We start from the raw sequence: 45,338 nt of genomic DNA, 5'->3' as shown, positions 1-45,338 counted from the left end.
CATTTCTTGTCCGTACAAGAAATGGGGCCGCCCGCCGGGGCGGGACCCGGCAACTGCACCGCTCAATGAGCGGCAAATCCAAGCCCGCCGTCGGAGCGCGGTATGCCACAAACCATAACGAAAAGGGAGCGGGGATATTCCCCGCTCCCTTATTCAACCTCATCGGTGTCTGCTTTGAGATGAGCCAACCCGTACTCAAAAAACTGCACAACAAGCGCATTGAGTGAAATATTTTTAGCCTGAGCAATTTGTTCCATCCGGTCAACCAGACTTTTGGGCAAACGGAAAGTTTTGTTTACTTTCTCGGGGTCCTGCTTTTTTATTTCGAGCATCTGCATCACCTGATTATTATTGTAGATGCAAATTGCACGAATATATACACCTTATTTTGCAAGATATTAATATTGCAAACATGGGGATTATTAATTATAATGGAGTTACAGCTTCTACATAGGGAAACGGTTTCGGAAGCTGACAAAAACGCCTCGCGGCTTGGCCGCGAGGCGTTTTATCATTTGCCGTGCAGATGAACGTCCATCTGGTTGTAGGGGATCGAGATGCCTTCCGCGTCAAACCGGCGCTTGACCTCCTCGAGCAGGTCAAAGTTGAGCGTCCAGTAGTCGGGTGTGTCCACCCATACGCGGCAGGCGATCTTGATCGCGGAGTCGCCGTGCTCGGACATGCGGACGACCGGCTCGGGATCCCGGTGCGCAAGGGGGTTGTCGTCGAGCGCGCCGCGGATGATCCGCTTGGCCTTCTCAAAATCGTCGCCGTAGCCGATCGAAAAGACGAGGTCGAGGCGGCGGGTCGGCTCATAGGTGAAGTTGACGATCTCCGCCTTGGCCACGTCGCCGTTGGGGATGTGCACGACCTTGTTGTCGAAGGTCTTCAGGATCGTGTAGTTGAGGCGGATCTCCTGGATGGTGCCCTCGTTGCCGTTGATGCGGACATAGTCGCCGAGCGCAAAGGGCTTGGTAAAGAGCACCGACATGCCGCCCGCGAGGTTCGCGAGGGAGTCCTTGACGGCCAGCGAGACCGCCAGGCCGAAGACGCCGAAGAGGGCGATGAGCGACCCGGCGGCGGAGGGGGCGAGCACGGTGACGACGATGATGCCGAGTACGATATAGAGCACCGCGCAGATGATCGAAACGATGAAATTATGCAGGGTGGGGTCGAGCTTGGAGCGCTTAAGCATTTTGCGGGAGAAGGAGCAGATCCAGCGCACAAGCAGGATGCCGGCCGCGAGGATGATGAGCGCCGTCAGCAGGCGGGGGGCGAAGTCGAGAAATTTGTGCCACAGGTAGTTCCACCGGGTGTCGGAGGGCATGCTGGTGAGGGCGTTCACCACCTCCTGGATTTCGGAGGCGGCGGAGGAGGTGTCGATGGTTTCCATGAAGGCTCCTTTCAATCCGCCTTCCCGGCGTGGGAGGCGGATTTTTTGATGTACGAGGAGGGGGATACGCCGGTGATCTTTTTAAACACGCGGGAGAAGTAGAGGGAGTCGTCATAGCCGACCGACGCGGCGACCGCCGAGACGGGCAGGGAGGAACGCTCGATCAGTTCCACCGCCTGGGAGATGCGGAACTTGGTCAGGTATTCGTTGGGGGAGGTGCCGATATGCCGCATGAACACCCGGTAGAGGTGGCTGCGGCTGATGCCGACCGAGGCGGCGATGTCGCTGACGTCGATCGAACCGGAGTAGTTGTGCGCGATGAACCGGATGGCGCTCTCGACATATTCGAGCGAAAGCCCGGCGGCGGGCGCGGGCGCGCCCGGCTGCTCGGTGAGCAGCGCGAGGAAGAGGTAGAGCAGGCCGATGGCGCGCAGCTCGCTGGCAGGGGTGGTGCCGGAGGCGCGGTAGATGCCGGTAATGGCGCTCTCAATGGCGGACGGGTCCTCAAAGCGGACGACCGGCTTTTCGCGGGTGAAGGGGGTCTGGGCCATCAGCAGCTTGGCCTCCGCGCCGTTGAAGCCCACCCAGCAGTATTCCCACGGGTCTGCGTCGTCCGCGCGGTAGGTCACGATGACCGAGGGGTAGACGATGAAGGTGTCGCCCGCGCCCACCTCATGGGTGACGCCGCCGGCGGTATAGCTGCCGCGCCCGGAGATGACGTGGTGTACGAGAAAGTGGTCCCGCAGGCCGGGCCCCCAGGTGTGGGATGGCTCGCACTGCTGCACGCCGGCGTTATAGATGGCGATGGGCAGGCTTTCGCGCGTTTTGGTCTTATAGGAGTGTTTGAAGATGCCGTCTGCCATAGGAAGGCCCCCTTTATTTTGCGTCTCCTAATTAGTATAATCAAAAAGGCGATTTACTGCAACAATCGTCCATAAAAATGGGACTTTTTTGTGTTGAAATTCCGTACAATTTGCGTTAAGCTAAAATTACAGATATTGAGAGGGCCCCGCGCGCGGCGGGACCCCATCGGAAACGGACCGGCGACACGACAAAACGATGGAGGAAATGGTATGAAGACACAGGAGATGCGATCCAGGATCACTTCCGGCGGGCTGGACCGGGCGTTCGACTATCTCTACAGCGAAAAGGCGCCGCTCCAGCGGGAACGCTATGAGGCCGCGGTGGGGGAGTTTGAAAAGCTCTTCGGCGCGGGCCGGGAGGTCGGGCTCTTCAGCGCCCCGGGGCGCACCGAGGTGGGCGGCAACCACACCGACCACCAGCAGGGACGGGTGCTGGCCGCGGGCGTCAACCTCGACGTGATCGCGGTGGCCGGCAGGAACGACGACAACGTCATCCGCATTCAGTCGGAGGGCTTCCCGATGGACACCATCGACCTCTCCGACGTGTCGGTGCGGGAGTGTGAAAAGAACACCGCCGCCTCCCTCATCCGCGGCGTGGCCGCCAAGTTTGCCGCCCTCGGCTACCGCATCGGCGGCTTCGACGCCTACACCACCTCCAGCGTGCTCAAGGGCTCCGGCCTCTCCTCGTCGGCCGCGTTCGAAACGATCGTCGGCACGATGCTCAACTGCCTCTACGCGGGCGGCGCGGCGACCCCGGTGCAGATCGCCCAGATCGGCCAGTACGCCGAAAACGCCTATTTCGGCAAGCCGAGCGGCCTCATGGACCAGATGGGCTGCTCGGTGGGCGGCTTCATCACGATCGACTTTCAAAACCCGGAGAAGCCCATCGTCGAAAAGGTGGACTTCGACTTCGCCCATTCGGGCTACAAGCTCTGCGTCGTCGACACGGGCGGCAACCACGCCGACCTCACCGGCGACTACGCCGCCGCGCCGGTCGAGATGCGCGCGGTGGCGGAGGCGCTCGGCGGGAAGGTGCTGCGCGACGTCGCGCCGGAGACCTTCTACGCGGCGCTGCCCGCGCTGCGCGGCAAGTGCACCGACCGCGCCCTGCTGCGCGCCTTCCACTTCTACGCGGACAACGACCGGGTGCCCAGGCAGGTCGCCGCGCTCAGGGCGGGCGACTTTGAGGAATTCAAGCGCCTTGTGATCGAGAGCGGGCGCTCCTCCTTCATGTACCTGCAAAACGTCTACACCTGCAAGAACCCCGACGAGCAGGGCCTCTCCCTCGCGCTCGCGATGAGCGAGCACCTGCTGGCCGGCCGCGGCGCGTGGCGCGTCCACGGCGGCGGCTTCGCCGGGACCATCCAGGCGTTCGTCCCCGAGGACCTGCTCGACGGCTACAAGGCCGCGATGGAGGCGGTGTTCGGCGCAAACCACTGCCACGTGCTCTCCATCCGCCCGGTCGGCGGGGTGGACCTCTGCGCCCTGTAAGGCGCGCCCGGTTAACAGGAAACGATACACCGATCAGATACATACAGGAGGAATCAGAATGGCTGAATTAAGATGGCATCCCCTGACACAGGACTGGGTCATGATCGCTTCCCACCGGCAGGCGCGCCCGCAGATGCCCAAGGACTGGTGCCCCTTCTGTCCGGGCTCGGGCAAGGTGCCGGACCACTACGACGTGCTCGAATACGACAACGACTTCCCGGCGCTGAGCCAGACGCCCCCCGAGCCGGACGACGTGGCGAACGACTTCTTCAAAACCGCGCCCGCCTACGGCAAATGCGAGGTCATCCTCTATTCGCCCGGGCACACGACGACGGTGCCCGAACTGTCGGACGACCATATGGCGAAGCTGGTCGACCTGTGGTGCGAGCGGTTTGAAAAGCTCTCGCAGGACGAAAAGATCAAATATGTCTTCATCTTTGAAAACCGCGGCGAGGCGGTGGGCGTTACGATGCCCCATCCGCACGGCCAGATCTACGGCTACTCCTTCGTGCCCAAGAAGCTCCAGCTCGAGCTCAAATCGTCGGGCGAATACTACGCTGAAAAGGGCAGATGTCTCTTCTGCGACATGCTCGCCGAGGAGCAAAAGTTCGGCCAGCGGGTGATCTTCCAGAACGAGCACTTTACCGTCTTCCTGCCCTTCTTCACCGAGTACCCCTACGGCGTGTACATCTTCGCCAACTCCCACAAATCGAACCTCCTTGAGTTCACCCCCGGGGAGCGCCGTTCACTGGCCGTCACCATCAAGCACACGGTCGGCATGCTCGACAGCCTCTTCGGCTACAAGTTCCCCTATATGATGTGTATGCACAACGCCCCGGTGAACGGCCCGGATGTGAAGGACAGCTACCACTTCCACATCGAATTTTTCCCGCCGATGCGCAGCGCGGACAAGGTCAAATTCAACGCCTCGAGCGAAACGGGCGCGTGGGCGCACTGCAACCCGACCCGTCCCGAGGAGACCGCCGCCGAGCTTCGCGAGGCGTACGGGCGGTATATGGACACCCTTAAATAAGCGCTTGTGGAGCCCCCACAAAGCGGCCGCCCGGAAGGACGGCCGCTTTGTCTTTTTGGGCGGGGGAGATGGATTTTTCATGAAATGTTTGTTAAAATTTTTTCAAAATTGCGGCGTTAAGGCGTTGCAAATACCCGCAAGATATAGTATACTTAGTTCTGGTTTCGATTTTTTGTAGAAACCAATTTCCTGTATCATTTTACCAAATATATAGCAAGGAGAATGGGCATGAATATTGATTTTACCCTTGCGGGCGCAGTCATCATCACGGGTCTGGTGGTCGTCTTTGTGGCGCTGATCGGTCTTTCGCTGATCGTCTGGCTGATCGGAAAGCTCTTCGTCTCCACCGGCCTGGGCTCGCCGAAAAAACCGGCGCAGCCCGCCGCGGCCCCCAAGCCCGCCGCACCGGCGGCACCCAAGGCGGCCCCGCAGCAGGCGGCGGCCCCGGCTCCGGCACCCGCCGCGCCGGCGGCTCCGGCTCCGGCTCCCACCATGGTGATCCAGCCGATCGTCGAGGAGGGTATCGGAGACGATATCATCGCGGTGATCTCGGCGGCGGTCGCCTCGATGTTCGGCGGCGGCGAAAGCGGCCAGCCCGCGGCCGAGGGCGGCTTTGTCCTGCGCAGCATCCGCCGCGCGCGGGAGCGCACCTCCTGGGCGCAGGCCGGCATGATGCAGAACACCCAACCTTTTTGATTGACGGAGGGCAGAGACAATGTTTGAAATTTTTGCGGACTCGGTCCAGACGATCGTGTCCAAGTCGGGCTTCCAGAACCTGACCGGCGGGCAGGCCCTGATGATTCTGGTTTCCTTCGTGCTCATGTACCTTGCGATCCGCAAGGGCTTCGAGCCGCTGCTGCTGCTGCCGATCGCGTTCGGCATGCTGCTGACCAACCTGCCGATGGCGGGAATGTACCACCCTGAAATCTTCATCAACGACACCGGGCATATCGCGTGGGAGATGCTTGCCAACGGCGGCGGCCTGCTCGACTACCTCTACCTCGGCGTCAAGCTCGGCATCTACCCGCCGCTGATTTTCCTCGGCGTCGGCTGCATGACCGACTTCGGCCCGCTGATCGCGAACCCCAAGAGCTTCCTCATGGGCGCGGCCGCCCAGCTCGGCATCTTCCTCGCCTTCTTCGGCGCGCTGGCGCTCGGCTTTACTCCCGCCGAGGCCGGCTCGATCGGCATCATCGGCGGCGCGGACGGCCCGACGGCGATCTTTACGACGACCCAGCTGGCTCCGCACCTGCTCGGCTCGGTGGCCATCGCGGCCTACTCCTATATGGCGCTGGTCCCGATCATCCAGCCGCCCATTATGAAGCTGCTCACCACCAAGAAGGCGCGCGCCGTCCGGATGGAGCAGCTGCGCCCCGTCTCCAAGCTCGAGAAGATCGTCTTCCCGATCCTCGTTGCGATCCTGGTATCCTTCCTCGTTCCCGACACCGCCCCGCTGATCGGCATGCTCATGCTCGGCAACCTCTTCCGTGAGTCGGGCGTGGTCGACCGCCTCAACAAGACGGCGCAGAACGAGCTGATGAACATCGTCACCATCTTCCTCGGCGTCACCGTCGGCGCGACGGCGAGCGCGGAGCGGTTCCTCACCCCGCAGACCCTCGGCATCATCGTCCTCGGCCTCATCGCGTTCGCGTTCGGTACCGCGGGCGGCGTGCTGCTCGGCGACCTGATGTACGTCCTCTCGGGCGGCAAGATCAACCCGCTGATCGGTTCCGCCGGCGTGTCGGCCGTCCCGATGGCGGCGCGCGTTTCGCAGAAGGTCGGCCAGAAGGAGAACCCGACCAACTTCCTGCTCATGCATGCGATGGGTCCGAACGTCGCCGGCGTTATCGGCTCCGCCGTGGCCGCGGGCGTCCTGCTCTCCATCCTCAAGTAATGTTCGATATCGATAAAAAGGCGGCCCATGCGGGCCGCCTTTTTTACGTTCCCACGGGTCGGGAAATGTGGTATACTGTAGTTGCCGCGGGCGCGGAACGCGCCCGGCCAAACAACGGAATGTGTGGGGAAACGCAATGGATTTATCGCTGAAAGACCGGTACACAGCGGCGCGGCGCCGCATCATCGACGACTTCTTTTCCCGGATGAACCCGATGCAGAAGCAGGCGGTCTACACGCTGAACGGCCCGGTGCTGATCCTGGCGGGCGCGGGCAGCGGGAAGACGACGGTCATCATCAACCGCATCGCGAACATGGTGCTCTTCGGGGATGCCTATCACAGCACCTGGATGCCCGAGCAGGTCACGGCGGAGGACGTCGCCTTCCTCGAGGAGTACGCCGACGGGGAGAGCTGGGATTCCGACCGCGCCTTTACGCTCATCCGCAGCCACACCGTCATGCCCTGGAACATCCTCGCGATCACCTTTACCAACAAGGCCGCCGGGGAGTTGCGGGAGCGGCTTTCGGCGATGCTCGGGCCGACGGCGGACGACGTGGGCGCCTCGACCTTCCATTCGGCGTGCGTGCGCATCCTGCGGCGCGAGATCGAGCGGCTCGGTTACGGGCGCAGCTTTGCAATCTACGACACCGACGACTCGCTGCGGGTGATCAAGGGCGCGCTCAAGGAGCTCAACATCGACGACAAGCGGTTCGCCCCCAAGGGGGTGCTCTCCGCGATCGGCCGCGCGAAGGACGAGCTCTTGACCCCCGGCGGCTACGAGGCCGGCGTGGGGGACGACTACTACAAGCAGGTCGTCGCCAAGGTGTACGAGATCTACCAGAAGCAGCTCCAGGACGCCAACGCGGTCGACTTCGACGACATCATCATGCTGACGGTGCGGCTCTTCAAGGAGTTTCCCGAGGCGCTCGACTACTACCGCAACCGCTTCCGCTACATCATGGTGGACGAGTACCAGGACACCAACCGCGCGCAGTTCGAGCTCGTGCGGCTGCTCGCCTCCGAGAGCGGGAACCTCTGCGTCGTCGGCGACGACGACCAGAGCATCTATAAATTCCGCGGCGCGACGATCGAAAACATCCTCCAGTTCGAGGACAACTTCCCCGGCGCGAAGGTCTTCCGGCTGGAACAGAACTACCGCAGCACCGAAACGATCCTCGACGCGGCCAACGCGGTCATCTCGAACAACACCGAGCGCAAGGGCAAGACCCTCTGGACCCAGAACGGGGAGGGGGTCAAGGTGCGGGTGCACCGCGCCGCCGACGAAAACGGGGAGGCGCAGTTCATCTGCGACACGATCCAGGCCAACGTGCAGGCGGGCGCGAAGTATTCCGACCATGTGGTGCTCTACCGCATGAACGCCCAGTCGCAGATGCTCGAGCGCGGCATGGTCAAGGCGGGCATCCCCTACCGCATCATCGGCGGGCTGCGCTTTTACGAGCGCAAGGAGATCAAGGATATTGTCTCCTACCTGAGCGTGCTGAGCAACCGGTCGGATTCGCTGCGCCTGCGGCGGATCATCAACGAGCCCAAGCGGAAGATCGGAGACAGCACGGTCAACGCGGTGGCGGAAATCGCCGCCGGGACGGGCGCGACGATGTTCGACGTGCTCGAGCACGCGGACGAATACGCCTCCCTCGGGCGCAAGACCGCAGACCTCATGGCGTTCGCGGCGATGATGCGCGGGCTGATGGAGGCGGCGGACACGCTGCCGCTGGGCGAATTGCTCGACGAGCTGCTCGACCGGACGGGCTACCTTGCGATGCTCCAGGCGGAGGGCTTTGAGGGCCAGACGCGGATCGAGAACATCGAGGAGCTCAAGAGCACGATGAACCGCTATGAGGAGGAGAACGCCGAGCATTCCCTCTCTGGCTTCCTGGAGGAGATCTCCCTCTACACCGACATCGACAAATACGACCCGAACGACGACGCGGTGGTGCTGATGACGATGCACTCGGCCAAGGGGCTCGAGTTCGACAACGTCTTCATCGCGGGCGCAGAGGAGGGGATCTTCCCGGGCGTGCAGGCGATGTACGACCCCGCGCAGGTGGAGGAGGAGCGGCGGCTCGCCTACGTGTCGATCACCCGCGCCAAAAAGCAGCTCTACATCTCCGACGCGGCGCAGCGGATGCTCTTCGGGCAGACGATGCGCAACCGCCCCTCGCGGTTTTTGGCGGAGATCCCGCCGGAGCTGTGCGAGACGGAGGACGAGACGCTGCTCCGCCGCCAGCAGGCGGCCGCCATGCCGGCGAAAAAGCCCCGCTACTCCGAGAGCGACCGGATGCTGGGGGTGGGCCGCCAGCCCGTGCCCGACGAGGGCTTCGACCTGCGGCCGGGGGACGGGGTCATACACAAGGTGTTCGGCGGCGGCATGGTGATCTCAGTCACGCCGATGGGCAACGATCACCTTGTGGAGGTGGCGTTCGACGGTGTCGGAACCAAGAAGGTTATGGCGAAATTTGCCCGCCTGAAGAAGGTTTAACGGGTTTTTTGGTCGAATGTTCACGATTTGTTAAAAACGCCCTTCTCCGATTCGACAGATTCCGCCAATTACAGAGCGTATAATGTAATTGCAGCGAACGAAAGATAACGCTGTCGAAAAAAGTCAAGGACGGGATAACAGATGAACGCAATCAAAAAATGGATCCTCGCGGTCCAAATCGAGAACAGGTGGAAAAAGATCGGGAACAACCGCAGGAAGATGGGCGCTCTGCTGGAAAACGGCGAGCCCTACAGCTCTCCCGCGCTTGTCCGGCTGGACGGCGAAACCGCCCTGCTCGGCTACCAGGCCAGGCAGATGGAGCGGCGCTACCGGGAGCTGATGGGCGAGTCGCTGGCGAGCGCCTGAACGGGTACATATGGTTCAATGAAGAAAAAACCGGGGCCGCGTAAAACGCGGCCCCGGTTTTTTGCCGGGCGGGGGAGGGAGGAGACCGCTCCCCGCCTTATGAAAAGATCAGGTTGAGCAAGACCGGGACGAGGCACCCGCCGATCGCGGCGAGGATGCCGAGGATCAGGTTGAGCTTGGTCTTGATGACGGCGAAGCTCACCTCGCCGTCCCCGAGCCGCTCGTCGTATTCCCGGAACTTCCCGTCGACCTTCTGTTCCAGCGCGCGCAGCGATTCGCACGGCTGGTTCTTTGAGCAGTCCATCTCACACCCCCAGTCTGCGGCGCGCGTTTTCGAGCGCCGCGGCCAATTCGTCGAGCGCGGCCCGAACCGTCTCCCGCGCCGGGTCCCGCGGCGCGTCCCCGGCCGCGGGGGCGCGGTAGGCGATCCCCACCGCCCGGCAGAGCCCCCGCGCGGCCGCCTCGGCGTACTGCGGGAGATAGCGGTCGAACAGGGCGTTGTCCTCTTCGTTGGTGAGGAAGCCCAGCTCGAGCAGCGCGGAGGCCATGACGGTGCCCGTGTTGACGCCGAAATCCCGGTAGTTCTGCGGGGTCCCCTTGCGCACCCCCCGGTCCCGCACCGGCGTGACGGCGAGCAGCTCTGTCAGGATGTCCTGCGCCTTCTGCACGGTTGGCCAGTCTGCGCCGCTGTGCACCCACAGGCCCACGCCGCGCGCGGAGGGGTCCGCCGCGTCGCGGTGGAGGCTCAAGAAGTAGGCGCAGCCCGCCTCGTTGGCGATGCGGCAGCGTTCGGCGATCGGCAGGGCCGCATCCGAATCGCGGGTGAGCACCACGCCGAGCCCCTGCGCCTCCAGCAGGGGCTTGAGGGCGCGCGCGAGGCGCAGGACGTCGTCCTTTTCGTACCGGCTTTTGAGCACCGCGCCGGGGTCGGCGCCGCCGTGCCCCGGGTCAAGGCAGATTTTTACGATCGCGCTTCCCTCCCATCCGTCCGGCGGTCCCGGTGCGGGGCTGCGTAGGTCATCGCGAGGCGGCTGTCCCCGACGCCCGCGGTGGTCGGGTCGACCACCGCGTTAAAGACGCTCACGAGCACCGACACCACGACGACGGGGTTCTGCACGGCGCGCACAAAGAGCGCCCCGAGCGCGGCCCAGCTCGTCATGTCCTCCCACGAGAGGCCGAAATAGGCGAGGATGGGCAGCAGTACGGCACATGCGATCTGCGCCCACCAGAGTGGATTCTGGAACCGCACGGCCCAATTGATTTTCATCAGATTCCCCCTTCTTGATTGGTTTCATCGTTCCCTGCAATTTTATTGTACCACAACCTATGGTTGTTATCAAGAAAACGGCCCTCCCAAACAGGGGAAAAACGCCGGTTTACGCCGAAGGGGGAGATAATCCGGACAGCCCAAAAGCGCGGGAAGGGTAAATTGACGGATGTCTTTTGGCATGATAAAATAGGGATGGAACGAAAATTTCTCTGCCGATGCACAAAAAGACGAATCGCTCATAAAATGTATTGAGTACAGCTCAAAACATAACTAGGAGGATTCATATGGCAGAGCAAAGAACAGCTCCTGTTACCGCGACCGGAGCAAACTGTTTCAAGGAAGCAGTATGCATAGATGCCGGCAGGATCTATGATTCCTGCACCGATAAGGACTGCCTGACGGATTTGCAGGTATTCTTTACTGACCGCGCCCAGCCGGTGATCGACAGCGCGATGAGCATCAAATGCAAAGACGTGGAAATCATCACCGTCTACCTCGACGTCGAGCCGGTGCCCTTCAACAAGGGCTTCTACTCGGTCGATCTCACCTTCTTCTTCAAAGTGACGGTCAGCGCCTACACCTCCCCGGTGGCCCCTCCGGCCAATGTGGTGGGAATCGCGGCCTTCTCCAAGAAGGTCATCCTCTACGGCTCCGACGGGAACGTCAAGGTCTACAACTCGACCGACCCGCGCGGCGGCATCGACCACGACAACACCAACATGCCCAAGGCGAGCGTCCATGTGGTCGACCCGATGTGCCTCGACAGCAAGCTGGTCGAGTGCGGCTGCGGCCGTGCGTTTGAGTCCGGCGTGACCCTGCCCGGTTCGATCTGCAACCTGTTCGACGGCGACTTCGCGGTCTGCAAGCCGGAAAAGGTGGTACTTATCACGATCGGGCTGTTCACCATCGTCCAGCTTGAGCGCAGCGTGCAGATGATGATCCCGGCCTACGACTACGCGGTGCCGGATAAGGAGAGCACGAGCAATTCCACCGAGGACCCCTGCGAGGTCTTCCGCAAGATCAAATTCCCCCTCAACCAGTTTTTCCCGCCGAAGCTCTCCGAAGCGGATCAGCTTTAAACAGAAATCCCGGCGACGGATATCGTCCGGCGCGGGCGGATGAACCCCTTTGAAGCGGGGTCCCGCCCCGCCGGACGCGGACGTTTTTTTAAAAACAGGAGGATGCGCAATGCCAAAGGTACAGCCCAAAGTCACCCTGATCAGCCACACCCCCAACCCGGAAAAGACGGTCGCCTCGGCGGCCAAGCTGTGCTATTCCTCGGCGTCCCTCGGCGATCTGATGGACAACCTCACCGAGGAAAAGGCGTCCGATTTCGTGCAGATGCTGGCGGAGATCGGCCATGAGAGCCCGATCGAGCACGCGAGCTTCACCTTCGGCATAGAAGGGGTCTCGCGCGCCTTCCTCGCGCAGATCACCCGCCACCGCATGGCCTCCTACAGCGTGCAGAGCCAGCGGTACGTGCGGGAGAAGGCGTTCGACTACGTCCTGCCTCCCGAGATCGAGGCGGACGACGAGGCGCTCTCCGAGTTCGAGGAGGCGATGGAGGCGGCGCAGGAGAGCTACGACCGCATCGCCGCGATCCTCAAAAAGCGCCGCGCCGCCGCGCTCGTCGCGGAGGGCATGGAGGAGAAGGAAGCCGCCAAAAAGGCGGAGAAGCTGGCGATCGAGGACGCCCGCTTCGTGCTGCCCAACGCGTGCGACACCAAGATGATCGTCACGATGAACGCGCGCAGCCTCTATAACTTCTTCGCGCACCGCTGCTGCAACCGCGCCCAGTGGGAGATCCGGGCGGTCGCCGACCAGATGCTCGCGCTCGTGAGCGCGGTCGCGCCGACCCTCTTTTCGAGCGCGGGGCCGTCCTGCTGCCGCGGCGGCTGCCGCGAGGGCAAGATGAGCTGTGGAAAGCCGCAGGAGGTGCGCGAGCACATCACGGAGCTCAAGCAGGGGGGACGGGCGTGACCGGCAGGCTGATTGTCATCGACGGGCTGGACGGCTCGGGCAAGCAGACGCAGGCAAAGCTCCTCTGCGACCGGCTGCGCCGGGAGAACGTGCCGGTGCGCGCGGTGAGCTTCCCCGACTACGCCGAGCCGTCGTCGGCGCTCGTCAAGATGTACCTTTCGGGCGAATTCGGACAGGCCGACGACGTCGGCCCCTACGCCGCGAGCAGCTTTTACGCGGTCGACCGCTACGCGAGCTACCAGCGGTTCTGGAAGGCGGACTACCTTTCGGGGCATACTATTGTCGCCGACCGCTACGCGACCTCCAATCTCATCCACCAGATGTCCAAGCTGCCCCCCGATGAATGGCCCGCCTTCCACGCGTGGATGGAGGACTTTGAATACGGAAAGCTCGGCCTCCCGCGCCCCGACGCGGTCGTCTACCTGGACATGCATCCCGACGTTTCGCGGGCGCTGCTGTCGGGCCGCTACCACGGGGACGAGTCTAAGCGGGACATCCACGAGGCGAATTTCGCCTATATGAGGCGGTGCCGCGTCTGCGCGCTCTACGCCGCCGAACACTTCGGCTGGCGGGTGGTGCGCTGCTCGGACGAGCACCGCGCCTTCCCGGTCGAGGAGATCGCCGAGGAGGTCCGGCGGGCGGTCAACCCAACAGAAAGGTCCTTATAAGCTATGCCGGATTTCAGAAGAATTACCCTTGCGGACAAGGAATGGATCGACCCGCTGCTCCGGATGGGGAACCTGAGGGGCAGCGAATACACCTTTACCAACAATTTCATCTACCGTTCGATCTACCACATCGAGGTCGCGCGGATGAACGACTACTACCTCGTGCGCTCCCACCGGGAGGGCGGCGCGTACTCCTACCTCTACCCGGCGGGCAGCGGCGACCTCAGGCCGGTCGTCGACGCGCTCGTCGCGGACGCGGCGGAGCTGGGGGTCCCCTTCCACATGAACGGCGTTCCCCGCGAGGGGACCGCCGCGCTGGAGGCCCTCTTTCCCGGGCGGTTTGCCTTCTCGGAGACGCGCGACAACTTCGACTACCTCTACGAGAGTGAAAAGCTCATCACCCTGTCGGGCAAAAAGCTGCACGGCAAACGGAATTTCGTCAACCGCTTTCTGGCGGAGAACGAGGGCCGCTGGGCCTATGAGGCGGTCACGCCCGAAAATCTGCCCGAATGCTGGCGGATGAATGTGGCGTGGTGCGCGGAGAACGGCTGCGGCGAGGACCCGAGCCTGGCGGAGGAGACCTGCGCGGTCAAAAACTGTTTCGACAACTTTACCGCGCTGGGGCTCCGGGGCGGGCTGCTCCGGCTGGACGGCGGGGTGGTCGCCTATACGATGGGCCTGCCGCTCAATTCGGATACCTTCATCGTGCACATCGAAAAGGCGTTTTCGTCGGTGGCGGGCGCCTACCCGATGATCAACCAGCAGTTCGTGTCCCACAACTGCGCGGATTACAGGTACGTCAACCGGGAGGACGACGTGGGCAGCGAGGGGCTGCGCAAGGCGAAGCTCTCCTACAGGCCCGCCATCCTCCTCGAAAAATTTGAAGCCGTGCTGAAGGAACCCTCGGGCGGGAGGTGACGGTATGATCCGGTTTGCGGAGGAAGGAATGCGCGCCCGGCTGAAAGAGCTGTGGCGCGAATGCTTCGGCGACAGCAACGAGTATGTCGACCTCTATTTCGCGAGCCACGACATCGCGCGGCACACGATGGTCTTCATGGACGGGGAGAACCCCGTCTCGATGCTCTCGCTGCTGCCGATGACGGTGGTGACGCGGGCGGGCATCCTGCCCGCGCGGTACGTCTACGCGGTGGCGACCAAGGAGAGCTACCGCGGGCGAGGGATCAGCACGCGGATGCTCGAGGCGGCCCACAGGGTGCTGCGCGCCGAGGGGGTCAAGCTGTCGGTGCTCGTGCCCTCGAGCGCCGCGCTCTACAACTTCTACGGCAAGCGCGGGTTCGACACCGAGTTCTATTCCGGGCTGGCGGTCGTCGGGCGGGAGGAGATCGCGCCCTTTGCGGGCAGCTTTTTCATCAGCGAGGCCGACCCCCTGGAGTTTATGCAGATCCGCGAGCGGGCGTTCGCCGGGCGCACGATGTTCGTGCGCTGGGACGGCGACGCGCTCGCCTACCGGATGACCGAGACGGCCTTTGGCGGCGGCGAGACGCTGGCGATCACGATCGGCGACGCGCGGGCCATCGCCGTCTGCCACATGGAGGGCGGCGCGGTGAACGTCAAGGAGCTCGCGCTCGACGGGATGGCCGCCGGCACGGCGCTCTCGGTGCTCCAGCACAAGTTCGGCGCCGACGAGTACCACCTGCGCCTGCCGCTCGACCTCGACTGCCCCTATCCGCTCGAGCGGGTGCCGGCGGGCGTGACCTGCTGGTACGACCCCGAGGCGCGCGAGCGGGTGTTCGGCGGCGGGGGCGGGGCGCCCTACCTGAACCTGGTGCTCGACTGAACGCGCCGCCCGCCGGGCGGCATCCATATTTTAACCAATCGAGGTGCTGACAGATGATCTATGTATTTCTGGCCGATGGATTTGAGACGGTCGAGGCGCTCGCCGTCGTCGACGTGCTGAGGCGCGCCAAACTGGAGGTGCGCACGGCGGGGGTGGGCGGCAGGACCGTCACGAGCGCGCACGGCGTGCCCGTCGTGTGCGACGTCACCGCCGGCGAGGTGGACAAGGAGGCGATGGAGCTGCTCTTTTTGCCGGGCGGCATCCCCGGTACCCCCAACCTCGAGGCGAGCGGGGAGGTGCAGGACTGCATCACCTACGCCGCCGAACACGACAGGTGGATCACCGCCATCTGCGCGGCGCCCTCGATCCTGGGTCACCGCGGCCTGCTTGAAGGGCGCACGGCGACCTCCTTCCCGACCTTCCAGAAGGAGCTGCGCGGCGCGAATATCCCGGCGGACGCCTACGTCTGCGTGGACGGCCGGTACGTCACCGGGCGGGGCATGGGCGTGGCCGTGGAGTTCGGGCTCAAGCTCGTCGAGCTGCTCGCCGGGAAAGAGGCGTCCGACGCCATCCGCGGGTCGATTCAATGCAGGGAATAGACATTCGGCCGCTCAAAATGCGGCTGCGCGGGGAGATCAAGGCGTGGCGGCGGGCGTTGGAGCCCGGCTGGAAGGCGGCCGCGGATGAAAAGATCTGCGCCCGGGTGCTCGCGCTGCGGGAATACGCGGCGTGCTCCACCCTGCTGACCTATGTCTCGCTGCCCATCGAGGTGGACACGCTGTGTCTCATCTCCCGCGCCTTCGCGGACGGCAAAAAGGTGGCCGCGCCCCGCTGCGTTGAGGGCACCCACGAGATGGAATTCTACGAAATTTCCTCGATGGACGACCTCGCGCGCCAGACCTTCGGGGTGCTCGAGCCGGTGCGGGAGCGGTGCCGCCTGCTCACCGACTTTTCGGGGAGCGTCTGCCTCGTGCCCGCGCTCGCCTACGACCGCGCCGGGTACCGACTGGGATACGGCGCGGGGTATTACGACCGGTTCCTGTCGGTCTATCCCGGCCCGAAGATCGGGTTGGTCTACGCGCAGAACCTGCGCAGGAGCCTGTGGAAGGGCCGGTACGACGTGCCGGTCGACCTGATCGTCACCGAGGCGCGCCTTTTTGTCCCGCAGGCGGCGGGGGCGGAACGCAAAAAAAAGAAATGACGGTTTCGGGCTTGCCCGAAACCGTCATTTTCGTTGCCCCCGCGCCGGGCGGGGAGGTGGTTACAGTCTGTCGATGTAGAGTCTGTTTGGATTAGCAGCAGCCGCCGCCGAACCCGCCCCAACCACAAAGGAGGATAATGATGATGATGATCCAGATCCAGCTGCCGTAGCCATAACCGAAACCGCCGTTTCCACCGCATCCGCATCCACAGTTCTGCATGCCGCACCCGCAGCAATTGTTGTTACACATAAGTTGACACCTCGCTGTTGATGATTTGTTTCATACTATGTCTGAAGCGGCAAATGGGTTACATCAACCGGAAAGAGAAATTTTTTGCCGTCCGCCCGGGGCGCGCGGTGAAAAAATTTGTACGGGAAACTCGTTAAAAGATTTGATTATTATGCCGAATTGAGGTATTATATATTGTACATTGGGTTTTTCCGCCACAGGCCCGGGAAGGCTTCCCGCCGGGTGGAGGATAGGAGGACACATGAGCAACCGGGACGAGTTTGAAGACCTGATCAAGAACTTTAAGCTGGACGACGTCGAGGACCCCGCGCCCGCGCAGACGCCCCCGCCCCGCCGCCCCGCTTTTGACTTTGAAGAGGATAACCAGCGCTACAGCGCTTCCAGGGAGCGCCGGCCGGCCGGAGCGGCGGCCGTGCGGGAACGCCCCGCGCGCCGGATGCAGCCCCCGCCCGAGTACCGCGCGCCCGCCGCGCAGGCGGGCGGCGCGGACGCCGTGCGCCCGAATACCGCGCGCAGGCGCGAATTCAAGGTGCAGATCGACGACGAGGAATTCTACGAGCCGTCGACCTCGTCGCCGCGCCCGCCGAGGAGCGGCGGGGGCGGAGGCGGCCGGTCGGGCGGCGGCGACGGCGGGGACCGCCATTCGGGCGGCGGCGCCGGCCGCTGGTTCAAGGCGCTGCTCGTGCTGGTCGTCGTGCTCGGGCTTTCGGTCTTTCTGGCGATGTTCGCGCTCCAGAGCGCGAGCGACATGTTCGGCCTCAATAAGCCGGAGGGCGAGGTGAGCTTCGAGTTGCCCGACGAGGACCTCTCGATCTCCGAGATCGCCTCGATGCTCCAGAAGGAGGGCATCGTCACCCAGCCGCTGACCTTCCGCCTCTACGCGACGCTCAAGAAGGTCTCCCCGGACTCCTTCTTCCCCGGCGACTACACCCTCAACACCAACATGAGCTACGATGAAATCTTCGTCGCCTTCCGTTCGGGCACCGGGCCGGAGCAGGTCACCCTCATCTTCTACGAGGGCTGGACCCTTTCGGATATCGCGGACAAGCTCGAGGAGAACGGCGTCTGCAAGAAGGAGGACCTCTTCCGCTACCTCGAGGAGAACGGCGCGGCGTTTGAGGAGAAATACCCCTTCCTGGCCGACATCCCCGACGACGCGAACCGCTACCGCCGCTACGAGGGCTATTTCTTCCCCGACACCTACGACTTCTACGTGGGCGAGGATCTGGGCACCGTGGTGCAGAAGTTCTTCAACCGCTTTGACCAGATGGTCAACACCGACGAGCTCCAGCAGCAGATGAAGGCGCAGAACCTGACGCTCGACCAGGCGATCACGCTGGCGTCGGTCATCCAGAAGGAGGCGGGCCGCACCGACGACATGAAGATGGTCTCCTCCATCTTCCACAAGCGCCTCGAAAATCCCGCGCAGTTCCCGAAACTCCAGTCGGACGTGACGATCTTCTACGTCGAAAACGACATCAAGCCCTATCTTGAAAACCCGGACGATCCGGTCAATCAGCCGATGTACGACGCATACAATACCTATGTGTGCGACGGACTGCCCGTCGGGCCGATCTCCAACCCGGGCGTCGACGCGATCAAGGCCGCGATCTATCCGCAGAACACCGACTACTACTACTTCCTCGCGGACAAGGACGGCAAGTTCTATTACGCGGCCACGATCGAGGAGCACGCAGCGAATATCGCGGCGGCCGGCATCGGGGTCGACCACGGCATCACGATGCCGGGCGAGGGCGGCGACAGCGAGCCGCAGCAGTAAAAAGGAGCGTTCCCTTGCAAAAGCCAGAACTACTCTCTCCGGCGGGCGGCCGGGAGCAGCTGGAAGCCGCCGTGCGCTTCGGCGCGGACGCGGTCTACCTGGGCTCCGGGCGGTTCAACATGCGCGCCGCGGCCTCCCTCGGGCCGGACGCGCTTGCCGGCGCGGTCTCCTTCGCGCATGAAAACGGCGTCCGCGTCTATCTCGTGTGCAATACCCTGCCCTCCTGCGAGGAGGCGGACGCGTTGCCGGACTTTTTAAGCGCGGCGCGTTCGGCGGGCGTGGACGCGCTCATCGCCGCCGACCTCGGCGTGATGGCGCTCGCGCGCCGCATCGTTCCGGAAATCCCGCTGCACGTCTCCACCCAGGCGGGGGTCGTCAACCACCTGACCGCGTCCGCGCTCCATGAGCTCGGCGCCTCCCGCGTCGTGCTGGCGCGCGAGCTTTCGCTCGCGGAGATCCGCCGCATCCGGGAGAATACCCCGCCCGGGCTCGAGCTCGAGGCGTTCGTCCACGGCGCGATGTGCATGTCGGTGTCGGGGCGCTGCCTGCTCAGCAGCTACCTCACCGGCCGGGACGCCAACCGCGGCGCCTGCGCGCAGCCCTGCCGCTGGAGCTACCGCCTCGTGGAGGAGAAGCGCCCCGGCCAGTACTTTCCCATCGGGGAGGACGGGCGGGGCAGCTACATCCTCAACGCGAACGACCTGTGCATGATCGAACACGTCGGCGAACTGGCGGAAGCGGGCGTCTCCTCCTTCAAGATCGAGGGGCGCGCAAAATCGTCCTACTACACCGCGTCGGTCACCGCCGCCTACCGGGCGGCGCTCGACACGTGGATGCAGAGGGGGGAGCCTCCGCCCTGGGCCCTCGAAGAGGTGGGGAAGGTGAGCCACCGGCCCTATTCGACCGGCTTCTATTTCGGCGCGCCCGGCCAGAACGCCGCATTCGGCGGTTCCCTGTGCGGCTGGGAGGTGCTCGCGATGGCGGAGGGCTGGTCGGACGGCGTGCTCGAAGTGAGCCTGCGCAACCGCTTTTCACGCGGCGAGGAGGCGGAGCTGCTGCTTCCGCACGAGAGCCCGCGCCCCCTTTCCGTCACGGCGCTCGAGGACGTCGGGGAGGGCGCCGTGGAGACGGCCTGCCACCCGATGCGGCGTTACCGCATCCCCTGCCCGTTTCCCGTGCCGCCCGGCGCTTGGCTGCGCCGGAGGATTACGGGGGAGAACGAGGGGAACGGAATGATTTGACGGCCGTGCCCATCTCCGCACAGGATATCATCAAACGTTTTGCCGGCTTTTTCAAAAGCCGCGGGTGAGGCGAAAGCCGAAGGCTTTCGCCGGGGGCGGAGCCCTTGACCCGGGCCCGCAGGCCCTGCCGTAAGCGATTTTTCTTTGGTTCTTTCTTTTTCAGGAAAAAAGAAAGAATGGGTGAAATACCGCCAAACCATGATTTCAAAGAGAGGTTGAAGGATATGTCCGGACATTCCAAATGGGCAAACATCAAACGCAAAAAGGAAAAGACCGACGGTGCGCGCGCGAAAATCTTTACGAAGATCGGGCGCGAGATCACCGTTGCGGCGCGCGAGGGCGGAGCCGACCCGGCGAACAACTCCAAGCTGGCGACGCTGATTGCGAAGGCGAAGGCGAACAACGTCCCGAACGACAACATCGAGCGCCTGCTCAAAAAGGCGGGGGACAGCAAGGAGGACTACGAGGAGATTACATACGAGGGCTACGGTCCTTCGGGCGTGGCGGTCATCGTGGAAACCCTCACCGACAACCGCAACCGCACGGCGGGCGACCTGCGCCACTACTTCGACAAATGCGGCGGCAACCTCGGCCAGAACGGGAGCGTCTCCTTCCTGTTTGAAAAGAAGGGCGTCATCGTCATCGACAACGAGGAGGGCAAATACGACGAGGAAAAGGTCATGGACGACTGCTTCGAGTGCGGGGCGGCCGACTATGACTACAGCTCCGACGACGTGATCGAGATCTACACCGAGCCCAACGACGTGGCGAAGGTGGCGGGCGCGCTCGAGCAGATGGGCTACACCTACGATTCCGCCGAGGTCGAGTACATTCCGATGACCAAGGTGAAGATCGACGACGAGGAGCTCGCCCAGAAGATGGAGAAGCTGCTCGACATGTTCGACGACAACGACGACGTACAGAACGTCTACCACAACTGGGACCAGCCGGAGGAGCCCGACGAGGACTGACCGGCCCGGAGCGGAAATAACGAAACAGCGGGCGCGGCATCTGCCGCGCCCGCTTTTTTTGCGCGCCGGGAAGGAAAATTCAGGAGGCGGGAAAATCCCGGAATCCCCGGGTCTTTCCCACAATTCGGCCAGATGCTGGGAGCCGCCTTCCAGACCCTGGTTCGCGGCGCGAAATTAGGTGAAAAGCAATAAAAACGCGCCGAAAAATTCAGTGGAAATTATAGTTCCGGAACTTCCGTGCGCATGCTGAACTCCCGAAAAAAATGGGTATACTTATGGCAATCACGGAAGGAGAGAAGCATATGAGCAGTGTCAAACAGCTGGAAAAGGCGGAGGTCGACGGCTTCCTGAGGAACCTCTATCTCGAGGAGCGCAGCGAAAACACCGTCAGCAAATACCGCCGGGATATCGTGCGCTTCGGCCGGTTCCTGGCGGAGGGCCGGGCACTGGACAGGGAGGCGGTGGTGGCCTACAAGCGCTATCTGGTCGGCGAGGGCTATAAGGCGTCCTCCGTCAATTCCATGCTGGCGGCCGTCAACGCCCTGCTGTCCTACCTGGGCCTTCCCGACTGCCGGGTGCGGCTGTTAAAAATCCAGCGTCAGGCGTTCCGGGACCGGTCGCGCGAATTGCAGAAGGCGGACTACCTGCGCCTGCTTGAGACCGCGCGCAGCCGGAAAAAGCCGCGCGCCGAGGCGCTGCTGCAAACCCTGTGCGGCGTCGGGATCCGCGTCAGCGAACTGCCCTTCATCACGAAGGAGGCGGTGCTGGAGGGCCGGGCGGCCATCCGCTGCAAGGGAAAATGCCGGGTCGTGCCCCTGCCCGACCGCCTCCGGCGCATCCTCCTGCGCTACTGTGGGGAGCGGGGGATCACGTCGGGCCCGGTCTTCGTCACCCGCAGCGGCAGGCCCATGCACCGGTCGTCCGTCTGGCGCGCGGTGAAAAGCCTCAGCGCGGACGCAAAGGTGCAGCCGCGGAAGGTCTATCCCCACAACCTGCGCCACCTGTTCGCCTGCACCTATTACCGGCAGAGCCGGGACATCGCCGGGCTGGCGGCCCTTTTGGGCCACGCCAGCACCGAAACCACCCGGATCTATACGGCGACGAACGAGACGGAGTACGCCGGCCTCATCAACCGGCTGGGCCTTGTGCCCTGAGAAAAGGCCCGGGAAACAAAAAAGCAACATAATGCGTATTATGTTGCAAACCGGACCGATAAATGGTCATATCAGGCATAAAACAGCCCCGCCGGCTTTGGACGCGCGCCTGCCAGGGGTATTTGGCCTGCACGAAAGCACATCAGCGGCGAGGAACCGTTGACGCGCATTTTCGGCATACCCCCGGGCGGTCCCAAACGGCGAAAAATCCGGGCCGCCTATTGCGAAGATTGCCATTTTGTTGCATAATAAGGGAAGATTATGTAGCCTAAAATAGAGCGAGGTTTTAAAACTGCAACATAATACGCATTATGTTGCAACCCGGGCCGTATTCCGGGACCGGAGCTTTTCTTTTGCGAAAGGATGGAAGGTCATGAAAGTCAACTACGGCCAATTGGGGACCGAAGCGGAGATCGTCCTGATTCGCCTGAGCCGGGAGGCGGAGGGACAGCCCGCCGGGACGTTGAGTAACGTCTACCTTCCGGAGCCGGTGAGCTTCTACGGGCTTGGGGACCTCTTTTTGGAACTGGACGCGATCTACCGTTACCTCCGGTTTCCCTGCGCGGACAGGGATGTCCGCTATTTCAGCAGCCGCCGCCAGCTCCAGGCGAACCGCCAGCCGGTTCCGCTGGACACCCTCCGGTATGAGCGGCGCCGGGAGCTGGAAACCACCATGCAGGCGCCGTACGATTTCGTCGTGCAGGTGATCTACCGGCAGAACGACAGCTGGCAGGGCTTTCTGACGTGGGTGGGCAGGAACGTGCGCGTCGCCTTCACCAGCGCGCTGCAATTGCTGCGGCTTCTTGCGGAGGCGATGGGGTGCGACGGGAAGGTGCAGATCTTGGACGCCCAGCGGGATGCGGCGCTGGTCGCCGACTGGAGGCAGCAGGATGCGGAGCGCGAGCGGCGCGCCCCGGAACCGGCGCCGCAGGGGGAGGACGCGGACGGCTGAGCCGTCCGGGCGCCTCCTTATTCGCCGCGCGCGTGAAGGTGCTTCCGGCCCCTGCTTCGGCTGGAAAGTTTCGACAGTTCCCGCGCGGCGGCCAAATGCTGGAAACCCGCTCCCGAATGGGGCTTTGAGGGGATAAAACAGGCTAAATTCGACAAAAAGACGCCGAAAATTTCGGCGTCTTTTTTTTGCTGGAAAAGAAAAGCACTTGCATTTTTTATCTGTGGCAAGTATAATAAAGAGGTAAAAGTGGTGAAAAGTGGTTAAAAGTGGAGGAATCGCCACCCAAGTGGCGGACAAGCCCGGAGGGAGGTGATAAAATGCTCACAGGACAGTACACCCACAGCATCGACGCGAAAGGCCGGGTGAACTTCCCCGCGAAGCTGCGCGAGGAGCTGGGCGAGCGTTTTATCATCACGCGCGGGCTCGACAACTGCCTCTTCGTCTACTCGGTGGACGAGTGGGACCAGCTCGCGGCAAAGCTGCACGAGCTGCCCATCAGCAAATCCGCCCCCCTCAACCGGTTCTTCTTCGCGGGAGCCGCTGAGGCGGAGCCGGACAAGCAGGGCAGGGTGCTCCTGCCGGCGCACCTGCGGGAATACGCGGGGCTCGACCGGGACGTCACGATCGCGGGCGTCTCCAACCGCGCCGAGATCTGGGACAGCGAGCGCTGGGAGAAGCAGAACGAGCAGCTTACGGCGGAATCCATCGCGACCGCGATGGACGAGCTGGGGTTCTAGGCGATGGCGGGATTTTCACACCGCCCCGTCCTGCTGGACGAGTGCATCGAGGGCCTGGCCATCCGCCCGGACGGCGTCTATGTCGACGGGACGGCGGGCGGCGCGGGGCACTCCTCCGAAATCGCAAAGCGCCTGACCACCGGACGGCTGGTCGCGCTCGACAAGGACCCCGACGCGGTGAAGGCCGCCTCCGAACGGCTCGCGCCCTATCCCTGCGCCGTCGTCGTGCAGAGCGATTTTTCCCAGATGAACGGCGTGCTCGACCGGCTGGGGATCGACGGGGTGGACGGCATCCTGCTCGATCTGGGAGTTTCCTCCCACCAGCTCGACACCCCCGAGCGGGGCTTTTCCTACATGCACGACGCGCCGCTCGACATGCGCATGTCCCAGTCGGGGCTGAGCGCCTACGACGTGATCAACGGCTATGACTTCAAGGAACTGTGCCGGGTGTTCCGCGATTACGGCGAGGAGAAATTCGCGCCGATGATCGCTAAACATATTTTGCAAACCAGAACGCAGCGCCCCATTGCCACTACCGGAGAACTGGCAACACTGATTAGCGCGTCGATCCCCGCAAGGGCGAGACGCGAGGGCGGGCATCCTGCAAAGCGCGTCTTTCAAGCGGTCCGAATTGAGGTAAACGGGGAACTCTCCAGCCTGTCTGTTTTTCTCGGCGAAACGTTTGAAAGACTCCGCTCCGGCGGGCGCATGGCAATCATCACCTTCCATTCGTTGGAAGACCGCATGGTCAAACAGCGGTATGCGGCGCTTTGCAGGGGCTGCACCTGTCCGCCGGACTTTCCGGTGTGCGTGTGCGGCAACCGGCCCAAAGGGAAACTCGTGAACAAAAAACCCATCGAGGCGGGGGAAGCGGAGCTCGCGGCCAACAGCCGCAGCAAGAGCGCCAAGCTGCGCATCATTGAGAAACTATAGAAGGAGGGAAGGCGCCATGCAGACGCGATACGCCGGGAACGGCAGCGTTGCCTACGATCTGGACCGGTTCCAGCCAAAGCCGCGGATGCGGGTGAAAAGGCCGACCCTGGTCGTGGCGAACCCCGGCGTCAAGGCGCGTGCGCGCCGCCGGACGGCCACCGTGCTGGGCATTGTGGCGGCGGCTGCGGTGGTCGTGGGGATCGTGGTCACGATGCTTTACAGCCGCGCGGTGCTCACCGAGCTGAGCCAGCAGATCGCATCCCAGACCGCCAAGCTCGAAAAGGAGCAGAGCGAATTCACCCGCCTGTCGGCGGAGCTGGACGCCAAAATTTCTCTGCGCAACGTCGAGGACTATGCCACGCAGACGCTCGGCATGCTTCCGATCGACAAAAGCCAGGTCACCTACGTGGACCTGAGCGAGGGGGAAAAGATCGAACTGACAAGCGAATCGCCCAAGCAGTCGCTGTTCGACAAGGTCGAGCTGGCGATCATCAACGTCAAGGAACGGCTTGGCGAGGACTAAAACGGATGGCGCATCCATAAATATAGAGTGGCACGAAAAGCAAGAAGGATTGAGGGAGGGACCGCGTACCCGTCCGTACTTCTTGCTTTCCTCGCATTTTGCGCCCTTTTCGACGGCAATCCCGCCGGTTCGCGGGGCTGCGCGCCCGTAACTTTTGCAAAGGACTGGTATATTAAGATGGCAAAGCCTCCAACCTATCATATGAGAAGCCGGATGATCGTCGTACTGGTGGCGATGATCGTCTTCGGCTTCTGCGTCGTTCTGCACCAGCTCTTCAAGCTGCAGGTCGTCGAGGGCGAGGCCCTCCAGGCGCGCGCGCTCCAGCAGCAGCTGCGCAGCGAGCGCATCGGGGCCAAGCGCGGCACGATCTACGATACCAACGGCAACCCGCTCGCCAAGAGCGCGACCGTCTGGTCGGTGTGCGTCGCGCCGGGGCTGATCGACACCCCCGAAAAGGAGTCGGACGTCACCGCGGCGCTCGAGAAGTTCCTCGAACTCGACAAGGAGTCGATCCAGAAGAAGCTCGCGCTCAAGGGCACCCTCTACCAGGTGGTCAAGACCAAGGTGGAGAAGCCGCAGGCGGATGAGCTGATGACCTTTGTCAGCGAGAACGGCCTTACGGGGCTCATCTTCCTCGAGCAGGACACCCGCCGCTACTACCCCTACGGCAACTTTGCTTCGGCGGTGCTCGGCTTTGCCAACGACGACAACCACGGCGCCTACGGGCTGGAGAGCTACTACGAAAAGGTGCTCGCCGGCACGCCGGGGCGCGTGGTCTCGATGAAAAACAGCCGCGGCGTCGACATGGACCTGCAATATTCGCAGGAGTACGCCGCCAAGGACGGGGATTCCCTCGTGCTGACGATCGACGAGACGATCCAGCACTTCCTAGAAAAGAACCTCGAGATCGCGCTGCCCGAGCACAAGGTGCGCAACCGGGTGACGGGCGTCGTCATGGACGTGAAGACGGGCGCGGTGCTCGCGATGGCCTCCAAGCCCGACTTCGACCCCAACAACCCCTACGAGATCCTCGACGACAAAAAGCGCGAGGAGCTCGAAAACCTCAAGACGGTCGCCACCAAGGAGGAGTACGACCAGGCGCTGAGGGAGGCGTGGTACGCCCAGTGGCGCAACTACGCGATCTCCGACCCCTATGAGCCGGGCTCGGTCTTCAAGATCATCACCGCCTCGGGCGCGCTGGAATGCGGCGCGGTCACCCGGCAGTCGACCTTCTACTGCTCGGGCGCCACGACGGTCAACGGCACCCCCTACCACTGCTGGGTCTGGTCGAGCCGCGGCGAGGGCCACGGCCAGCAGGACCTCGAGCACGCGATCATGAACTCCTGCAACCCGGCGTTCATCGATATCGGCCAGCGCATGGGCGCGCAGAACTTCGCCGAATACTTCTCCAACTTCGGCCTCACCGAGAAGACGGGCATCGACCTGCCCGGCGAGGCGACGAGCATCTACCACGCGCGCTACACCATCAACGACCTCGCCTCCAGCTCCTTCGGCCAGACCTTCAAGGTCACGCCGATCCAGCTGATTACCGCCGCGAGCGCGGCGGTCAACGGCGGCAAGCTGATGCAGCCCTACATCGTCAAGCAGATCGTCGACGCGGAGGGCAACGTCATCTCCAACACCGAGCCGGTCGTCAAGCGGCAGGTCGTCTCGGAGGACATCTCCAGGGAGATCAGCCTCATGCTCGAGCAGGTCGTCGCCAACGGCTCCGGCCGCCAGGCGCAGATCCCCGGCTATCGCGTGGGCGGCAAGACGGGCACCTCCGAGCAGCTCGACAGCCCCAAGCTCAAGTCGGAGGGCCGCACCCCGAATACCCTCTCCTTCTTCGGCTTCGCGCCGGTGGAGGACCCGCAGGTGGCCTGCCTCGTGCTGATCGACGACCCGGACATCTACAACGCCTACGGTTCCACCGTCGCGGCGCCGATCGTCGGCGCGGTGCTGGCGGACACCCTGCCCTACATGGGCATCGAGCCGCAGTACACCGAGGAGGAGCTCGCGAACGTCGCCACTAAGGCGGAATACCTCATCAACCTCGACCTGCACGACGCCCAGTACAAATGCCGCGTCAGCGGGCTGAAATACCGCGTCGTCGGAAACGGCACCAAGGTGCTCCGCCAGATCCCCGAGGTGGGCGAGACGATCCCCGAGGGCGGCACCATCGTCCTCTACACCGAGGAGGAGGGCGCGGGCGACCTCATCCCGGTGCCCGACGTGGTCGGCAAGACGGTCGAGGAGGCCAACCGCTCGATCGTGGGCGCGGGGCTCAACATCTCGATTTCGGGCGAGCAGATCGAGGGCACCCACCAGGTGGTGTCCTCCCAGACGCCCGCCGCGGGCGAGCAGGTGGAGGCCGGGACGGTCGTCACCATTCAGTGCGTTGAAAGCACCGCTCCCGTCACCGAATGACGGCCGGCATCTTTTCCTGAAAGGGGTCCACAACATGCTGCTTTCCAAGCTGCTCGAGGGAGTCGAATACGAGGGCTCCGTCAAGGACTGTGAAATAAAGGGCGTCACCTCCGATTCACGGCAGGTGGAGCCGGGGATGCTCTTCGTGTGCATCCCCGGGACCCGCGCCGACGGGCACGGCTACGCGAAGGGCGCGGTCGAGGCGGGCGCGGCGGCGGTCGTTTGCGAGCGGGACCTGGGGCTTCAAAACCAGATCCTCTGCGCGGACACCCATCTCGCCTACGGCCTGCTCTGCGGCAACTGGTACGGCAACCCCGCGCGGCGGCTGCGCCTCATCGGCGTGACGGGCACCAACGGCAAGACGACGGTCACCTGCATGGTCAAGCACATCCTGGAAACCACGGGCACCCGCGTGGGGCTCATCGGCACCATCCACAACGAGATCGACGACATCGTCCTGCCCGCCAAGCACACCACCCCCGACGCGCTCGCGCTGCACGGGATGCTTTCGCGCATGGCGGACGCGGGGTGCCGGTACGTCGTGATGGAGTGCTCCTCCCACGCGCTCGACCAGCAGCGGCTGGCGGGGCTCCGCTTCGAGGCGGCGGCCTTCACCAACCTGACGCAGGACCACCTCGACTACCACCACGACATGGAAAACTACTACCACGCCAAGAAGAAGCTCTTTTCGATGTGCGGCACCGCCGTCGTCAACGTCGACGACGCCTACGGCCAGCGGCTCGCGGAGGAGATTACCTGCCCGAAGATCACCTTCTCCACCCAGTCGGACGAGGCGGACTACACCGCCAAGGACATCCGCCCCGCGCCCGATTCCAGCCGGTTCATGCTGGTGGGGAAGGGGCAGATCGCGCGGGTGCGCCTGCCGATCCCGGGGGATTTCTCGGTCGCCAACGCGATGACCGCCGCGTGCAGCTGCATCGCGGTAGGGCTCACGGTGGAGGAGGCGGCCGCGGGGCTGTGCAGCTGCAAGGGCGTGGTCGGGCGCATCGAGGTGCTCCCGACCGGCACCCCCTACACCGTCATCCGCGACTACGCCCACAGCCCCGACGGGCTCGAAAAGATCATCACGACGATGCAGAAGTTCGCCGTGGGGCGGGTCGTGACCCTCTTCGGCTGCGCGGGCAACCGCGACCGCACCAAGCGCAAAAAGATGGCGGAGATCGTGGCGCGCCTCTCCGACTTTGTCATCCTCACGTCGGATAACCCGCGCGACGAGGACGAACTGCAGATCATCGAGGACGCGAAGCCCGGCCTGCTCGAGCACCCGGACACCCCGTATGAAATCATCCCCGACCGCTACGCGGCGATCGAGTGGGCGCTCGACCATGCACAGCCGGACGACGTGCTGATCTTGGCGGGCAAGGGCCACGAGGACTACCAGGTGCTGAAGGGGGAGACGATCTGCTTCGACGAAAAACAGATTGTGCTGGATCTGCTGGCAAGACGAAAGGGGTGACGCAATGGAACGCATGACGATCGATGAGATCGCGCGGGCGGTCGGCTGTCCCGGGAGCTATCCCGGCGCGGTCGACGTGATCTCGACCGACTCCCGGAGCCTGCCGGAGGGCTGCCTCTTCGTGGCGCTCGAGGGGGAGCGGTTCGACGGGCACGACTTCATCCCCGCCGCCCTGCGTTCGGGCGCCGCGGCGGCAGTCGCGCACGAGCGGCGCGACTACGGCCCCGGCACCGTGCTCTACGTGAAGAACACCCAGCGTGCGCTGATGGAGATCGCGAAGGCCTACCGCGCCAAATTCTCCATCCGCTGCGTGGGGGTCACCGGAAGCGTCGGCAAGACGACCACCAAGGAGATGATCGCCGACGTGCTCTCCTGCGCCTACCGGACCCTCAAGACGGAGGGCAACCTCAATAACGAGATCGGGCTCCCCAAGACCCTCTTCCGCCTCGACCGCACGACCGAGGCGGCCGTCGTCGAGATGGGGATGCAGGGGCTCGGGGAGATCGCGGCGCTGGCCGACGTGGCAAGGCCGGACGTCGGCGTCATCACGAATATCGGCGTGAGCCATCTGGAGCGGCTCGGCTCCCGCGAAAACATCCTGAAAGCCAAGCTGGAGCTGGCCGACGCGCTGCCCGACGGCGCGCCGCTCCTCCTCTGCGGGGACAACGACCTGCTATCGCGGGTGCGGATCCCCCGCCTCGACGTGCGCTTCTACGGCATTGAAAACCCCGCCTGCGGCCTGCGGGCGAAGGACCTTCGCGAGGGGGCGGGGGAGACCTCCTTCCTCCTCTGCGGCGAATTCGGCGAGCTGCCGGTGACGATCCCCTGCGCGGGGCGGCACAACGTCCTGAACGCGCTCGCGGCCTTTTCCGCCGGGCTGGCGCTGGATATCCCGCCCGAAAAATGCGCGGCGGCGCTGCGTGAATACATGCCCTCCGGCATGCGCCAGAAGGTGGTGCACTGGCGGGGGATCACGGTGGTTGAGGACTGCTACAACGCCTCCCCCGACTCGATGAGGGCCGCGCTCGAGACGCTGGCGGGCCACCCCTGCACGGGCAGGCGGATCGCAGTGCTCGGCGGGATGCTCGAGCTGGGCGCGATCTCGGAGCGGGCGCACAGGGAAATCGGGGCGTTCGCCGCAGAAAAGGGGATCGACCTGCTGCTTGCTTACGGCGGCGATGCGTGCTATTATCGACAGGGCGCGTCGGAGGGGGGCATCCCCGCCGAGCTCTTCGACGATAAGGAGGAGCTGCTCGCGCGCCTGCGGGAGGAGATCCGCCCGGGCGACACCGTATGGGTCAAGGGAAGCCGCGGCATGCGCATGGAGGAGATCCTCGAAGGACTGTATAAGGGAGAAGTTGTGAATGAATAGCGGCATGACCCTCATCCTGATCACGCTGGTCGCGTTTGCCGTCACGGCCCTGCTGGGGTTCGTGATGATTCCCTTCCTGCACAAGCTCAAGTTCGGCCAGACGATCCTCGACATCGGCCCCGCCTGGCACAAGAAGAAGCAGGGCACCCCCACCATGGGCGGCGTCATGTTCATCATCGGCATCACGGCGGCGGTCGTGATCGGGGTCTCGACCCTCTGGCTTTCGCCCGCGGCGCAGGGATATCTTGGCGACCCGCGGGGTAATATAAAGCTGTTTGCGGGGGTCGCGATGGCGCTCGCGTTCGGCGCGGTGGGTTTTCTGGACGACTACATTAAGGTGGTCAAGCACCGCAACCTCGGGCTGACGGCGCGCCAGAAATACCTGATGCAGCTGGTCATCGGGGTCTTCTACCTCGTGATGCTCTACATCGCGGGGGACCGCTCGACGGCGGTCGCGGTTCCCTTTTTCGGCTCGCTGGAGCTCGGGCCCTTCTACTACCTGCTGGCGATGATCATCATCACCGGCTTCGTCAACGCCGTCAACCTCACCGACGGCCTCGACGGGCTCTCCTCGTCGGTCACCTTCGTCTATGCGGTGGCCTTCCTCGTCATCGCGGGGATTCTCCAGTTCGGCCAGGCGAGCGTGATCGCCGCCGCTCTCGCGGGCGGTACGCTCGGCTTCCTCGTCTGGAACTTCTATCCCGCCAAGGTCTTCATGGGGGACACCGGTTCCCTCTTTTTGGGCGGCCTGGTGGTGGCGCTCGCCTTCCAGGTGGGGATGCCGCTGCTGCTCGTCTTCGCGGGGGTCGTCTTCTGGTGCGAGGCCTTTTCGGTCATCATCCAGGTCTGCTACTTTAAAGCCACCCACGGCAAACGGCTCTTCAAGATGAGCCCCATCCACCACCACTTCGAGATGTGCGGATGGAGCGAGGTGAAGATCGTCTCGGTCTTCGCCCTCGTGGGACTCCTCGGCGGCGCGCTGGCCGTCTGGTCGGTGCTCCTGCTGTGACGCGGGGCCCCGGCCGAAATCAATCCAACGGAAAAGAGGTGCTTGCCGATGGAAGCGGCACGGCCTGCGGGGAAAACCCGTAAAAAACGCATCCGGGCAGAGAAGGGCGGCATCGACCTGACCTTCATGTTCCTTGTGCTGATTCTGCTTGCGATCGGGCTGATCATGCTCTTTTCGGCGAGCTACGCATCCGCCTACTACGAGACGGGCAACAGTTTCTATTACATTTCCCGCCAGCTGCTCTTCGCGATCGTCGGCATCATCGGGATGTTCGTCGTCGCCAACATCGACTACCACATCCTGCACCGGTTTGCCTTCCTCATCTACATCGGCACCGTCTTTCTGCTCATCCTCGTGCTCTTTGTCCATACCCGCGAGGACGCGCGCCGGTGGATCCCGCTCGGATTCACGACCTTCCAGCCGTCCGAGCTCGCGAAGTTCGCCGTCGTGCTGATCTTTGCGCACCTCATCTCCACCAACTACGACAAGATGAAGGACCCCAAATACGGCGTCTGGCCGTTTTTGGCGCTGATGGGCATCGTAGTCCTGCTCATGCTGCTCGAACCGCACCTGTCCGGCACCATCCTCATCCTGTCGATCGGCATCATCATGATGTTCGTGGGCGGCACCGACCTGAAATGGTTCATGATCGGCGGCCTGCTGTTGGCGGCGGCGGTCGTCGTCATCGTATTGATACCGGGCGTCATCCCCTACGCGATGAGCCGCATCCAGCACTGGCGCGACCCGTGGATCGACCCGCAGGGCAAGGGCTTCCAGACGATCCAGTCGCTCTACGCGATCGGCTCGGGCGGACTCATGGGCGTCGGGATCGGCAACTCCCGCCAGAAGCACCTCTATCTGCCTGAGCCGCAGAACGACTTCATCTTCTCGGTCGTGTGCGAGGAGCTCGGCTTCATCGGCGCGACGCTCATCATTCTCGTCTTCGTGCTGCTCATCTGGCGCGGCTACGTCATCGCGATGCGCTGCCGCGACCGGTTCGGCTCGATGCTCGCCATCGGCCTCACGACGCAGGTGGGCGTGCAGACGATTTTAAACATCGCCGTCGTCAGCAACACGATCCCCAACACTGGCATCAGCCTGCCCTTCTTCTCATCGGGAGGCACGGCGCTCGTCATGCTCCTGGCGGAGATGGGGGTCATCCTGTCCGTCTCCCGGCAGACCAACCTCGAGAAGGAGTAGCGGCGGCCTGCCCGGCCTAGCGGGCCGGAACCTTAAGAGGAGCCTTCGGCGGAGGAGACATGGCGGCCTGCCCGGCCGGGGACGGGATATGGGATGATTGGGAGGGCTCTGACAACATGAGAATTCTGTTTGCGTGCGGCGGGACGGCGGGGCACATCAACCCCGCGATCGCCGTGGCCAACTTCATCAAGGCCCGCCATCCCGAGGCGGAAATCCTCTTTGCGGGCAACCCCAAGGGGATGGAGGCGCGCCTCGTCCCGAAGGCGGGCTTCGCCTTCGCGCCGATCGAGATCATGGGCTTCCAGAGGAAGCTCACCTGGTTCAACGTCAGGTACAACTTCCGCTCGGTGGGCTGCCTCATGCTCTCGTGGGGCCGCGCGAAAAAGCTCATCCGCGATTTTGCCCCCGACATGATCGTCGGCACGGGCGGCTATGTGAGCGGGCCGATCCTGCGGGAAGGGGCCAAGCTGGGGGTGAAGACGGTCACCCACGAGTCGAACGCCTTCCCCGGCGTGACGACCAAGGTGCTCGCGCGCACGGCGGATAAGGTGCTGATTTCGGTCGAGGAGGCCAAACGATACCTGCCGCGGGGCAGGGAATACATCGTGACCGGCAACCCGGTGCGGGAGGAGATTCTCTTTGCCGACCGGGAGAAGGCGCGCAAAAAGTTCGGCGTGGGGGACCGGGTGTGCATCGTCTCCTTCGGCGGGAGCCTCGGCGCCCGCCGGCTGAACGAGGCGGTCGCGGGGCTGATGGCGTGGGAGCAGAGGCGCGGCGGCGTCTTCCACATCCACGCGACCGGCTCGATTGAAAAGGATCGCTTCCCGCAGATGCTGGCCGCCGCCGGGGTGGACCCCCGCGCCCCCGGCCTCGACATCCGCACCTATATCGACGACATGCCCGACTGCCTCGCGGCGGCGGATCTCGTCATCTCCCGTTCGGGCGCGATGACCCTCTCCGAATTGGAGGCGAGCGGCACCGCGTCGGTGCTCATCCCCTCGCCGAACGTCGCGGAGAACCACCAGTACCACAACGCGATGGTGCTGGCGGAGCACGACGCGGCGGTGGTCATCGAGGAAAAGGACCTGACCCCCGAGCGGCTGAGCGGCCGGGTGGAGGAGCTCTGCCGGGACCCGCAGACTCTGCGGCGGCTGGGCCGCAACGCCCAGGCGATGGCGATCATCGATGCGAACGAACGCATCTATTCGGAAATCATGGCACTTTACAAGGCGTAATTTTCGCCGGGGACGCGAAAGCGTCCCCTTTTACACGTATTTGCCCTTTCACCCGGCGGGACCATGCGGCATAGTATGGTTTTGCAAGGGCTTCCCGTACCCTTGCGAAAAGCGAAAGGGTGCGTGAAGATGCCGAAACTGCTAATTGAAGGTGAAAAAAGGCTGGAGGGTCGGTTGCGGGTCCATGGGGCGAAAAATTCCGTGTTGCCGATTTTGGCGGCGACATTGCTGTCGGGAGACTGTGTGATACATAACTGCCCCCGCCTGACGGATGTCGACGCCGCCTGCAACATCCTCCAGCATCTTGGTTCCGAAACGCGGCGCGAAGGGGACAGCATCCTCGTCGGTGCCGCCGATTCCTGCTGCTGCTGCATCCCAGACGAGCTGATGCGCCGGATGCGCTCGTCGATCGTCTTTCTCGGGGCGATCGTGGCCAAATGCGGCCACGCGCGCATTTCGCTTCCCGGCGGGTGCGAGCTCGGGCCGCGTCCCATCGATCTGCATCTGGCCGCGCTCGAAAAGCTCGGCGTCACGATCGAGGAGGACCACGGCTACCTCAATTGCACGGTGAAGGACCGCCTGCGGGGCGCGAGCATTCCGCTGCCCTTCCCCAGCGTGGGCGCGACCGAAAACATCATGATCGCGGCCTCCCTCGCCGAGGGGGAGACGGTCATCAAAAACGCGGCGCGCGAGCCGGAGATCTCCGATCTGGCGGCCTTCCTCAACGCCTGCGGCGCCAGGGTGCGCACCACGCCGGACGGCGACCTGCACATCACCGGCGTCAAGTCCCTGCACCCCGCCGAGCACAGCGTCATCCCCGACCGGATCGCGGCGGCGACCTACCTGTCCGCGGCGGCCGTCACGGGGGGAGACGTGACGCTTGACGGCGTTTGCACCGAACACCTGGCGGCGGTGCTGCCCTATTTCGAGGAGATGGGCTGCCGGCTGAAAACCGCGCCGGAGGAGATCCGCCTGACCGCCGCGCGCCCGCTGCGCGCGATGAGCATGGTGCGCACGATGCCCTATCCGGGCTTCCCGACCGACGCGCAGTCCCCGCTGATGGCGGCGGCGTGCGTGGCGCAGGGGAGCAGCATCTTTGTGGAGAACATCTTCGAGAGCCGCTATAAGCATGTGCCCGAGCTCATCCGCATGGGCGCGGACATCAAGGTGGAGGGGCGCGTGGCGCTCGTCCACGGGGTGAAGGAGCTGCACAGCGCGACGGTGCACTGCACCGACCTGCGGGGCGGCGCGGCCATCGCGGTGGCGGCGCTGGCGGCCGCGGGGGAGACGGAGCTGTTGGACATCGGCCACATCGACCGCGGATATGAGAACTTCGAGGAGAACCTGCGCGGGATCGGCGCGGCGATCCGCAGGGTCCCCTGACGGGTGGGAAAATTTGCCCCACCGCCGCGATTGCGCGAAACGCCTCCCGCGTGGTATAATAAGCACGTTTCCAGGCACCGCCGCCCGCGCCCGCGGGGGCGGGCACGCGGCTTTCCCTGCCGCGGCCGCATCCCGGCCGTGCGGCGGCCGCGCGGCCAAATCCGCCGGCCGGCCCCTTTCGGGGCGGCCGCGGGAAGTGAAAATCAGGTCCCGCGCGGCGGTTCGACAGGATTTGCAGGCATCCGCGGTGGATACGCGGTATACTGGTATCCGGCCTGCCGGGGACTATGATACACGGAGGACGTCATGAAGCAGAAGCTCCTTTCATTCGGCGGCAGAACGCCCCGCGCGCCCGACCGGGCGCAGGCTGCGGCAGCCGCGGGCGCGCGCCGGCGCAGGAAGCGCACCGGCCGCCAGACGCTCTACTATCTGCTGATCCTGCTTGTCGCGGCGGCGGTCGTGGCCGTACTGTCGCTGACCGTCTTCTTCCGGATCGAAAAGCTCGAGGTCGCCGGCGTCACCAAATACGCCGCGGAGGAGATCCTCGAGGCCAGCGGCGTCAAGGTGGGGGACAACCTCTTCCGGGTGAACGCGCGCAGGGTGGAAAAGAAGCTCACTCAGCAGTTCCCCTATGTCGAGGGGGTGGCCCTCAGGCGGACGCTGCCCGCGACCCTCACCCTTGAGATTGCGCAGGCAAAGCCGCTCGGCGCGGTATCCACGGCGGCGGGCTACGTGGTCATCGGCAAGACGGGCCGTGTGCTGGAGATCGGCGCGGCGTCGGTGCCGCAGGACGTGATGACGGTCACGGGCATGTACCTCTACGACCCCAAGGTGGGCCAAAAGCTGGGCGAGGGCTACACCAAGGAGGAGACGGACGAGGCGGATAAGGAGGCGTACGGCTTCCTGCTGCTCTCCCGGCTGATGGACGCGGTCGAGGAGACCGATTTCGGCGAGGTCTCCCTCGTGGACTTCTCCAACCAGCTCGACATGATGCTCGTCTACGACAACCGCCTGCTGATCGACCTGGGCGGAGGCACCGAGCTGCCCTACAAGCTGCGCTTCGCGAAGAAGGTGATCGAGGACGAGCTGTCCGACACCTTCGAGGGCAGGCTGGACGTGTCGCTCGCGCCCACCACGAACGAGATCTACTCCTGGCCGGGGGACATCCGGCAGGAGCTGGAAAAACGGCGGCTCACCGCCGCCGCGCAGGCCGGGGAGGGGGACAAAAAGCCCACCGTCCATTCGGACAATCCCGACCTCGCGGTCATCCCGGGCACCGCGCCCTCGAGCGGCGCGGAGGCGGCGGGCTCCTCCTCGGAGGAGGCGGCGTCCTCGGCCTCGCCGCAGGACGACCTCTTTGCGACGATCCCGGGCACGGCCCCCTCGTCCGCGCCGGAGGAGTCCTCCGCGGCGCCGTCGGAAGCCGCTCCGGAAAGCTCCCCGCCGGCCTCTCCGGCGGCGTGAGGGAAATATTACATTTTGCCTTGCCGGGCGCGTTTGCTATTGATTTATCAGGCTGAATCTGATAAGATAATATTTAATAGTATATCGAATTGCGCGTTTGGATGATAAGGGTCTTGCAGGATTCCATTTTATAGAATTGCACAGGGGGAACCGCGATGTTAATGAACTTCGACATGGCCAGTGACAGTGAGAACGTTGTCTCGATCAAGGTGGTCGGGGTCGGCGGCGGCGGCGGAAACGCCATCAACCGCATGGTGCAGTCGGGGATGAAGAGTGTGGAATTCATCTCGATCAATACCGATAACCAGGCGCTTCTGCGCTCGCAGGCTACATACAAGCTGCACATCGGGGACAAGCTCACCCGCGGCAAGGGCGCGGGCGGCAACCCCGAAAAGGGCCAGCGGGCCGCCGAGGAGAGCCGCGACGAGATCGCCTCAGCGCTCAAGGGCACCGACATGGTCTTCATCACCGCAGGCATGGGCGGCGGCACCGGGACGGGCGGCGCGCCCGTCGTGGCGGAGGTCGCCCACGAGATGGGGATCCTCACCGTGGGCATCGTCACCAAGCCCTTCAACTTTGAGGGAAAGCACCGCATGGAGCAGGCGGAAATGGGCGTCACCGCGTTGCGCGAGCATGTGGACGCGCTGCTGGTCATCCCCAACGAGCGCCTCAAGCTGATCTCGGAGGAGAAGATCACCCTCCAGAACGCCTTCTCCGCGGCGGACGACGTGCTCAAGCAGGGCGTCCAGTCGATCTCCGACCTTGTGAACATCCCCGGCGTGGTCAACCTCGACTTCGCCGACGTGACCGCGATCATGAAGGACGCGGGCTACGCCCACATGGGCGTGGGCAGCGCCTCGGGCAAGGACAAGGCCCGCGCGGCCGCCGAAGCGGCGATCTCCTCCCCGCTCCTTGAAACCTCGATCAACGGCGCGAAGGGCGTGATCGTCAACATCACCGCCTCCCCCGACATCGATCTGGACGACATCGACGTCGCCTCCTCGATGATCCACGAGGCCGCGCATCCCGACGTCAACCTCATCTGGGGCGCGACCTTCGACGATTCGCTTCAGGATGAGATGAAGGTCACGGTGATCGCCACCGGCTTCGACAGCGACCGCAACTTCACCCTCCCCAACTACAGCTTCAGCAAAAAGACCGACGGCAAGGCGGAGCCCGGCGCTCCCGCGACCGAGACCGGCGGGGACGACGACGATAATTTCTTCGACATTCTGTCAATATTCAATAACAAGAAGAACTGATCTGTAACAGGGAGTATTGCCGGATTGGCAATACTCCCTGTTTTCTCTGCAAAGAACCTGGAAAATGTCATGGGGGGACGCAATATGAACGACAACATGAACCCGATCCTCTATCAGAACCGCGAACTCAGCTGGCTGAAGTTTAACCTGCGCGTGCTCGAACAGGCGTGCGACGGGTCGATCCCGCTGCTCGAGCGGCTGAAGTTTCTCTCGATCTTCGGCAGCAACCTCGACGAGTTCTTCATGATCCGGGTGGGCACCCTGACCGACGCGTCGCTGCTCGATCCGGACGCGATCGACAACAAGTCCCTCATGAGCCCCGCCGAACAGCTCGAGGCGATCTTCGCGGACACCCGCGCGCTGATCGAAAAGAAGGACGCCGCCTACAAACGCCTCTCGGCGGATATGGCGGGGGAGGGGATCGAGCATCTCGACCTCTCGATGCTCACCGAGGAGCAGACCGTCTTTCTGGAAAACTACTTCCGCGGCGAGATCCTGCCGATGCTCTCCCCGCAGATCATTGACAAGCACCATCCCTTCCCCTTCCTTCGCAACAAGGAGACCTACATCTGCACCCAGCTCAAAACCAAGGGGGAGTTCGTCAAGCTGGCGATCATCCCCGTGTCCACCGGGTTCGACCGGATCGTCTACCTGCCGTTCGACAAGAACAAGTTCGTGCTGCTCGAGGAGCTCGTGCTGCGCTACTGCGAGCACATCTTCCAGGGCTATGTCGTCGTGGCCAAGACGATCTTCCGCGTCACCCGCAATGCCGACATCAACGTCGACGAGGCGATGTACGACCACGACATGGACTACCGCAGCGTCATGGAGGAGATGGTCAAGAACCGCCGCAAGCTGATGCCGGTGCGCGTTGAGTTCCAGGGGGAGGCGAGCGAGGCGATCATCGACCAGCTCTGCAAAAAGCTCGAGCTGACCCGCGACCGCGTCTTCTTCAACCTCTCCCCGCTCGACATGGGCTTCGGCTTCGCCCTCTGCTCCAAGATGGAGCGCCGCGGGCTTCCGGGGCTCTTCTACCCGCCGCTCACGCCGCAGGATTCCTCCCTGGTCACGCCCGGCAGGCCGATGATCCCCCAGATCGAGGACCACGACATCCTGCTCTCCTATCCGTTTGAAAGCATGAAGCCGTTCATCTCCCTGCTGCTCGAGGCGGCGGACGACCCGACCGTGCTGTCGATCAAGATGACCCTCTACCGGGTCGCGCGGGAGAGCCAGATCGTCTCGGCGCTCATCAAGGCGGCGGAGAACGGCAAGGAGGTCCACGTCGTCGTCGAGCTGCGCGCGCGGTTCGACGAGGAGAACAACATCATCTGGTCCAAGCGGCTCGAGGAGGCGGGGGTCAACGTCGTCTACGGGCTGGGCGAATACAAGGTCCACTCCAAGCTGCTGGTCATCACCCGCCGGGTGGAGGAAAAGATCTGCTTCATCACCCAGATCGGCACCGGCAACTACAACGAGAGCACCGCGCGGCTCTATACCGACCTCTGCCTGATGACCGCCGACCGTGAGTTCGGCGAGGACGGCACCCGCATCTTCAACGGCATCCTGACCGGCAACCCGGTGGGAGACACCAAATACCTCGTGGCCGCGCCCGTCTCGATGAAGCCGATGGTGCTGCGGTTCATCGAGCAGGAGATCATCGCCGCGCGGGAGGGCCGCCCGGCCGCGATCACCGTCAAGATCAACTCCCTCACCGACAAGGACGTGATCGACAAGCTGATCGAGGCGTCGATGGCGGGGGTCAAAATCCGCATGATCATCCGCGGCATCTGCTGCCTGCGGGTGGGGGTGCCCGGCCATACCGACAACATCGAGGTCGTCAGCATCGTCGGGCGGTTCCTCGAGCATTCGCGCATCTACGTGTTCGGCACGCCCGAGCGCAGCCGGATGTACATCTCCTCCGCCGATTTCATGACGCGCAACATGGAGCGCCGGGTGGAGGTCGCGGCCCCCATCCGGGACGAGAAGCTCAAGGCGCGGATCATGAACCTGCTCGACCTCGAGTTCTCCGACAACGTCAAGGCCAAGCGGCTGCTCTCCGACGGGGAATACGAGCCGGTCAAGAACGACAAGCCCCCGATCGACAGCCAGATCGACCTCTTTAAGCTCGCCTACATGCGCGCGGAGGAGTCGGCGCGGGTGCGCGCCTCCCGCCCGGTGCAGCCGGTGATGCGCCCCGCGCAGCCGCAGGCGGCGCCCGCGGCCCCGGCGGCCCCCAGGCGCGGGCTGTGGGATAAGATCCGCGCCCTGTTCCACAAATGACGGGAGGAAACGCCATGTCCGAATTTATCATACGCCCCTGCAGGCCGTCCGACGCGGAGGGCATCCACGCGCTGCGCGTCATGGAGGGCGTGCGTGAAAACATCCTCGCCCTTCCCTCCGAGCGGCTCGGGTTCTGCGAGGCATACTTAAACGGCCTCGGCCCCGACGACCACCAGTTCGCGGCGGCCGCGCCGCTGCCGGGGGGCGGGGAGAAGATCGTCGGCACCACCGGCCTCCAGGTCTATCCCGGCCGGATGCGCCATTCGGCGGGGTTCGGCATCATGGTCCACCGCGACTGGCAGGGCAGGGGCGTCGGGCGCGCGGTGATGGAGGCGGCGCTCGACGTGGCGGACAACTGGCTCATGCTCACGCGCGTCGAGCTCACCGTGTTCACCGACAACGCCCGCGCCATCGGGCTCTACAAGTCGCTCGGCTTCGAGATCGAGGGCACCAAGCGGATGGGGGCGATCCGGAACGGGGCGTACGCCGACGAATACTACATGGCGCGCCTGCGTCCGCCGCGCGCTTGACAAAACGCGGCAAAAACGGGTAAACTAAAAGCTGGATTTTACGAGGTTGTACGCCCGTAGCGGGCGTACAACTTGCGTCTGGGCGAATTTTCCGCATTACAGAAAGACGGAGGCAGGCAGATGCCAAAAAAACGGACCGCCGATTACGGCAACGAGAGTATTTCCTCCCTCAAGGGCGCCGACCGGGTGCGCAAGCGCCCGGGGGTGATCTTCGGCTCGGACGGGCTGGAGGGCTGCGAGCACGCGATGTTTGAAATCCTCTCCAACTCGATCGACGAGGCGCGCGAGGGGCACGGGGACAAGATCCTCATCACCCGCTACCGCGACCAGTCGATCGAAATCGAGGACTTCGGACGGGGCATCCCGGTGGATTACAACCAGCGGGAGGAGCGCTACAACTGGGAGCTCGTCTTCTGCGAGCTCTACGCGGGCGGCAAATACCAGACCAACGAGGGGGAGAGCTACGAATACTCCCTCGGTCTCAACGGGCTGGGGCTCTGCGCGACCCAGTATTCCTCCGAATACATGGACGTGGAGATCTACCGCGACGGCTTTAAATACTCCCTGCACTTCGAGCACGGGGAGAACGTCGGCGGCCTTCAAAAGGAGGAGACCCGCCGCCGCGCCACCGGCACGAAGATCCGCTGGCGGCCCGACCTCGCGGTCTTCACCGACATCGACATCCCGCTCGAATACTATGCCGACACGATCAAGCGGCAGGCGGTCGTCAACGACGGTGTGACCTTCCTGCTCAGAAACCAGGCGGACTCCGGCTTCGAGGAGACGGAGTTCCGCTATGAAAACGGCATCGTCGACTATGTGGCGGAGCTCGCCGGCGACGGAACGCTCACCCCCATCCAGTTCTGGAAGGCGGAGCGCCGCGGCCGCGACCGGGAGGACAAGCCGGAATACAAGGTGAAGCTGTCGGTGGCCTTCTGCTTTTCCAACCGGGTGAGCCGGTGCGAATACTACCACAACTCGAGCTGGCTCGAGCACGGCGGAAGCCCCGAAAAGGCGGTCAAGCTCGCGTTTACCTACATGATCGACAACTACATCAAAAACGCGGGCAAGTACCAGAAGGGGGAGAGCAAGGTCACCTTCGCGGACGTGGAGGACTGCCTGGTGCTCGTCTCCTCCAATTTCTCCACCCAGACCTCCTATGAGAACCAGACCAAAAAGGCGATCACCAACAAATTTGTCTATGAGGCGATGAACGATTTCCTCCGCCACCAGATGGAGGTCTATTTCATCGAGAACCCCGACGAGGCGGCGCGGATCGCCGAGCAGGTGCTCATCAACAAGCGCAGCCGGGAGAACGCGGAGAAGACCCGCCTCAACCTCAAAAAGAAGCTCGCCGGCACGGTGGATATGTCCAACCGGGTGCAGAAGTTTGTCGACTGCCGCACCAAGGACGTCTCCCGGCGCGAGATTTACATCGTGGAGGGCGATTCGGCGCTCGGCGCCTGCAAGCTCGGCCGGGACAGCGAATTCCAGGCGATCATCCCGGTGCGCGGCAAAATCCTCAACTGCCTCAAGGCGGACTACGACAAGATCTTCAAAAGCGACATCATCGTCGACATCTTCAAGGTGCTCGGCTGCGGCGTGGAGGTCACCACCAAGGCGAACAAGGACTTCTCCTCCTTCGACCTCGACGGCCTGCGCTGGAACAAGATCGTCATCTGCACCGATGCGGACGTCGACGGCTTCCAGATCCGCACGCTGATTCTGACGATGCTCTACCGCCTCGCGCCGACCCTCATCGAGGAGGGCCGCGTCTACATCGCGGAATCCCCCCTCTACGAGATCACGACGAAGGACAAGACCTGGTTCGCCTACACCGAGCAGGAGAAGACGCACGCGCTAGAGGAGATCGGGAACGCGAAATACACGGTCCAGCGCTCCAAGGGACTCGGTGAAAACGAGCCGGACATGATGTGGCTGACGACGATGAACCCCGAAACGCGGCGCCTCATCAAGGTGACCCCCTCCCAGGCGAAGGAGACCTCCGACATGTTCGACCTGCTTTTGGGGGACAATTTGGCGGGGCGCAAGGAGTTCATCGCGGAAAACGGCTACCAGTATCTGGAGCTGGCGGACCTCTCATAAGCGCCCGCGCTCCCGCGGCGGAGGCTGGCGCAAAACAGTATTGAGGTGCAGTGAATGGCAACAAAGAAACCCAAAAAGGAACCGAAAAAACCGGTGAACTCCTCGGCGGTCATCGAGAACGCCGGGGTGATGATTGAGCAGCCGATCGTGACGACGCTCGAGAGCAACTACATGCCCTACGCGATGAGCGTGATCGTCTCGCGCGCGATCCCCGAGATCGACGGCTTCAAGCCCTCCCACCGCAAGCTGCTCTACACGATGTACAAGATGGGGCTGCTTAGCGGCGCGCGGACCAAGTCGGCGAACGTGGTGGGCCAGACGATGAAGCTGAACCCCCACGGCGACCAGGCAATCTATGAAACGATGGTGCGCATGTCGCGCGGGTACGAGGCGCTGCTGCACCCATATGTGGACAGCAAGGGAAACTTCGGCAAGGCGTACAGCCGGGACATGGCCTACGCCGCCAGCCGTTACACCGAGGTCAAGCTCGACGGGATCGCGGCGGAGCTCTTCCGCGACATCGACGAGGACACCGTCGACATGGTCGACAACTACGACAACACCCAGAAGGAGCCGACCCTCTTTCCGGTGACCTTCCCGTCGATCCTCGTCAACTCGAATATCGGCATCGCGGTCGGCATGGCCAGCTCGATCTGCCCCTTCAACCTCGCCGAGGTGTGCGACACGACGATCGCGCTGCTCAAAAACCCCGGCCACGACATCCTCGAGACGCTGCGCGCCCCCGACTTCCCGGGCGGCGGCTACATCGTCTACAACGAGGACGATCTGCGCAAGATCTACGCGACCGGGCGCGGCGGCATCCGGGTGCGCTCCCGCTGGAGCTACGACAAGGCAAACAACTGCGTCGACGTGACCGAGATCCCCCCGACCGCGACGGTCGAGGCGATCATGGACAAGATCGTCGACCTCGTGAAGGGCGGCAAGATCCGCGAGATCGCCGACATGCGCGACGAGACCGACCTCTCCGGCCTCAAGCTCACCCTCGACCTCAAGAGGGGCGCCGACCCCGACGCGCTCATGCGCAAGCTCTTCCGCATCACGCCGCTCGAGGACACCTTCTCCTGCAACTTCAACGTCCTGATCGCCGGGATGCCGCGCGTCTGCGGCGTTAAGGAGCTGATCGAGGAGTGGGCGGCCTTCCGCGAGGGCTGCGTCAAGCGCCGCGTCTATCACCAGCTCGGCAAAAAGAAGGAAAAGCTCCACCTGCTCATGGGACTCAAAAAGATTCTGCTCGACATCGACAAGGCGATCCGGATCGTGCGGGAGACCGCCGAGGAGCGGGAGGTCGTTCCCAACCTGATGATCGGCTTCGGCATCGACGAGGTGCAGGCGGAATATGTGGCGGAGATCAAGCTGCGCCAGCTCAACCGCGAGCACATCCTCAAGCGGGTCGAGGAGACCGACCAGCTCAAAAAGGAGATTGCCGGGATGGAGGAGATCCTCGCGGACCGCAAAAAGGTCCGCGCGATCATCATCGACGAGCTCCGCGCGGTCAGCAAGAAGTACGCGAAGCCCCGGAAGAGCCTCCTCTACTATCCGTCGGGCGAGGACGAGGAGGAGCCTGAGGCGCTGGTTCCCGACTATCCGGTGCACCTCTTCTTTACGAGGGAGGGGTACTTCAAGAAGATCACCCCCCAGTCGCTGCGCATGAGCGGCGAGCAGAAGCTCAAGGAGGGGGACGCCGTCGCCCGCGAGGTGGAGGCGACCAACAACACCGACCTGCTCTTCTTCACCGACCGCCAGCAGGTCTACAAGGCGAAGGCGAGCGACTTCGACGACGGCAAGGCGAGCGTGCTGGGCGATTACATCCCCGCCAAGCTCGGCATGGACGAGGGGGAGAACGCCGTCTACATGGCGGTCACGACCAATTACGCGGGCTATATGCTCTTCTTCTTTGAGAACGGCAAGGCCGCGAAGGTGGACCTCTCGGGCTACGCCACCAAGACAAACCGCAAAAAACTGCTGGGCGCCTATTCCGACGCGTCGCCGCTCGCGGCCTGCTTCCAGATCGAGGGCGGGGAGGACTTCCTGATGACCTCCTCCTCCGGGCGGATGCTGCTGGCCAACGCCGGGGCCGTCTCCTCCAAGACGACCCGCACCACGCAGGGCGTCGCGGTTATGACGCAGAAGAAAAACCACCGTGTCGCCTCGGTGAAGCCGTTCAGCGAAGGGATGCTCGCGAATCCCCACCGGTTCCGCACCAAGACCCTCCCGGCCGCCGGCATGATGCCCCGCGAGGAGGACTACGGAGAGCAGTTGACCTTATAATTGTTTTGGGCTGCCCGCCGAGGGGGATTCTTGGGTTTGCCGCTCATGAAGCGGCGCAGTTTGTCGGTAGTCGGCCGACGGCGACCCCTTAGGCTTTTCCTCCCAGCGGGCGGGAGAGCATTTGTTCGCGCCCCTTCGGGGTGCTTTATAGGTGCCGCCTTCGACGGCGGAGATTGCCGGGTCCCGCCCCGGCGGGCGGCCCCATTTCTTGTGCGGACAAGAAATGGGGGAAAGAAGCCGCAAGGGGCTATGCCCCCTTGACCCCCGCGCCGCCTCCGGTTGGCCTTCGGCCAAAGTCGGCGGCGC

At 63.6% G+C, this 45,338-nt stretch carries 41 protein-coding genes; 34 read left to right on the top strand and 7 right to left on the bottom strand.

Annotated features, from left to right (window positions below):
• Positions 1 to 149: 149 nt before the first annotated feature.
• From NE609_RS09850 to NE609_RS09840, 3 genes are all read right to left on the bottom strand, one after another.
• A complete protein-coding gene (locus NE609_RS09850) occupies positions 150 to 332 on the bottom strand; it encodes a hypothetical protein (protein ID WP_101549332.1) in 183 nt (60 codons plus the stop codon).
• A gap of 179 nt (positions 333 to 511) precedes the next feature.
• Complete coding sequence (locus tag NE609_RS09845) at positions 512 to 1,393, bottom strand: mechanosensitive ion channel family protein (RefSeq protein ID WP_256152413.1); 882 nt, start codon at positions 1,391 to 1,393, stop codon at positions 512 to 514.
• Between the two features lie 11 nt (positions 1,394 to 1,404).
• A complete protein-coding gene (locus NE609_RS09840; protein WP_121586945.1) occupies positions 1,405 to 2,256 on the bottom strand; it encodes an AraC family transcriptional regulator in 852 nt (283 codons plus the stop codon).
• Positions 2,257 to 2,466: 210 nt separating this feature from the next.
• Here NE609_RS09840 and NE609_RS09835 point away from each other — a divergent pair, with 210 nt between their 5' ends.
• The 6 genes from NE609_RS09835 (at position 2,467) to NE609_RS09810 (ending at position 9,540) form a co-directional block, all read left to right on the top strand.
• A complete protein-coding gene (locus NE609_RS09835; protein ID WP_256152412.1) occupies positions 2,467 to 3,747 on the top strand; it encodes a galactokinase family protein in 1,281 nt (426 codons plus the stop codon).
• A 58-nt stretch (positions 3,748 to 3,805) separates the two neighbouring features.
• Positions 3,806 to 4,780, top strand: a complete 975-nt coding sequence (gene galT / locus NE609_RS09830) for a galactose-1-phosphate uridylyltransferase (protein WP_101549341.1) — start codon at positions 3,806 to 3,808, stop codon at positions 4,778 to 4,780.
• Between the two features lie 228 nt (positions 4,781 to 5,008).
• Positions 5,009 to 5,476 carry an OadG family transporter subunit gene (locus NE609_RS09825; RefSeq protein ID WP_256152411.1) on the top strand — a complete coding sequence of 156 codons (468 nt, stop codon included), beginning with the start codon at positions 5,009 to 5,011 and terminating at the stop codon, positions 5,474 to 5,476.
• 19 nt (positions 5,477 to 5,495) lie between these two features.
• Positions 5,496 to 6,674, top strand: a complete 1,179-nt coding sequence (locus NE609_RS09820; protein ID WP_256152410.1) for a sodium ion-translocating decarboxylase subunit beta — start codon at positions 5,496 to 5,498, stop codon at positions 6,672 to 6,674.
• A gap of 136 nt (positions 6,675 to 6,810) precedes the next feature.
• Positions 6,811 to 9,174 carry an ATP-dependent helicase gene (locus NE609_RS09815; protein ID WP_256152409.1) on the top strand — a complete coding sequence of 788 codons (2,364 nt, stop codon included), beginning with the start codon at positions 6,811 to 6,813 and terminating at the stop codon, positions 9,172 to 9,174.
• Positions 9,175 to 9,315: 141 nt separating this feature from the next.
• Entirely contained in the window at positions 9,316 to 9,540 is a 225-nt protein-coding gene (locus NE609_RS09810; RefSeq protein ID WP_256152408.1) for a hypothetical protein, read from the top strand.
• 97 nt (positions 9,541 to 9,637) lie between these two features.
• Here the strand turns inward: NE609_RS09810 and NE609_RS09805 are convergent, their stop codons facing one another.
• Genes NE609_RS09805 through NE609_RS09795 form a run of 3 tightly spaced genes read right to left on the bottom strand, consistent with a single transcriptional unit; the run spans position 9,638 to position 10,807 of the window.
• Positions 9,638 to 9,844 (bottom strand): hypothetical protein, encoded by a 207-nt coding sequence (locus NE609_RS09805; RefSeq protein ID WP_101549352.1) that lies wholly within the window; start codon positions 9,842 to 9,844, stop codon positions 9,638 to 9,640.
• 1 nt (position 9,845) lies between these two features.
• Positions 9,846 to 10,499: an N-acetylmuramoyl-L-alanine amidase gene (locus tag NE609_RS09800; protein ID WP_256152415.1), complete on the bottom strand. Its 654-nt coding sequence runs from the start codon at positions 10,497 to 10,499 to the stop codon at positions 9,846 to 9,848.
• 2 nt (positions 10,500 to 10,501) lie between these two features.
• Positions 10,502 to 10,807 carry a phage holin gene (locus NE609_RS09795; protein ID WP_256152407.1) on the bottom strand — a complete coding sequence of 102 codons (306 nt, stop codon included), beginning with the start codon at positions 10,805 to 10,807 and terminating at the stop codon, positions 10,502 to 10,504.
• A 287-nt stretch (positions 10,808 to 11,094) separates the two neighbouring features.
• On the opposite strand from NE609_RS09795, the gene NE609_RS09790 reads away from it, so the two are divergent.
• From NE609_RS09790 to NE609_RS09760, 7 genes are all read left to right on the top strand, one after another.
• Positions 11,095 to 11,889, top strand: a complete 795-nt coding sequence (locus NE609_RS09790) for a hypothetical protein (protein ID WP_101549358.1) — start codon at positions 11,095 to 11,097, stop codon at positions 11,887 to 11,889.
• Positions 11,890 to 11,998: 109 nt separating this feature from the next.
• Positions 11,999 to 12,790 (top strand): FAD-dependent thymidylate synthase, encoded by a 792-nt coding sequence (thyX, locus tag NE609_RS09785; RefSeq protein ID WP_256152406.1) that lies wholly within the window; start codon positions 11,999 to 12,001, stop codon positions 12,788 to 12,790.
• Positions 12,787 to 13,458 (top strand): thymidylate kinase, encoded by a 672-nt coding sequence (locus NE609_RS09780; RefSeq protein ID WP_256152405.1) that lies wholly within the window; start codon positions 12,787 to 12,789, stop codon positions 13,456 to 13,458. Before thyX ends, NE609_RS09780 begins: the two co-directional genes overlap by 4 nt.
• Before the next feature lie 3 nt (positions 13,459 to 13,461).
• The gene (locus NE609_RS09775; RefSeq protein WP_256152404.1) at positions 13,462 to 14,376 is read left to right on the top strand and encodes a DUF2156 domain-containing protein; all 915 of its coding nucleotides are present in this window, start codon (positions 13,462 to 13,464) and stop codon (positions 14,374 to 14,376) included.
• 4 nt (positions 14,377 to 14,380) lie between these two features.
• On the top strand, positions 14,381 to 15,256 hold the full coding sequence (locus tag NE609_RS09770) for a GNAT family N-acetyltransferase (RefSeq protein ID WP_121586933.1): 876 nt from the start codon (positions 14,381 to 14,383) through the stop codon (positions 15,254 to 15,256).
• Positions 15,257 to 15,309: 53 nt separating this feature from the next.
• Complete coding sequence (locus tag NE609_RS09765; RefSeq protein WP_101549368.1) at positions 15,310 to 15,855, top strand: DJ-1 family glyoxalase III; 546 nt, start codon at positions 15,310 to 15,312, stop codon at positions 15,853 to 15,855.
• Positions 15,843 to 16,457 carry a 5-formyltetrahydrofolate cyclo-ligase gene (locus NE609_RS09760; RefSeq protein WP_121586931.1) on the top strand — a complete coding sequence of 205 codons (615 nt, stop codon included), beginning with the start codon at positions 15,843 to 15,845 and terminating at the stop codon, positions 16,455 to 16,457. Before NE609_RS09765 ends, NE609_RS09760 begins: the two co-directional genes overlap by 13 nt.
• Positions 16,458 to 16,548: 91 nt before the next feature.
• Here the strand turns inward: NE609_RS09760 and NE609_RS09755 are convergent, their stop codons facing one another.
• The gene (locus tag NE609_RS09755; RefSeq protein WP_158595633.1) at positions 16,549 to 16,707 is read right to left on the bottom strand and encodes a hypothetical protein; all 159 of its coding nucleotides are present in this window, start codon (positions 16,705 to 16,707) and stop codon (positions 16,549 to 16,551) included.
• Between the two features lie 241 nt (positions 16,708 to 16,948).
• Here NE609_RS09755 and mltG point away from each other — a divergent pair, with 241 nt between their 5' ends.
• The 21 genes from mltG to NE609_RS09650 all read left to right on the top strand — a co-directional run bounded on the left by mltG (position 16,949) and on the right by NE609_RS09650 (position 45,032).
• On the top strand, positions 16,949 to 18,487 hold the full coding sequence (gene mltG / locus NE609_RS09750) for an endolytic transglycosylase MltG (protein WP_101549372.1): 1,539 nt from the start codon (positions 16,949 to 16,951) through the stop codon (positions 18,485 to 18,487).
• A 14-nt stretch (positions 18,488 to 18,501) separates the two neighbouring features.
• Positions 18,502 to 19,728 carry a U32 family peptidase gene (locus NE609_RS09745; protein ID WP_256152403.1) on the top strand — a complete coding sequence of 409 codons (1,227 nt, stop codon included), beginning with the start codon at positions 18,502 to 18,504 and terminating at the stop codon, positions 19,726 to 19,728.
• A 224-nt stretch (positions 19,729 to 19,952) separates the two neighbouring features.
• Positions 19,953 to 20,699, top strand: a complete 747-nt coding sequence (locus NE609_RS09740; RefSeq protein ID WP_101549376.1) for a YebC/PmpR family DNA-binding transcriptional regulator — start codon at positions 19,953 to 19,955, stop codon at positions 20,697 to 20,699.
• Between the two features lie 302 nt (positions 20,700 to 21,001).
• Positions 21,002 to 21,853, top strand: a complete 852-nt coding sequence (locus tag NE609_RS09735) for a tyrosine-type recombinase/integrase (RefSeq protein ID WP_256152402.1) — start codon at positions 21,002 to 21,004, stop codon at positions 21,851 to 21,853.
• Between the two features lie 373 nt (positions 21,854 to 22,226).
• Positions 22,227 to 22,805 (top strand): hypothetical protein, encoded by a 579-nt coding sequence (locus NE609_RS09730; protein WP_121587266.1) that lies wholly within the window; start codon positions 22,227 to 22,229, stop codon positions 22,803 to 22,805.
• A 317-nt stretch (positions 22,806 to 23,122) separates the two neighbouring features.
• Positions 23,123 to 23,542: a division/cell wall cluster transcriptional repressor MraZ gene (gene mraZ / locus NE609_RS09725; protein WP_121587265.1), complete on the top strand. Its 420-nt coding sequence runs from the start codon at positions 23,123 to 23,125 to the stop codon at positions 23,540 to 23,542.
• 3 nt (positions 23,543 to 23,545) lie between these two features.
• Complete coding sequence (gene rsmH / locus NE609_RS09720; protein ID WP_121587264.1) at positions 23,546 to 24,475, top strand: 16S rRNA (cytosine(1402)-N(4))-methyltransferase RsmH; 930 nt, start codon at positions 23,546 to 23,548, stop codon at positions 24,473 to 24,475.
• 16 nt (positions 24,476 to 24,491) lie between these two features.
• Positions 24,492 to 24,998 carry a cell division protein FtsL gene (locus NE609_RS09715; protein ID WP_256152401.1) on the top strand — a complete coding sequence of 169 codons (507 nt, stop codon included), beginning with the start codon at positions 24,492 to 24,494 and terminating at the stop codon, positions 24,996 to 24,998.
• A 213-nt stretch (positions 24,999 to 25,211) separates the two neighbouring features.
• A complete protein-coding gene (locus tag NE609_RS09710) occupies positions 25,212 to 27,425 on the top strand; it encodes a penicillin-binding transpeptidase domain-containing protein (protein ID WP_256152400.1) in 2,214 nt (737 codons plus the stop codon).
• 34 nt (positions 27,426 to 27,459) lie between these two features.
• Positions 27,460 to 28,902, top strand: coding sequence for a UDP-N-acetylmuramoyl-L-alanyl-D-glutamate--2,6-diaminopimelate ligase (locus NE609_RS09705; protein WP_256152399.1), 1,443 nt, complete (start codon positions 27,460 to 27,462; stop codon positions 28,900 to 28,902).
• A gap of 4 nt (positions 28,903 to 28,906) precedes the next feature.
• Positions 28,907 to 30,274: a UDP-N-acetylmuramoyl-tripeptide--D-alanyl-D-alanine ligase gene (murF, locus tag NE609_RS09700; protein ID WP_256152398.1), complete on the top strand. Its 1,368-nt coding sequence runs from the start codon at positions 28,907 to 28,909 to the stop codon at positions 30,272 to 30,274.
• Positions 30,267 to 31,283 (top strand): phospho-N-acetylmuramoyl-pentapeptide-transferase, encoded by a 1,017-nt coding sequence (gene mraY / locus NE609_RS09695; RefSeq protein ID WP_256152397.1) that lies wholly within the window; start codon positions 30,267 to 30,269, stop codon positions 31,281 to 31,283. The genes murF and mraY overlap by 8 nt, the downstream gene beginning before the upstream one ends.
• Positions 31,284 to 31,331: 48 nt before the next feature.
• Complete coding sequence (ftsW, locus tag NE609_RS09690; protein ID WP_121587258.1) at positions 31,332 to 32,483, top strand: putative lipid II flippase FtsW; 1,152 nt, start codon at positions 31,332 to 31,334, stop codon at positions 32,481 to 32,483.
• 116 nt (positions 32,484 to 32,599) lie between these two features.
• Positions 32,600 to 33,718, top strand: coding sequence for a glycosyltransferase (locus NE609_RS09685; RefSeq protein ID WP_121587257.1), 1,119 nt, complete (start codon positions 32,600 to 32,602; stop codon positions 33,716 to 33,718).
• Between the two features lie 129 nt (positions 33,719 to 33,847).
• Entirely contained in the window at positions 33,848 to 35,101 is a 1,254-nt protein-coding gene (murA, locus tag NE609_RS09680) for a UDP-N-acetylglucosamine 1-carboxyvinyltransferase (RefSeq protein ID WP_256152396.1), read from the top strand.
• A gap of 306 nt (positions 35,102 to 35,407) precedes the next feature.
• A complete protein-coding gene (locus tag NE609_RS09675; RefSeq protein ID WP_256152395.1) occupies positions 35,408 to 36,565 on the top strand; it encodes a cell division protein FtsQ/DivIB in 1,158 nt (385 codons plus the stop codon).
• A 155-nt stretch (positions 36,566 to 36,720) separates the two neighbouring features.
• A complete protein-coding gene (ftsZ, locus tag NE609_RS09670; protein ID WP_370867157.1) occupies positions 36,721 to 37,827 on the top strand; it encodes a cell division protein FtsZ in 1,107 nt (368 codons plus the stop codon).
• Positions 37,828 to 37,911: 84 nt separating this feature from the next.
• Complete coding sequence (ppk1, locus tag NE609_RS09665) at positions 37,912 to 40,107, top strand: polyphosphate kinase 1 (RefSeq protein ID WP_256152394.1); 2,196 nt, start codon at positions 37,912 to 37,914, stop codon at positions 40,105 to 40,107.
• A gap of 14 nt (positions 40,108 to 40,121) precedes the next feature.
• Positions 40,122 to 40,637 (top strand): GNAT family N-acetyltransferase, encoded by a 516-nt coding sequence (locus NE609_RS09660; protein WP_256152393.1) that lies wholly within the window; start codon positions 40,122 to 40,124, stop codon positions 40,635 to 40,637.
• A gap of 120 nt (positions 40,638 to 40,757) precedes the next feature.
• Positions 40,758 to 42,743 carry a type IIA DNA topoisomerase subunit B gene (locus NE609_RS09655; RefSeq protein ID WP_256152392.1) on the top strand — a complete coding sequence of 662 codons (1,986 nt, stop codon included), beginning with the start codon at positions 40,758 to 40,760 and terminating at the stop codon, positions 42,741 to 42,743.
• Between the two features lie 54 nt (positions 42,744 to 42,797).
• A complete protein-coding gene (locus tag NE609_RS09650; protein WP_256152391.1) occupies positions 42,798 to 45,032 on the top strand; it encodes a DNA topoisomerase (ATP-hydrolyzing) subunit A in 2,235 nt (744 codons plus the stop codon).
• The last annotated feature ends 306 nt before the right edge of the window (positions 45,033 to 45,338 follow it).

The sequence above is a fragment of the Anaerotruncus sp. DFI.9.16 genome, assembly GCF_024461615.1.
Taxonomy (GTDB): Bacteria; Bacillota; Clostridia; order Oscillospirales; family Ruminococcaceae; genus Anaerotruncus; species Anaerotruncus massiliensis.
Note: the sequence above shows the minus strand (reverse complement) of the source record. Positions and strands in the feature narration are given on the sequence as shown.

What these genes read in the sequence shown, in the direction of transcription:
- NE609_RS09850 (WP_101549332.1), bottom strand. Translation starts at nt 332, where the DNA reads ATGCTCGAAATAAAAAAGCAGGACCCCGAGAAAGTAAACAAAACTTTC.
- NE609_RS09845 (WP_256152413.1), bottom strand. Translation starts at nt 1,393, where the DNA reads ATGGAAACCATCGACACCTCCTCCGCCGCCTCCGAAATCCAGGAGGTG.
- NE609_RS09840 (WP_121586945.1), bottom strand. Translation starts at nt 2,256, where the DNA reads ATGGCAGACGGCATCTTCAAACACTCCTATAAGACCAAAACGCGCGAA.
- NE609_RS09835 (WP_256152412.1), top strand. Translation starts at nt 2,467, where the DNA reads ATGAAGACACAGGAGATGCGATCCAGGATCACTTCCGGCGGGCTGGAC.
- galT (WP_101549341.1), top strand. Translation starts at nt 3,806, where the DNA reads ATGGCTGAATTAAGATGGCATCCCCTGACACAGGACTGGGTCATGATC.
- NE609_RS09825 (WP_256152411.1), top strand. Translation starts at nt 5,009, where the DNA reads ATGAATATTGATTTTACCCTTGCGGGCGCAGTCATCATCACGGGTCTG.
- NE609_RS09820 (WP_256152410.1), top strand. Translation starts at nt 5,496, where the DNA reads ATGTTTGAAATTTTTGCGGACTCGGTCCAGACGATCGTGTCCAAGTCG.
- NE609_RS09815 (WP_256152409.1), top strand. Translation starts at nt 6,811, where the DNA reads ATGGATTTATCGCTGAAAGACCGGTACACAGCGGCGCGGCGCCGCATC.
- NE609_RS09810 (WP_256152408.1), top strand. Translation starts at nt 9,316, where the DNA reads ATGAACGCAATCAAAAAATGGATCCTCGCGGTCCAAATCGAGAACAGG.
- NE609_RS09805 (WP_101549352.1), bottom strand. Translation starts at nt 9,844, where the DNA reads ATGGACTGCTCAAAGAACCAGCCGTGCGAATCGCTGCGCGCGCTGGAA.
- NE609_RS09795 (WP_256152407.1), bottom strand. Translation starts at nt 10,807, where the DNA reads ATGAAAATCAATTGGGCCGTGCGGTTCCAGAATCCACTCTGGTGGGCG.
- NE609_RS09790 (WP_101549358.1), top strand. Translation starts at nt 11,095, where the DNA reads ATGGCAGAGCAAAGAACAGCTCCTGTTACCGCGACCGGAGCAAACTGT.
- thyX (WP_256152406.1), top strand. Translation starts at nt 11,999, where the DNA reads ATGCCAAAGGTACAGCCCAAAGTCACCCTGATCAGCCACACCCCCAAC.
- NE609_RS09775 (WP_256152404.1), top strand. Translation starts at nt 13,462, where the DNA reads ATGCCGGATTTCAGAAGAATTACCCTTGCGGACAAGGAATGGATCGAC.
- NE609_RS09770 (WP_121586933.1), top strand. Translation starts at nt 14,381, where the DNA reads ATGATCCGGTTTGCGGAGGAAGGAATGCGCGCCCGGCTGAAAGAGCTG.
- NE609_RS09765 (WP_101549368.1), top strand. Translation starts at nt 15,310, where the DNA reads ATGATCTATGTATTTCTGGCCGATGGATTTGAGACGGTCGAGGCGCTC.
- NE609_RS09760 (WP_121586931.1), top strand. Translation starts at nt 15,843, where the DNA reads ATGCAGGGAATAGACATTCGGCCGCTCAAAATGCGGCTGCGCGGGGAG.
- NE609_RS09755 (WP_158595633.1), bottom strand. Translation starts at nt 16,707, where the DNA reads ATGTGTAACAACAATTGCTGCGGGTGCGGCATGCAGAACTGTGGATGC.
- mltG (WP_101549372.1), top strand. Translation starts at nt 16,949, where the DNA reads ATGAGCAACCGGGACGAGTTTGAAGACCTGATCAAGAACTTTAAGCTG.
- NE609_RS09740 (WP_101549376.1), top strand. Translation starts at nt 19,953, where the DNA reads ATGTCCGGACATTCCAAATGGGCAAACATCAAACGCAAAAAGGAAAAG.
- NE609_RS09735 (WP_256152402.1), top strand. Translation starts at nt 21,002, where the DNA reads ATGAGCAGTGTCAAACAGCTGGAAAAGGCGGAGGTCGACGGCTTCCTG.
- NE609_RS09730 (WP_121587266.1), top strand. Translation starts at nt 22,227, where the DNA reads ATGAAAGTCAACTACGGCCAATTGGGGACCGAAGCGGAGATCGTCCTG.
- mraZ (WP_121587265.1), top strand. Translation starts at nt 23,123, where the DNA reads ATGCTCACAGGACAGTACACCCACAGCATCGACGCGAAAGGCCGGGTG.
- rsmH (WP_121587264.1), top strand. Translation starts at nt 23,546, where the DNA reads ATGGCGGGATTTTCACACCGCCCCGTCCTGCTGGACGAGTGCATCGAG.
- NE609_RS09715 (WP_256152401.1), top strand. Translation starts at nt 24,492, where the DNA reads ATGCAGACGCGATACGCCGGGAACGGCAGCGTTGCCTACGATCTGGAC.
- NE609_RS09710 (WP_256152400.1), top strand. Translation starts at nt 25,212, where the DNA reads ATGATCGTCGTACTGGTGGCGATGATCGTCTTCGGCTTCTGCGTCGTT.
- NE609_RS09705 (WP_256152399.1), top strand. Translation starts at nt 27,460, where the DNA reads ATGCTGCTTTCCAAGCTGCTCGAGGGAGTCGAATACGAGGGCTCCGTC.
- murF (WP_256152398.1), top strand. Translation starts at nt 28,907, where the DNA reads ATGGAACGCATGACGATCGATGAGATCGCGCGGGCGGTCGGCTGTCCC.
- mraY (WP_256152397.1), top strand. Translation starts at nt 30,267, where the DNA reads ATGAATAGCGGCATGACCCTCATCCTGATCACGCTGGTCGCGTTTGCC.
- ftsW (WP_121587258.1), top strand. Translation starts at nt 31,332, where the DNA reads ATGGAAGCGGCACGGCCTGCGGGGAAAACCCGTAAAAAACGCATCCGG.
- NE609_RS09685 (WP_121587257.1), top strand. Translation starts at nt 32,600, where the DNA reads ATGAGAATTCTGTTTGCGTGCGGCGGGACGGCGGGGCACATCAACCCC.
- murA (WP_256152396.1), top strand. Translation starts at nt 33,848, where the DNA reads ATGCCGAAACTGCTAATTGAAGGTGAAAAAAGGCTGGAGGGTCGGTTG.
- NE609_RS09675 (WP_256152395.1), top strand. Translation starts at nt 35,408, where the DNA reads ATGAAGCAGAAGCTCCTTTCATTCGGCGGCAGAACGCCCCGCGCGCCC.
- ftsZ (WP_370867157.1), top strand. Translation starts at nt 36,721, where the DNA reads ATGTTAATGAACTTCGACATGGCCAGTGACAGTGAGAACGTTGTCTCG.
- ppk1 (WP_256152394.1), top strand. Translation starts at nt 37,912, where the DNA reads ATGAACGACAACATGAACCCGATCCTCTATCAGAACCGCGAACTCAGC.
- NE609_RS09660 (WP_256152393.1), top strand. Translation starts at nt 40,122, where the DNA reads ATGTCCGAATTTATCATACGCCCCTGCAGGCCGTCCGACGCGGAGGGC.
- NE609_RS09655 (WP_256152392.1), top strand. Translation starts at nt 40,758, where the DNA reads ATGCCAAAAAAACGGACCGCCGATTACGGCAACGAGAGTATTTCCTCC.
- NE609_RS09650 (WP_256152391.1), top strand. Translation starts at nt 42,798, where the DNA reads ATGGCAACAAAGAAACCCAAAAAGGAACCGAAAAAACCGGTGAACTCC.